The sequence below is a fragment of the Pseudomonadota bacterium genome (genome assembly GCA_026388255.1).
Classification (GTDB): domain Bacteria; phylum Desulfobacterota; class Syntrophorhabdia; order Syntrophorhabdales; family Syntrophorhabdaceae; genus JAPLKB01.
Genome location: JAPLKC010000083.1, coordinates 1 through 57,671, shown reverse-complemented (window position 1 = coordinate 57,671; position 57,671 = coordinate 1). Strand labels below are relative to the sequence as shown.

Annotated in this window: 56 protein-coding genes and 1 pseudogene (1 of these 57 running past the window's edge); 26 read left to right on the top strand and 31 right to left on the bottom strand. The window is 41.4% G+C overall.

Annotated elements, in window-relative coordinates; genetic code table 11:
* The 3 genes in view from NT178_10370 to NT178_10360 are tightly spaced (at most 9 nt apart) and all read right to left on the bottom strand, a layout consistent with a single transcriptional unit that may run on beyond the window.
* Window positions 1-798, bottom strand: partial view of an iron ABC transporter permease gene (locus NT178_10370; GenBank protein ID MCX5812932.1) — the 5' portion only. Its footprint begins 234 nt before the window's first position; the window shows 798 of its 1,032 coding nt (coding positions 1-798); the start codon lies at window positions 796-798; its stop codon lies beyond the left edge, outside the window.
* A gap of 9 nt (window positions 799-807) precedes the next feature.
* The gene (locus tag NT178_10365; protein MCX5812931.1) at window positions 808-1,902 is read right to left on the bottom strand and encodes an ABC transporter substrate-binding protein; all 1,095 of its coding nucleotides are present in this window, start codon (window positions 1,900-1,902) and stop codon (window positions 808-810) included.
* Window positions 1,899-2,765, bottom strand: a complete 867-nt coding sequence (locus NT178_10360; GenBank protein MCX5812930.1) for a DUF364 domain-containing protein — start codon at window positions 2,763-2,765, stop codon at window positions 1,899-1,901. The genes NT178_10365 and NT178_10360 overlap by 4 nt, the downstream gene beginning before the upstream one ends.
* 269 nt (window positions 2,766-3,034) lie before the next feature.
* Between NT178_10360 and NT178_10355 the strand changes: the two genes are divergently transcribed.
* From NT178_10355 to NT178_10335, 5 genes are read left to right on the top strand one after another with little or no spacing between them, the layout of a single operon-like run.
* Entirely contained in the window at window positions 3,035-3,847 is an 813-nt protein-coding gene (locus NT178_10355) for an ABC transporter ATP-binding protein (GenBank protein MCX5812929.1), read from the top strand.
* An 8-nt stretch (window positions 3,848-3,855) separates the two neighbouring features.
* Entirely contained in the window at window positions 3,856-4,875 is a 1,020-nt protein-coding gene (locus NT178_10350) for an iron ABC transporter permease (protein ID MCX5812928.1), read from the top strand.
* Window positions 4,876-4,916: 41 nt separating this feature from the next.
* Window positions 4,917-5,579 carry a class I SAM-dependent methyltransferase gene (locus tag NT178_10345; GenBank protein ID MCX5812927.1) on the top strand — a complete coding sequence of 221 codons (663 nt, stop codon included), beginning with the start codon at window positions 4,917-4,919 and terminating at the stop codon, window positions 5,577-5,579.
* A complete protein-coding gene (locus tag NT178_10340) occupies window positions 5,576-6,682 on the top strand; it encodes an ABC transporter substrate-binding protein (GenBank protein ID MCX5812926.1) in 1,107 nt (368 codons plus the stop codon). The genes NT178_10345 and NT178_10340 overlap by 4 nt, the downstream gene beginning before the upstream one ends.
* 56 nt (window positions 6,683-6,738) lie before the next feature.
* Window positions 6,739-7,905, top strand: a complete 1,167-nt coding sequence (locus NT178_10335; protein ID MCX5812925.1) for an MFS transporter — start codon at window positions 6,739-6,741, stop codon at window positions 7,903-7,905.
* Between the two features lie 62 nt (window positions 7,906-7,967).
* On the opposite strand, the gene NT178_10330 is transcribed toward NT178_10335, so the two are convergent.
* Complete coding sequence (locus tag NT178_10330) at window positions 7,968-9,554, bottom strand: dehydrogenase (GenBank protein MCX5812924.1); 1,587 nt, start codon at window positions 9,552-9,554, stop codon at window positions 7,968-7,970.
* 117 nt (window positions 9,555-9,671) lie between these two features.
* Complete coding sequence (locus NT178_10325; protein MCX5812923.1) at window positions 9,672-9,971, bottom strand: LETM1 domain-containing protein; 300 nt, start codon at window positions 9,969-9,971, stop codon at window positions 9,672-9,674.
* A gap of 367 nt (window positions 9,972-10,338) precedes the next feature.
* Here NT178_10325 and NT178_10320 point away from each other — a divergent pair, with 367 nt between their 5' ends.
* A complete protein-coding gene (locus NT178_10320; GenBank protein ID MCX5812922.1) occupies window positions 10,339-11,985 on the top strand; it encodes a methyl-accepting chemotaxis protein in 1,647 nt (548 codons plus the stop codon).
* A gap of 118 nt (window positions 11,986-12,103) precedes the next feature.
* On the opposite strand, the gene NT178_10315 is transcribed toward NT178_10320, so the two are convergent.
* Window positions 12,104-12,514: a pyridoxamine 5'-phosphate oxidase family protein gene (locus tag NT178_10315; GenBank protein ID MCX5812921.1), complete on the bottom strand. Its 411-nt coding sequence runs from the start codon at window positions 12,512-12,514 to the stop codon at window positions 12,104-12,106.
* Between the two features lie 349 nt (window positions 12,515-12,863).
* On the opposite strand from NT178_10315, the gene hcp reads away from it, so the two are divergent.
* Together hcp and NT178_10305 are read left to right on the top strand one after the other, a co-directional pair.
* Window positions 12,864-14,492 (top strand): hydroxylamine reductase, encoded by a 1,629-nt coding sequence (hcp, locus tag NT178_10310; protein ID MCX5812920.1) that lies wholly within the window; start codon window positions 12,864-12,866, stop codon window positions 14,490-14,492.
* A 46-nt stretch (window positions 14,493-14,538) separates the two neighbouring features.
* Window positions 14,539-15,324, top strand: a complete 786-nt coding sequence (locus tag NT178_10305) for a 4Fe-4S binding protein (GenBank protein ID MCX5812919.1) — start codon at window positions 14,539-14,541, stop codon at window positions 15,322-15,324.
* A 65-nt stretch (window positions 15,325-15,389) separates the two neighbouring features.
* Here NT178_10305 and NT178_10300 read toward each other — a convergent pair whose 3' ends face one another.
* The 4 genes from NT178_10300 to NT178_10285 form a co-directional block, all read right to left on the bottom strand.
* The gene (locus tag NT178_10300; protein ID MCX5812918.1) at window positions 15,390-16,043 is read right to left on the bottom strand and encodes an EF-hand domain-containing protein; all 654 of its coding nucleotides are present in this window, start codon (window positions 16,041-16,043) and stop codon (window positions 15,390-15,392) included.
* Window positions 16,044-16,121: 78 nt separating this feature from the next.
* Window positions 16,122-17,036: a hypothetical protein gene (locus NT178_10295; GenBank protein MCX5812917.1), complete on the bottom strand. Its 915-nt coding sequence runs from the start codon at window positions 17,034-17,036 to the stop codon at window positions 16,122-16,124.
* 157 nt (window positions 17,037-17,193) lie between these two features.
* Window positions 17,194-17,541, bottom strand: coding sequence for a phage holin family protein (locus NT178_10290; protein ID MCX5812916.1), 348 nt, complete (start codon window positions 17,539-17,541; stop codon window positions 17,194-17,196).
* A 63-nt stretch (window positions 17,542-17,604) separates the two neighbouring features.
* Window positions 17,605-17,886, bottom strand: coding sequence for a hypothetical protein (locus tag NT178_10285; GenBank protein ID MCX5812915.1), 282 nt, complete (start codon window positions 17,884-17,886; stop codon window positions 17,605-17,607).
* Window positions 17,887-18,193: 307 nt separating this feature from the next.
* On the opposite strand from NT178_10285, the gene NT178_10280 reads away from it, so the two are divergent.
* Together NT178_10280 and NT178_10275 are read left to right on the top strand one after the other, a co-directional pair.
* Window positions 18,194-18,688, top strand: a complete 495-nt coding sequence (locus NT178_10280; GenBank protein ID MCX5812914.1) for a ferritin family protein — start codon at window positions 18,194-18,196, stop codon at window positions 18,686-18,688.
* Between the two features lie 197 nt (window positions 18,689-18,885).
* Window positions 18,886-20,439 (top strand): radical SAM protein, encoded by a 1,554-nt coding sequence (locus tag NT178_10275; GenBank protein ID MCX5812913.1) that lies wholly within the window; start codon window positions 18,886-18,888, stop codon window positions 20,437-20,439.
* A 25-nt stretch (window positions 20,440-20,464) separates the two neighbouring features.
* Here NT178_10275 and NT178_10270 read toward each other — a convergent pair whose 3' ends face one another.
* Window positions 20,465-21,511 (bottom strand): potassium channel protein, encoded by a 1,047-nt coding sequence (locus NT178_10270; GenBank protein ID MCX5812912.1) that lies wholly within the window; start codon window positions 21,509-21,511, stop codon window positions 20,465-20,467.
* A 419-nt stretch (window positions 21,512-21,930) separates the two neighbouring features.
* Between NT178_10270 and NT178_10265 the strand changes: the two genes are divergently transcribed.
* Entirely contained in the window at window positions 21,931-24,027 is a 2,097-nt protein-coding gene (locus NT178_10265; GenBank protein MCX5812911.1) for a PAS domain S-box protein, read from the top strand.
* A 135-nt stretch (window positions 24,028-24,162) separates the two neighbouring features.
* A complete protein-coding gene (htpG, locus tag NT178_10260) occupies window positions 24,163-26,076 on the top strand; it encodes a molecular chaperone HtpG (GenBank protein ID MCX5812910.1) in 1,914 nt (637 codons plus the stop codon).
* 123 nt (window positions 26,077-26,199) lie between these two features.
* Here the strand turns inward: htpG and NT178_10255 are convergent, their stop codons facing one another.
* A complete protein-coding gene (locus tag NT178_10255) occupies window positions 26,200-26,601 on the bottom strand; it encodes a hypothetical protein (protein ID MCX5812909.1) in 402 nt (133 codons plus the stop codon).
* Between the two features lie 230 nt (window positions 26,602-26,831).
* Between NT178_10255 and NT178_10250 the strand changes: the two genes are divergently transcribed.
* Both NT178_10250 and NT178_10245 read left to right on the top strand, forming a co-directional pair.
* Complete coding sequence (locus NT178_10250) at window positions 26,832-27,728, top strand: polysaccharide deacetylase family protein (protein MCX5812908.1); 897 nt, start codon at window positions 26,832-26,834, stop codon at window positions 27,726-27,728.
* Between the two features lie 107 nt (window positions 27,729-27,835).
* Window positions 27,836-28,051 carry a dodecin family protein gene (locus NT178_10245; protein ID MCX5812907.1) on the top strand — a complete coding sequence of 72 codons (216 nt, stop codon included), beginning with the start codon at window positions 27,836-27,838 and terminating at the stop codon, window positions 28,049-28,051.
* Window positions 28,052-28,108: 57 nt separating this feature from the next.
* Here the strand turns inward: NT178_10245 and groL are convergent, their stop codons facing one another.
* From groL to NT178_10200, 9 genes are all read right to left on the bottom strand, one after another.
* Window positions 28,109-29,758 (bottom strand): chaperonin GroEL, encoded by a 1,650-nt coding sequence (gene groL / locus NT178_10240; protein MCX5812906.1) that lies wholly within the window; start codon window positions 29,756-29,758, stop codon window positions 28,109-28,111.
* Between the two features lie 15 nt (window positions 29,759-29,773).
* Window positions 29,774-30,064, bottom strand: coding sequence for a co-chaperone GroES (groES, locus tag NT178_10235; GenBank protein ID MCX5812905.1), 291 nt, complete (start codon window positions 30,062-30,064; stop codon window positions 29,774-29,776).
* Window positions 30,065-30,165: 101 nt separating this feature from the next.
* Entirely contained in the window at window positions 30,166-30,945 is a 780-nt protein-coding gene (locus tag NT178_10230) for a hypothetical protein (protein ID MCX5812904.1), read from the bottom strand.
* Window positions 30,945-31,874 (bottom strand): DnaJ domain-containing protein, encoded by a 930-nt coding sequence (locus tag NT178_10225; protein ID MCX5812903.1) that lies wholly within the window; start codon window positions 31,872-31,874, stop codon window positions 30,945-30,947. Before NT178_10225 ends, NT178_10230 begins: the two co-directional genes overlap by 1 nt.
* A 104-nt stretch (window positions 31,875-31,978) precedes the next feature.
* Window positions 31,979-32,806, bottom strand: coding sequence for an ARMT1-like domain-containing protein (locus NT178_10220; GenBank protein ID MCX5812902.1), 828 nt, complete (start codon window positions 32,804-32,806; stop codon window positions 31,979-31,981).
* A gap of 123 nt (window positions 32,807-32,929) precedes the next feature.
* Window positions 32,930-33,916, bottom strand: a complete 987-nt coding sequence (locus tag NT178_10215; protein ID MCX5812901.1) for an electron transfer flavoprotein subunit alpha/FixB family protein — start codon at window positions 33,914-33,916, stop codon at window positions 32,930-32,932.
* 18 nt (window positions 33,917-33,934) lie between these two features.
* Window positions 33,935-34,732 (bottom strand): electron transfer flavoprotein subunit beta/FixA family protein, encoded by a 798-nt coding sequence (locus NT178_10210; GenBank protein ID MCX5812900.1) that lies wholly within the window; start codon window positions 34,730-34,732, stop codon window positions 33,935-33,937.
* Between the two features lie 24 nt (window positions 34,733-34,756).
* Window positions 34,757-35,539, bottom strand: coding sequence for an enoyl-CoA hydratase-related protein (locus NT178_10205; GenBank protein ID MCX5812899.1), 783 nt, complete (start codon window positions 35,537-35,539; stop codon window positions 34,757-34,759).
* Window positions 35,540-35,544: 5 nt separating this feature from the next.
* A complete protein-coding gene (locus tag NT178_10200; GenBank protein MCX5812898.1) occupies window positions 35,545-36,828 on the bottom strand; it encodes an acetyl-CoA C-acetyltransferase in 1,284 nt (427 codons plus the stop codon).
* A 520-nt stretch (window positions 36,829-37,348) separates the two neighbouring features.
* Here NT178_10200 and NT178_10195 point away from each other — a divergent pair.
* Together NT178_10195 and NT178_10190 are read left to right on the top strand one after the other, a co-directional pair.
* Window positions 37,349-37,546 (top strand): type II toxin-antitoxin system HicB family antitoxin, encoded by a 198-nt coding sequence (locus NT178_10195; protein MCX5812897.1) that lies wholly within the window; start codon window positions 37,349-37,351, stop codon window positions 37,544-37,546.
* Between the two features lie 12 nt (window positions 37,547-37,558).
* Entirely contained in the window at window positions 37,559-37,717 is a 159-nt protein-coding gene (locus NT178_10190) for a type II toxin-antitoxin system HicA family toxin (protein ID MCX5812896.1), read from the top strand.
* A 144-nt stretch (window positions 37,718-37,861) separates the two neighbouring features.
* On the opposite strand, the gene NT178_10185 is transcribed toward NT178_10190, so the two are convergent.
* Window positions 37,862-38,947: an amidohydrolase family protein gene (locus tag NT178_10185; protein MCX5812895.1), complete on the bottom strand. Its 1,086-nt coding sequence runs from the start codon at window positions 38,945-38,947 to the stop codon at window positions 37,862-37,864.
* A gap of 933 nt (window positions 38,948-39,880) precedes the next feature.
* Here NT178_10185 and thrS point away from each other — a divergent pair.
* From thrS to NT178_10140, 9 genes and pseudogenes are all read left to right on the top strand, one after another.
* Window positions 39,881-41,623: pseudogene (gene thrS, locus NT178_10180) on the top strand (threonine--tRNA ligase).
* A gap of 33 nt (window positions 41,624-41,656) precedes the next feature.
* On the top strand, window positions 41,657-42,151 hold the full coding sequence (gene infC / locus NT178_10175; GenBank protein MCX5812894.1) for a translation initiation factor IF-3: 495 nt from the start codon (window positions 41,657-41,659) through the stop codon (window positions 42,149-42,151).
* An 11-nt stretch (window positions 42,152-42,162) separates the two neighbouring features.
* Window positions 42,163-42,360 (top strand): 50S ribosomal protein L35, encoded by a 198-nt coding sequence (gene rpmI / locus NT178_10170; protein ID MCX5812893.1) that lies wholly within the window; start codon window positions 42,163-42,165, stop codon window positions 42,358-42,360.
* A gap of 21 nt (window positions 42,361-42,381) precedes the next feature.
* Window positions 42,382-42,741, top strand: coding sequence for a 50S ribosomal protein L20 (rplT, locus tag NT178_10165; protein ID MCX5812892.1), 360 nt, complete (start codon window positions 42,382-42,384; stop codon window positions 42,739-42,741).
* A gap of 93 nt (window positions 42,742-42,834) precedes the next feature.
* Window positions 42,835-43,845 carry a phenylalanine--tRNA ligase subunit alpha gene (gene pheS, locus NT178_10160; protein MCX5812891.1) on the top strand — a complete coding sequence of 337 codons (1,011 nt, stop codon included), beginning with the start codon at window positions 42,835-42,837 and terminating at the stop codon, window positions 43,843-43,845.
* A 9-nt stretch (window positions 43,846-43,854) separates the two neighbouring features.
* The gene (pheT, locus tag NT178_10155; protein MCX5812890.1) at window positions 43,855-46,236 is read left to right on the top strand and encodes a phenylalanine--tRNA ligase subunit beta; all 2,382 of its coding nucleotides are present in this window, start codon (window positions 43,855-43,857) and stop codon (window positions 46,234-46,236) included.
* A gap of 9 nt (window positions 46,237-46,245) precedes the next feature.
* Window positions 46,246-46,524 carry an integration host factor subunit alpha gene (locus NT178_10150; GenBank protein ID MCX5812889.1) on the top strand — a complete coding sequence of 93 codons (279 nt, stop codon included), beginning with the start codon at window positions 46,246-46,248 and terminating at the stop codon, window positions 46,522-46,524.
* A 5-nt stretch (window positions 46,525-46,529) separates the two neighbouring features.
* On the top strand, window positions 46,530-46,841 hold the full coding sequence (locus tag NT178_10145; protein ID MCX5812888.1) for a MerR family transcriptional regulator: 312 nt from the start codon (window positions 46,530-46,532) through the stop codon (window positions 46,839-46,841).
* A gap of 1 nt (window position 46,842) precedes the next feature.
* Complete coding sequence (locus tag NT178_10140) at window positions 46,843-47,457, top strand: hypothetical protein (GenBank protein MCX5812887.1); 615 nt, start codon at window positions 46,843-46,845, stop codon at window positions 47,455-47,457.
* 102 nt (window positions 47,458-47,559) lie between these two features.
* On the opposite strand, the gene NT178_10135 is transcribed toward NT178_10140, so the two are convergent.
* Together NT178_10135 and NT178_10130 are read right to left on the bottom strand one after the other, a co-directional pair.
* Entirely contained in the window at window positions 47,560-48,360 is an 801-nt protein-coding gene (locus tag NT178_10135; protein ID MCX5812886.1) for a site-2 protease family protein, read from the bottom strand.
* Window positions 48,361-49,323 (bottom strand): hypothetical protein, encoded by a 963-nt coding sequence (locus tag NT178_10130; GenBank protein ID MCX5812885.1) that lies wholly within the window; start codon window positions 49,321-49,323, stop codon window positions 48,361-48,363.
* Between the two features lie 72 nt (window positions 49,324-49,395).
* Between NT178_10130 and NT178_10125 the strand changes: the two genes are divergently transcribed.
* Entirely contained in the window at window positions 49,396-50,073 is a 678-nt protein-coding gene (locus NT178_10125; protein MCX5812884.1) for a hypothetical protein, read from the top strand.
* A gap of 1 nt (window position 50,074) precedes the next feature.
* Here NT178_10125 and NT178_10120 read toward each other — a convergent pair whose 3' ends face one another.
* From NT178_10120 to NT178_10090, 7 genes are all read right to left on the bottom strand, one after another.
* The gene (locus tag NT178_10120; GenBank protein ID MCX5812883.1) at window positions 50,075-50,788 is read right to left on the bottom strand and encodes an alpha/beta fold hydrolase; all 714 of its coding nucleotides are present in this window, start codon (window positions 50,786-50,788) and stop codon (window positions 50,075-50,077) included.
* A complete protein-coding gene (locus NT178_10115) occupies window positions 50,788-51,264 on the bottom strand; it encodes a ribonuclease H-like domain-containing protein (protein MCX5812882.1) in 477 nt (158 codons plus the stop codon). The genes NT178_10120 and NT178_10115 overlap by 1 nt, the downstream gene beginning before the upstream one ends.
* Before the next feature lie 6 nt (window positions 51,265-51,270).
* Window positions 51,271-52,347: an LptF/LptG family permease gene (locus NT178_10110; protein ID MCX5812881.1), complete on the bottom strand. Its 1,077-nt coding sequence runs from the start codon at window positions 52,345-52,347 to the stop codon at window positions 51,271-51,273.
* Entirely contained in the window at window positions 52,331-53,524 is a 1,194-nt protein-coding gene (locus NT178_10105; GenBank protein MCX5812880.1) for an LptF/LptG family permease, read from the bottom strand. Before NT178_10105 ends, NT178_10110 begins: the two co-directional genes overlap by 17 nt.
* 19 nt (window positions 53,525-53,543) lie before the next feature.
* The gene (rnr, locus tag NT178_10100; protein ID MCX5812879.1) at window positions 53,544-55,673 is read right to left on the bottom strand and encodes a ribonuclease R; all 2,130 of its coding nucleotides are present in this window, start codon (window positions 55,671-55,673) and stop codon (window positions 53,544-53,546) included.
* 215 nt (window positions 55,674-55,888) lie between these two features.
* A complete protein-coding gene (locus NT178_10095; protein MCX5812878.1) occupies window positions 55,889-57,160 on the bottom strand; it encodes a site-specific integrase in 1,272 nt (423 codons plus the stop codon).
* Window positions 57,161-57,170: 10 nt separating this feature from the next.
* Window positions 57,171-57,671, bottom strand: a 501-nt coding sequence (locus NT178_10090; protein ID MCX5812877.1) for a hypothetical protein, incomplete at its 5' end; no start/stop codon positions are given.

Genomic DNA, 57,671 nt, shown 5'->3' with positions numbered 1-57,671 from the left:
GGAGATAGATACGGCAGAGGCTGAGATGACAGTGGCGCAGACGATAATAACAGCCCTTATGCGGCCTGTGTCTATACCAAGAGAGCGCGCTTCCTCCTCACCCATGGCAAGGAGGTTGATGCGCCAGCGGATAAGAAGAAGGACGATAATGCCTGCCAGCATAACGGGCCCTGCAATAATCATATCCTTGTTGGATGCGTTGTTCAACGAACCCAACATCCAGAAGACGATGGAAGGCATCTGATTCACCGGATCGGCGATATACTTGAGAAGCGAGGTGGCAGCCGAAAAGAGAGCCCCCACTATCATGCCCGAGAGAACGAGCATTAAAACGGGCGTTGTCCGATAAACCCTGCTTAGGCTATAAGTCATGAGCACAGCGAGAAGCCCGAAAAGAAAGGAAAGAAGTTGAACCATAAATATATTGCCGAAAAAGAGGATAGCCAGGGCTGCGCCAAGACCTGCTCCTGCTGAGACACCAAGGATATGAGGCGAAACAAGGGGATTGCGAAAGAGACCCTGAAATGCAGCACCGGAAATGGAAAGTCCCGCGCCGACAAGGAGACCGGCGAGAAGTCTGGGGAGACGGACATCGAAGAGTACTGATTCGAGGGTTGGACTCCAGGTTTTCTCGAGCGGGAAAACCCCTGACAGAAGGATACGGACAACTTCATAGGGATGAATCCTCAATTGACCTGACATGAGCGCTGTTATGGAAACACCCGCAAGCAGCACCACCAGGAAAATCTGAAGTTTCACCGGATCAAGATGAATGCCGGTTTTTTTATTGGATTCCACTTACAGTACCTATTTTCTCCCTGAGTTGCCTACAAACCTGATACCCAGCTTTCCAGCAAGGACTGCTCCAGCCATGTCGCGAGTCAGATTAAAGCCCATTATTTCCCTGTAGAACCGCTGCACCTCCTTTACGAGATTCACATCCTTAAAGTGTTCCGGGTATGCTGTTTTTGCAAGCCATAAAGGGTGCAGTACAGCCGCCTCAGCAGTAGGACGATCCCATATAAAGACGCCCACAGGCTGTTTGTAGACCTTTTTATTCTGCACAGCCTTGATACTTTTCCATTTGGGATTCTTGTATATATCAGCCGGGTCTCCTGAATCAATGACAAGAATATCGGGATTCCAGCCCAGTATTTTTTCCATGGACATCTCAGCGAGTCCTGAGTGGAGCCCTTCCTTGACTCCGGCAGAGCTGATGGATGCTGCGGCATCAATGCAGCCGGCTGTCTCAATACGCTCATGCATGAAGGTATCGCCGCCAAGGGTGACGAGATGGTTGGGGCCGTATCCGTTAAAGAGTGTCTTTCGTTCTGACTGGGGGATATCCTTAGTACGAGACCTGACAAAAGCTATCGTCTTCTCCAGGTAAACAATATATTTCTCTGCACGGTCCTGTTTTTGGAAAACATCGGCGTAGAAACGCATCTCTCTCTTTAAGAGATCGAGGCCATGGTTCATGTTGCTTTCAGTATATGCAACGGGTATACGGGTCTTTTTCTCCACAATAGTTCCGTCGAAAGTACCGGCAATAACAAGCTGCGCATCGGCTGCGAGCAGTTCCTCGATGTTTACGTGACCGCTTGTGCTTCGGGGGGCAGGCAGTTTTTGAATGGATGGGTCAAAGGCAAGAATCAGGTCCGATCCTCTGAGTGTACTTGTTACGGCACATAACTGGTTTCTGGCGCCCAGTATATAGGCGATCTGTCCCGTTGGTCCACCGAAGAGAGCTACTCTGGTGAGCGGATCAGGCACTTTGATCTGCCTGCCCGTCATATCGGTGATCGTACGGACAACCTGGGATTTTGCAGCGGCCTGCCCTGCGAGAATAGAGAATATAAAAACAACGGTTACAGTAAAGTATACGGTAATTCTTGAGTTCATTTAGGGTCTCCTTTTGCAGCGCTAATAACCTGATAGGGCTGATAATTCCTGATCGACTGTTCCATATTTGTATCACTGTCCATGGATTCAATAAATTTGTCGGGGTCTCTTACATGGTGCGACATAATGAAACTCACACCATGCTTGATCAGCACATCGGGAATAATGGATGCACTGGCTCCGTAGAGGCATTTGACCCTCGCCGTGGCTGCGTAACATATCAGATCATCAAATGTACCATTAACAAGGCTGGAGGCTGTCATAACAACGACATCAGACTTATTGAGCAGTGCTTCATCTTCATCTGGCCCATGAATAAAAACAGGCTCATGATTATCTTTAACATCTTCCCTCATTAACATGGCAGGGAGCGAGTGGACGGGTCTCATGTCCGCAATATGCAGTTCTTTGCATCTTCCCAGGATATTCTGAGTCATGCCTCCATACCCTATAAGCGTGACTACATCATCAGGCTTCAGGATGCCATACAAGTAATCCCGGTCATCTTCAACCTGGAATCTTCTTTCCGCCAGGGACTCAACGGTAAGAAAGGGCTGTGAAAGGGCGCTAATTGCTGCGACGGCAATGGACCTCATCTGCATGATATCAGAGTTTAAATACTTACCGGCAATATCCATAAGGTCCCTGCCTGCAAGCTTATCGATCACCTCAATGTCCGGCTCTGTTGTCTGGTATACGTTATGAGGGCCAGAAAACCTGAAGGCGGTTCCGCATAGTTTTCCTGTGCCTAAAATAGCTGTCCAGCCGGATCTGAGGCCGATCCGAAACAATTGAGCAGAATCAAGTCCATTCTTCTTATAGAACGTTTTGAGCAAATCGAGAGTTTCTTCCATTATCGTCATTTTTCACCCCAAAATATTTTATGTTATCGTTCTTTCCGGGCAATCCCGTTAAAGAAGCCTATTCTTTCCATGCGGCAACCCCTTTGTTTTTCCGTGAAACTTAATACAAACAGAGCAGGCCTGGCGATGATGCAGGTTTGGAAAATATACTTGACATAAGAAACGTGCCATGTCAAGTATATTGGTTTGAATATATTATTATTAGTTAAATATTGTACTATTATATAATGTTTGTTCCTTAGTGGTTTCAATAGGTGATATATTAAGTCATGAATACATATCCCATTGAAAAGGGAGACCGGATCGAACCGGTCCTGTCTGTCATTAAACTAAATTTCGGTTATGGGCAAAGACCTGTCCTGCAAGATATCACCTTTTCCGTTGAGAGAGATACAATTTGTGGGCTCCTTGGCCCTAATGCATCAGGAAAGACTACTCTTCTCAAGTGTATTGACGGGGTTCTTACTCCAAAAGACGGTTCTGTTCAAGTAGAAGGCAATAGTGTGAGGCGGCTGGGGAGGCGTGATGTTGCGAGACTGATGGCTGTTGTGCCCCAGCAAACTACGGTTGTTTTCTCTTTCACAGCCCTGCAGATGGTGGTCATGGGTAGAGCGGCAAGATTGACTCGATTCAGGCTTCCATCGGCACGGGACTATTCCGAAGCTGAAGCCGCAATGGACGGACTTGGTATTGCCGCCCTTGCGGAACGTTTTTTTAATGAATTGAGTGGAGGAGAGAAACAGCTTGTTCTTCTGGCGCGGGCACTCTTCCAGGATACCCAAATCCTCCTTCTCGATGAACCCACATCTCACCTTGATTTCAAAAATCAGTTCATGCTTATGGATGTTATACGGGATGTAACGAAGAAAAAGCACCTGACCACGCTGGTCAGTCTCCATGACCCTAACCTGGCAGCACGATACTGTGACCGTATGGTGATGCTTAAGGCTGGAAGGCTTTATAAGGAGGGATCGAAAGATGCTGTCTTCGAACAAGATACATTGGAACAGGTCTATGGAATGAAGGTTCGGGTAGAAAACACGTCGGAGGGGACATCGGTTGTGGTCCCGGTGCGAAGATGAGATAAGGTATGAGACATCATAAGATTCCCATGTTACTTGCAGTGTTGATCCTTTTGGGGGTTGCCATTACAGCTCTGACGCTGGGCCGTTACCGGATTGGCCTTGACACCCTCATTCAGGTTGTATTCTCTGCGCTGAAAGGAGGTGATGGGAAGGGAACCCTGTTGACTCCCTCCATGGTTCTTTTCTCAGTGCGTCTTCCACGGGTAATTGTTGCCGTATTGGTAGGGGCGGCGCTCTCGGTTTCCGGGGCAGTTTTCCAGGGCCTTTTCCGGAACCCTCTTGTTTCTCCGAGTATCCTCGGTGTGAGTTCAGGGGCGAGCTTTGGCGCTACGCTGGCTATCCTCTTTGCCGGCGGTTCAGCCTGGGCAGTGGGATCGTCGGCATTTCTCTGGGGGCTTATCGCCGTATTCCTTGCCTACCAGATCGGCCGTCGAGGCGGCAATTCCGTGACGAGTCTTGTCCTTGCGGGCGTCATCATTTCCGCCCTCTTCACGGCTGGCGTCTCCTTTCTCAAATACAGGGCAGACCCCTATCAACAATTGCCTGCAATCGTATTCTGGACAATGGGGAGTTTCAACAGCGTCGTTTGGGCAGATGCCATACGGGCTTCTTCCATTATCATCCTCGGATTGATTTTTATCTATGTGCTCCGCTGGTGGCTCAATCCAATGGCCATGGGCGATGAAGATGCCACAACCCTCGGTATTGACGTACCTCGCGCCAGGTTTATCTATATCCTCATAACCACGCTCATAGTTGCAGCATCGGTGTCGGTGTGCGGAAACATCGGCTGGGTTGGACTTGTGGTTCCCCATATGGCGAGGATCATCGTTGGTTCTGACCATGATGCACTCATCCCCTTTGCGGCGCTTTCGGGCGGCATATTTATGCTCGTTATGGACACGCTGGCCCGAGTATTGCCAGGCGGGGAAATACCGGTAGGCATTTTAACTTCTCTTATCGGCGCCCCTTTTTTTGCCTATTTGCTCATTACCAATGAACGTAAAGGGGAATGGCAGAACTGAGATACTGCACAAGTGTTTACAAAACGCAGAAAAGGAGAAATATGAGTAAAATAGCCTGGAATTCCAGGGGTTACAAAAAATTTGATGCTGAAAGGGCTCAGGAATACACCCGTATTGCCAACGAGGTCTTCGCCCCCATATACCCTGTCATAGCAGATCGGATTATAGAGCGCTGTGCCATTGAGGACGGTCTGTGCATAGATGTGGGCAGCGGTCCGGCAAATCTTGCTGTAGCCGTAACAAAAAGAACCAGGTTTGTTACATACGCCATGGATTTTTCTTCGCAGATTTCCCCCATGGCTAAAGAAAACATTATTGCAGCCGGGCTGACAGAGCGAATTACGCCTATCGTGGGTGATGTGCATCGTATGCCCTTTCAGGATGACGCTGCAACGCTCGTGGTGAGCAGAGGCTCCATGCGCTTCTGGAAAAACAAACCCACGGCTTTTCGTGAGATCAGAAGAGTTCTCAAACCGGGTGGCAAGGGCTATGTAGGAGGCGGCGCCGGTTCGACAGAACTGAGTGAAGAGATAGGAAGAAGGATGAGCGCCATCGATAAGGGATGGGATAAAAGACCGAAATTCAAGTACCGGAAAAATAATATTCCTTATTTTGAGGGGGTTATGGCGAAAGCCGGTTTTAACCGATATGAGATTATTAATGACGATTCGGGGTTCTGGATCTATGTGGAGAAAGAAAGGTGATAAGAGATAAATTTATGTGGAGAATCATTTCCAGTTGCCTTATCGGCATATTCTTTGTTTTGCTCGGTTTGTTTTCAAGCTCTGAAGGTGCTGCTGCTGAAAAGACAAAAACAGTTATTGACCGGATCGGGAGGACCGTCAAGATACCGGTAGACCCTCAACGGATTGCCTGCTTTTTCGGACCTTCTTATGAAAAGGTTTTTCTGCTGGGTTCAGCAGACAAGGTAGCCGTCATGTCCATCAAGCAACCGCCATGGTCACAAAAACTGAACCCTGCTCTGAAGACAATGCAAATCATGCCCTCCTACTCTGATCCTGATGTAGAAAAAATCCTTTCCATGGGGATCGATCTCGTTTTCTACTGGAACATGAGCCAACAGATAGAAAAAATGTCAGCCGCAGGCATCCCTGTGGTCTGCCCCACTTCAGGCAGACAGATGCCGAAGACTATGGCGCAGTTCATACAAGGCTACAAGGAGGATATCCGTTTTTACGGGGAGGTGCTCGGTGAAAAGGCCAAAAAGATTGCCGATGCTTATTGCGATTACTACGACAAGCGCGTAAAGAGATTACTGACTGTGACGTCCCGGATTCCTGAGAGCAAAAGACCGAAAGTCTATTATATTGCCGGCAGAAATATTTTCGGCACTCAGGGCCGCTATTCTCTGGGCCACTGGCTTGTGGAGATGGCAGGAGGCACCTTTGCGTCTAAGGATCTGGATACCTACTTTGCCGATGCTTCAATGGAGCAGATTATAGCGTGGAATCCTGATGTAATTGTCGTGGGTGGTCTTACCTCCGCAAACGCAATAGACGCTGATCCACGCTGGCAGGTAATTAAGGCGGTAAAAGAAGAAAAGGTATATACCTGTCCAGAAGGAGTCTTCCATTGGGGCCACGGAAGCAGCGAGGTTTTTCTTTTCGCCATGTGGCTTGCCAAAATCCTTCATCCTGATAAATTTCATAATCTTGACCTTGAAGGAGAACTTAAAAGTTACTATGCACGATTTTACCACCACGTGCTGAGCACCGATGACGTGAACAGCATTCTGAAACACACACCTCCGGCAGGTTTGGAAAAATTCAAACTCACCAGCCCTTAACTGGGGTTAAGTATTTAAATTTGTTCAGACATATGTTAAATTAACGCGGTGAATACATGAGCCCCTTTCTATTGCTTTGCATCGCCGGTTTTTGCGCAATATTCAGCTCTACAATTGCCAAAAGTCCTGTTCTTCCGCTTTTTGCATCATATCTCGGCGCAGAGCCTGCAGCCGTAGGCAGTATTGCCGCTGTCTCGGCCTTTACCGGTGTGCTGTTCAGCATACCTGTGGGCATGTTCTCCGACAGGCTGGGTAGAAGGAAGATACTTATATGCTCGGCGATTGTCTTTGCGACAGCGCCCTTCCTCTATTTTTTTGTTACAAAACTCTGGCAGCTTGCACTTATAAGGTTTTATCACGGGCTTGCAACCGCTGCCTTTGGACCTGTAGCGCTGGCCTATGTTGCCGACCTTTTTCATATCGAGCGTGGGGAGAAAATGGGTTGGTTCTCAACGGCGACCCTTCTTGGCCGGTTTATGGCTCCTCTTGCAGGCGGTGCGCTTATCGGGTTTCTGGTCTTTAACCCGTCATTGAGCTATGACGTTGTTTATATGGTGTGTAGTGCAGCAGGCATCCTTGCTCTCATCTTTATCCTAAAAACACCTGAGCCTGAAAAAAACATCCAGCATCTTAGGAACTGGACTGAAACTATTAAATCATTAACGGGCGTTATATCGAACCCCGTCATCCTTGTAACAAGCAGCGCTGAGGCGGCGGTGCTTTTTGCGTATGGCACTTTCGAAACCTTTCTCCCGCTTTATGCACTTAAAAGCGGCCTGAATGCCTACGAAACAGGCATATGCCTTTCTGCGCAGGTTATCAGCCTCGCCCTTACAAAACCGCTGATGGGCCGCATTTCCGACAGACATGGCAGGCCGCCCCAGATCATCATTGGAGCCCTTCTCGGTGCAATGTCCATAGGGGGATTTGCACTATTCGGTTCTTTTATACCTTTTGTTGTACTTAGTATTTTATTTGGAATCAGCATGTCGACGCTAACCTCGGCTACATCGGCATTTATAGCAGATTTAAGCCGGTCTGCACGGGGTTCTGCAATGGGAATACTCGGATCAATTATGGATATCGGCCATACTACGGGTCCTCTTGCCGCAGGTATTATCGCAGGCAGTTTTGGATACTATTTTTCTTTCATAACCGCTGCATCGGTACTCATAGGTGTAGCGCTGCTCTTCACAATGGTTGTTAATCAAAAGAAGATATAAATAAACTGTAAGAGGTAAATCTGCCGAAATTTGCACTGTAAAAAATATTTAGCAGTGATCCCTTATCTGGAACTGTCAATATTTGACAGACTGCTTTCCACTGCTTTTATGGCATCAGCGGCCGAACTTGTTATGCCACCTGCGTAACCGGAACCTTCTCCAATAGGATACAGGTTTTTTATATTTATTGATTCATATTCTTCGGTACGCTTAATCCTCACAGGGGAGGAAGTTCTTGTTTCTGCGCCTAACAAAATCGCATGGTCTGAAACAAATAACGGATAATCCTCTTTCCATTTATTAAATGCCATTAAAAGCGCTTCATCTACGAACTTCGGGAAGATATCCTTCATGTTAACAGCCACAACCCCCATCCTGTACGAATTCCTGTTCAAGCTGTCGGAGATCCTCCCGGATAAAAAATCCAACAGATTTTGTGCAGGGGCTTCCCATTTATCACCTCCGGCTTTAAAAGCCTTTCTCTCTATGTCTCTTTGAAACTCAATACCGGCCAACGGATGGGTTGACCCATAATCATCTGTGTGACAAGTTACAACAATCGCTGAATTTGAGTATAGCGATGATCTTGTCGAGTAGCTCATACCGTTTAGCACCAACATGCCGTTTTCAGATGAAGCATTTAATATTTCGCCTCCGGGGCACATGCAGAATGTATACACCCCCCTTCCTATTTTTCTATTGGTATAGGTAAAGGAATAATCAGCAGCCCCTATACCGGGAAAGTCCTTATATTTATTACCATATCTTATAAGATTAATAGTTTCGGCAGGATGTTCTATTCTCACACCGACTGAAATCGGCTTCTGCTCAATGGCAATACCTTTTTTATGAATCATCTCAAAAGTATCGCGCGCAGAATGTCCTAATGCAAGATAGATCATTGAAGAACGATGTTCTTTATCTCCATTTATCACTACGCCAAAGGCTTTGCCGTCTGATATCAGTATGTCCGTCATTTTTGAGGCATAAAATATTTCGCCGCCTCTTTCAAGGATATAGCTACGTATATTCTTGACTATCCGCCGCAACACGTCTGTTCCCAGATGGGGTTTGCTGATATACCCAATTTCTTCAGGGGCGCCGAACTTAATAAAGGTATCAAGAACCCTGCTTACATTTTCAGAATTTTTTATCCTGGAAAATAACTTTCCATCTGAATATGAACCGGCGCCGCCTTCACCAAACTGGATATTTGATTCAGGGTCCAGATCTCTTTCATTCAAAAATCTTTGAACATCAATGGAGCGCTCTTCTATCTTTTTGCCTCTTTCAAATATTAAGGGTTGAATTCCATAATCAATCAGCTCAAGGGCGGCGAACATACCGGCAGGACCAAAACCTACTATTACAGGTCTCTCCTTAATGTTTTTTGCTTTCCTTTCTGCCTTTATATTTCCAATGTAGACAGGGAAATTTTCTTTGTTGTCGAAACTATCAGAAATACTTACAACTATTGACATTTCGTAATAGAACTGTTTTTTGCTCCTTGCATCAAGCGATTTGCTGAGTATTTTAGAGAATTTTATATCTTCTTCGCTAATGTTCATTTTTTGAGAGGCAGCCTTTATATATTCATCCACCCTGTCTTTTTCAGCGAATATTCGCAAATTGCTTATTATTAAATCCAAAAAATGCCTCCATCATTATTGTCTGATGTCTTTGTTTCTCTGATTTCTCCGCAAGTTCATGCACCGAAGCTTGCTTCGAGATTGTTACCCCGCAATTTACCGCGGGGTGGTTCATTGTTACAGGCTGTGAGAATCCTGATTAATTGCCGCCCGTTTGGCTTTCCTTCTGTCAAGACTTTCTGCCAAAACTGGAAGAAGCAATGTGCCGAAGGGAAGAAGGAATACAAACAATATCGGTACATACATAGCAATTCGACGTAAAGAGTGCTTTAATTGGGATTTTTCTTCCTGCGTCCATTTTACCCCGGAGTTTCTATGTTTCATCAATAGTTTTGTAAAACCCTCAATTTCTCTTGTTTCGTTTGTAATTAAATCTATATTTTTTTTGATTTGTGATGTTATTAAATGCTTTATCATTACATTCCAAAAATATCTGAAAAGATTTTTGAATATTATACCTTTAAGCAGAATGGGTATCCGTCATTATAGCAGAAAAAGATCAAAGCCCAAAGAACATTTATGGATATACTCTTCAGGAAATTGGTAATCATCTCTCCACCTGCTATATTACGGTGAGCAGAAGGGCAAAAAGTTTAAAAACTGGAAAGTGTAGATGCTGGAAATGATGGAAAAAACAAGATTTATTTGGATTACCCCTGTTTTTCCTTAATAATAATTTTAATTTGCCGATAAGTGTTTCAAAAGTTTGATGAATTATATTTTACCTCCGGGTAAAGCAGACGAAATAAAATATATTTCATAAAATATACAGAGAGGTGAGCATATGGGTTTAAAAATATTCAGAATTATGCATTTAGGAAACCTTACGATAAAAGCGCGATTAGGAGTTGGGTTAGGGCTCATTATTGCTTTTATGGTCATACTTACCATAACCGGTATATGGAGTCTGTATGGCATTAACGGCAAGCTTGAGCGGATTATCAAGGTAGATAATGCGAAGATTGAACTTGCCTATGTAATACAGAACGCTGTCAGCACACTTGACAAGAGCATGCTCACCATTGTGTTGGCCAATGATGAGTCTGTGGCAAAGGCCGAGAAGAAGAAGATCGACGATGCCCGGGAGGTCTACAATACCTCGCTTAAGAAGCTTGAGACACTGGAAAACACAGCAAAAGGAAAGGAGCTTATCGAAGAGATCAAACAGAATATTACAATCGTCTATAACGCAAACGACAAGATAATCGAGCAAGCTGCGGCCGGCAATATCGGCCAGGCAAGTACTATGCTGTCCGGGTCTCTCCAGATATCCGCCATGCTCACCGAGGCGTGTAACGTGATGGTAAAGTATCAGCAGGAACGTATCGGCATCGGAGCAAAAGATGCATATACAACTTACACAAGGGCCCGCTATTTCCTCCTGATCATCGGGGCTGTAGTCTTTGTTTTTGCAATATTCCTTGCTTCCTTTCTTGCAAGGAGCATTACAAAACCGTTAAGAGAAGGGGTCCTGGTTGCACAAAGGATTGCCGAAGGTGATTTAACCGCCCTTATAGAGGTTACTGGAACAGATGAGACAAGTCAGCTTCTAGGAGCTATGAAAGATATGGTAATGAAGCTTCAGCGTATTATTAGCGGGGTTAAGACCGCTGCAGGGAATATTGCATCAGCAAGCCACCAGTTAAATTCAAGTTCTGAATTGATGTCCCAGGGAGCAGGGGAACAAGCCGGCAGGGCGACACAGGTTGCAACTGCTTCAGAGGAAATGTCACAAACAATACTCGACATTGCGAAAAATACATCCAGCATAGAAACTTCTGCAACAGAAACAGCTAATTTAGCAAAGAACGGGGAGGTAGTTGTAGACAGTTCGGTTGAAAAGATAAAATCCATAGCAAAAACAATCGATGAATCGGCACAGTTGATCAAATCACTGGGCGACCGCTCCAATCAGATAGGAGAAATCGTAACGGTAATTGACGATATAGCGGACCAAACGAATCTTTTGGCGCTCAATGCCGCCATTGAGGCTGCCCGGGCCGGAGATGTGGGGCGGGGCTTTGCAGTTGTTGCCGATGAAGTGAAAAAGCTTGCAGAAAGAGCCGGTAATGCTACCGCTAAGATAGGAGGGATGATTAAAGCCATTCAGAGCGAAGTCCATCAGATTGTTCTATCCATGGAGAACATAACAAAGGAAGTGAAATCAGGCGTTATTTTATCCACGCAGGCCGGAGATGTATTGCGCAACATAGTAGGAGGCGTAGAGCAACTTCACGTCATGGTACAGCAGATAGCATCGGCAACTGAAGAAATGGCGGCTACCTCGGAAGAGATCAACAAAGATATAGATTCTATCGCATCGGTTTCAAAAGATACATCAGGCAATTCCATACAGATAGCCAGGGCATCTCAAGAACTGGCCAATCTATCCGTCAACCTTGAGAGCGTTATAGGCGGGTTCAGGGTGTAAGACATGCCTGAAGTTTTATACAGAAACCACGTTTTTAAACGTGAGTGAATGCGGTTGTTCACAAAACGCGTGTATTTGTAATGCCACGGACTTACCCATGGGTATCTAACGATACTTGCTACAGCTTAATAAATTCCATGGGTTCGAGATTGGCAGCCATTGTCCAGACAGTAGCCACAGCATTAGTAACACGAAAAACTTTTATGACATCATAGCCCTGAGTATCCACTAATGGTTTCAGGAAAAGCCGTGCCTTTATAATTTCCTCTTTGAGATCCTGATCCTCTATAAACTCGGCAGTCCCGCTTACACGCACAACTTTCTCTCCTCCGTTAAAACACAGCTCAATTTTCGGATTTTGGGCAATCTCCCTGTACATACCCTTAATTGTGCCCGTTTGAAGAATGATTCCTCTTTCGTCAGCCTTATACATCCCCATGGCACGGACATGTGGTGAGTTGCCTTCAACCGTAGCAAGGTAGCAGACCGGGTTTGCGTTCACAAAGCTGATTATTTCTTCTTTAGTCATTTTTCCTCCTCTTATCATACCTTAAAGTTATGCCAATTTATTAAGCCGTCAATATCTGAAAATCTAATTATTAACGTATTAAGATTTCCCTATTTTCCTCCTGTTTAAAGATGATGTCAAGCAAATTTGCGGGTGTCAGATGATCCTTCGATCGACAGATCCCTCACAGCTCTGCTACAGTGAGTTTCAATCCTTAATTTGTCATATTTCCCTTATTTTTGATCTAAGTCAAGGATTGTCCCGCAAATCTGCAATATATTGTGTATAACAATAATATAAGTGATTGGTTTTGATTTTTACTTAAAACTAAAAACTCAGCACCTGTCGCTTAATCCAAAAGGAGGTTTATATGTTTTGTTATCAATGTGAACAAACGGCAAAAGGCGAGGGATGCACAAAGGCCGGTGTATGTGGTAAACAGCCCGATGTTGCAGCTCTTCAGGATCTTCTCGTTTATACGATTATAGAACTCTCGTACTATGCAATTGCCGCCAGAGGGGTGGGTATTATAGACCAGGAGACCGATATATTTACCCTCGAAGCCCTTTTTTCAACTTTGACTAATGTAGACTTTGATCCGGAACGTTTTATAGTGTTGATCAACCGTAGCGTTTCATTAAGGGATGCTTTAAAGGAAAAGGTTAAGGCAACAGGAGTGAATATTGACCCAATAGAAACAAAGACAAAATTTAAGCCCGAAACCACCCTTGAGGGCCTTATCAAACAGGGGGAACAGGTCGGGTTGGAGTCATATCCTGCCAATAGTGAGGATATTCGCTCGTTGAAACATATTCTTCTCTTCGGGCTCAAAGGTGTTGCTGCCTATGCTTACCATGCACAACTTCTCGGCAGGGAAGACGATGCCATCTACGTATTTACATATAATGCTCTTTCAGCGCTTACAGAAGAAAATCTCATGCTGAATGATCTTTTGCCCCTTGTGCTCAAATGCGGCGAGATTAATTTAAAAGCCATGGAAATACTCGATGCCGCAAATACAGGTGCATACGGGCATCCTGTTCCTGCAAAGGTGCCCCTTGGCGCAAAGAAAGGCAAGGCCATCCTCGTCTCCGGACATGACCTGAAAGACCTCGAAGATATTCTGAAGCAGACTGCTGATAAAGGCGTCTTTGTGTACACCCACGGCGAGATGCTCCCGGCGCACGGATATCCGGAACTGAAAAAATATCCTCATTTTTATGGACATTATGGAACTGCATGGCAGAACCAGCATAAAGATTTTGCCCAATTCCCCGGCGCAATCCTGATGACTACAAATTGTATTCAGAAACCGCTGGATACATATATGGACAGCATATTTACTGCTGGCACGGTGGGATGGCCGGGTGTTGCACACATCTCTGACCGTAATTTTGCTCCTGTTATCGAAAAAGCCCTGTCTATGCAAGGATTCGCCGAAGATACCAACGGTAAGTCCGTTATGGTGGGATTTGCCAGAAATACCGTTATGAGTGTAGCAGACAAGGTAATAGAAGCAGTCAAAAACAAAGACATACGTCATTTCTTCCTTGTTGCGGGTTGCGATGGGGCAAAACCCGGCAGGAACTATTATACAGAGTTTGTGGAAAAAATCCCGAAAGATTGTATAGTATTGACCCTTGCTTGCGGCAAGTTCCGTTTTTTCGACAAAGACCTGGGCGATATTGGCGGCATCCCGAGGCTTCTCGATATCGGGCAGTGTAACGATGCATACTCAGCGATACAGATTGCAGTTGCCCTTTCAAATGCCTTTAATGTCAGCGTAAACGACCTGCCTCTCTCGTTCATCCTTTCCTGGTATGAACAGAAGGCTGTAGCAATCCTGCTGACTTTATTCTATCTCGGCATCAGAAATATCCGTCTTGGCCCGACACTCCCTGCTTTTGTTACCCCGAATGTGCTGGATGTGTTGATAAGGACATTTGACATCAAACCGATTGCAACACCGGATGAAGATCTGAAGGCGATATTAGGATGAAGATGATAAAGGCAACTTGGTATCAAATGATATGGGAGGAATGTAGATGAAAATGAAAAGGAACATAATAGAGATAGATGAAGGGCTCTGCAATGGTTGTGGCCAGTGTGTTTCGGCCTGTGCAGAGGGGGCGATAGAACTTATCAACGGTAAAGCCACACTTGTATCTGAAAACTACTGTGATGGCCTTGCTGCTTGTATTGGAGAGTGTCCCGAAGGTGCTCTGAAGATAGTGGAACGGGAAGCAGAAGCCTTTGATACTGAAGCAGTTGAGCAGCATTTCAAAAACAAAGAATTTTTCCAGACCCCGATATCCGGTGCTGAGACACTCAACACTCAAAATTCAACACTCAACACCGAAGTTCTCCCCTGCGGCTGCCCATCCACCCACATGCAGATCTTTTCTTCCCCCTGTGAAGCTGCCAACCATCCATCGTCATTGACAGTTGCCGATTCCTCCCTCATGCACTGGCCGGTACAAATCAAGCTTATCCCTCCAACTGCCCCGTTTCTTAAGAATGCCGATATTCTTGTGGCCGCAGACTGTACGCCTGTTGCTTACCCTGCCTTTCACAAAGACTTCCTGAAAGGCAGGACAGTGCTTATTGGCTGTCCTAAATTCGATGATACCGAAGAATACATCAACAAATTTGCAGAAATATTTAAAAATGCAGGCATCAGGAGCGTTACTGTTCTCATAATGGAAGTTCCCTGCTGCTCAAAGCTGCCCGTAATTGTCCGTCAGGGAATGGAACTTTCAGGAGAAAAAATTCCAATGGAGATCGTTGTTATAAGCGCCAGTGGCAAAATCCTGAAAAAAGAAAAGATGTAATAAAAAAAAATAACCCACCACAGGGAATCTGCGGTGGGTTATTAGTGTGCCGTACTTTTAAGTGATTATTTCATTGCTTTTATAGCATCTTTATACTCATTTTCGTCCAGGGCGCCGTCGTTGTTTTTATCAAACTGTTTAAACTGTTCCGGTGTAATATTGACAAAAATGATAACCAACTCTTCAATCGTTATTTTACCGTCTTTATTTGCGTCTACATCCTTGAAGCCCTTTTTGGGTTTTGCTGCTTCTTTTTTTGCCTTTTCCGGTTTCTTACCGGCTATTTTCTTTACTTCAATACCGTCCTTAGTGTATTTGACGGCAGCTTTGTCGCCTACCTGGATATCTCCAGCAGACTTGTAGCCTTTAAATGAAGCGTTGTTGAGGGCAAAGGTCACTGAGCCCTGTTCACCCTTGGTGCCCCATTTACTTACCACTGTAACTGTCTTCATTGCAGCATCAACGGCGGAGACATTGCCGATAAAAACGCCTTTCGGTTTTGGTTTCGGTTTTGGTTTTTCCGGTTCTGCCGCTTTTTCCGGGGCTGCTTTCTCGGCGGCAGGTTTCTCAGCAACTGCTTTTTCAGGAGCAGGCGACGCTTTCTCAGCTTTTGCCGGAGCTTTTGCAGGCGCCGCTTCAGGCTTAGCCTGAGCAAAAACGGCTGAAACAAATGCAACACTGATCAATAATGTAAGCATTACAATAAAGATCTTCTTCATAATCATACCTCCTCTTATTATAATTTGTATTACGCCATAGGCCGTATATATATTGTTCCAACATATGGGATAGGCATGTCAAGTCCTTATTTGTATTTCCATATCCGGAGGATTTAACATAAGCAGATTTATCGATGAAAATTCAGGATGATTCTGCAATATATGCTTTTTTTCATCAAACCGTCTGATTAAATCGTAATCGCTTGTTAAAAAAAGGCTTACCCCGCTTCTTGTACAACAACATATATGCATGGTGTTTCTTTCTCCCTGACAATAGTTATATTTCTGCAAAACAGTTTTAATGATAAAATCGGCATGGTTTATATCTACCGGAAGCCTCCAGTAACTTTTTTTGCATAACCCTATAACCCTGTTCACCAGTCCAAAGAGGTTTCTATTCACTTCGCCCCTGTCTCCCTCAAATCCGGCATCTAAATTATGTCTTTTCAAAACGGAAGCAAGTATGTCCAGGTTGAGTTTATAATCAATATATTTCAAGTTCTTCCATCGGTCGTCTGAATACCATAGATGCAACTCGCTTGAACAATCCTGAAGAATATCATGAACGCTCTGTATTTCATCATCTGCAATTACCTTCTTATTCCCGTAGCAAAGCACATCATCCCTGAAAAAATCAAAAAGCGAATCCCTGTCAAAAACTTGCGGGAGAGCCTCTATCTGTTCATAAAACAGCAGAGTTCTCTTATACTGTTTTATACTGTTCTTATTTGCTATTCCCGATCTCTCAAACTCTTCTATCGCATCTTCTGCCCTTAATGTATCAGTTATGCAACAGCCATGCCTGTTTAGATAGAGGATTATGTCCATTTCCATGTCTTTTTTGCTTGTCACAAAGTTTATCTTGTCATCCCGGAACTCTTTCCACAAAGAACGCATAGCCTGCGAGTCTTGAAAACGTTTCCCGGCTTCTGAAGAAGGCATTAAGGAAAGGGCGGTGAGCGCATGGTAATCGATATAGGCAGTCTTAATCATTTCTTGATCGCCTGATTGACAGCAACCTTGATTGATTGCGCCGGATCACTGTATCCATCATTCGGTTTTTCAACAATGAAGCTAAGTAGCAGGTAAAAAACGAAAACGTAATGAAGTTCTTCATAGACCCACCTTAATCTTATTAAATCAGGATAAACTATTTTGTTTTTGTCCCCAACAAGTATCCTATCACATGATTTATAAGTGACAGCACAATACCGAACAAGACGGCGATCCAGAAGCCACTTACTTCAAACCCTTTTAAGACCGATGAGGCCAGTAAAATCAGCAGGGCATTTATGACGAATGTGAACAACCCCAAGGTTAAAATATTAATCGGCAGGGTAATTAATATCAGTATTGGTTTTATCAGGACATTGACAATCCCGAGGAAAAATGCAACCCATAAAGCGGTAAAAAAACCGTTTACTTTAACACCTGGAATAAGATAAGAGCTTACGATTATTGATACGGCCATTATAAGCCATTTAAGGAACAGCATCATATCCTAATTATACAACCTGTTTTCATAAAATTAATTTATTTATTGAAAATCTGAAAAATACTTTTATTCACGATAGAAATTTTCATCAGGCATAAGCTTAAGCCGGGCAGTATCCATTTCATTTAATAGTGATTGCAATACCTTCCCTAAAACAGATGTTTTTTCGCCAAGCATCCCGATGGAACACATAAGCTGATTTAGATTGGCTTTGGCAGTACTGATATTCTCCGCGATCCTTTTTTCACGGTCTTTAAATTCTTCAATCAAGTCTTTAAACTGTGTCATTTCATCAGGGGTTAAATTTTTAGCCCTGATCAGATCATCTATAGTTTTTATACCTTCCATAGCCCCCTTCTCCTTAAAACAGGATATGTTAAGCAGCCCTTTTAATTATCCTTTAATTTCTTAAACATTTCAAGAATTATTTAATTGGAGTTTTGCCTGAATTTTTAAGTCGTTGCGCATAAAACAGTTTGAGTTCTTGAGTTCATACTCTTACGTATTGTCAATAACAAAAATCAGGTAGCGTGAAAGAAATATCCCGACCTGATTCGGAAACCCCGTTTTTTTATTATTGAGTATGTATTGACAAGAAACAAACCTTTTTATAAACTCATCAAAGGCCGATTAATTTTAGTTAAGGAGAACAATAATGGAAATTTTTTTACAGGCAACCGATATCTTACAATTTGCAGTAAGGATAGAAGAAGATGGCGAAATATTTTATCGAAAAGCAGCCCTCAAGGCGGGCGACAAAGGTGTGCGTAAGTTTTTTAACGACCTTGCCGATGAAGAGACAGGGCATAAAAAGACATTCCAGAATATGCTTTCAAAAATAGGGGAACATAGGCCCCCTGAAAGCTTTCAAGGGGAATACATTGCAAATTTGCGGGACTACATAGACAACAAGGCTGTTTTCACAAAAGATGCAGCAAATCAGCAATTATCGGATACGGGCGATATATCGTCTGCTATCAGTTTTGCCATGCAGCGGGAATTGGATTCGATTTTGTATTATCAGGAGACAAGACAATTCCTGTCGGAGAGGCATCATGGTGCCATAGACAGCATTATTGAAGAGGAAAGGAAGCATTTTACAAATCTGGCAGAAATGTTAACAAAAATTAATGGTAACACGGTAAAATAATGTGTTGGCAGCGCTAATGGTTTATTTCAAAAGCAGCTATACCTCGGCTATTTGAGTGCCTCCCACAGGAGATCAAAAGACCATGAACTTTTTTGCTTTGGTTCTCCGGATGATTGATGAAAAGGCCATTGTTATGAACTATACAAATACAGAATATTTACCTGTCTCTGGAAAATATTCAGTGAAACATACAAAAAGTGATTCTGATAAATCCGCCTATCGTTAAGCCCAGTGAGCCCCCTGCAGGTATTGGGAAACTTTCAGGAGCGCTCCGTGCCGCCAATATCAGGCATCATATAATTGATGCAAATATAGAAGGCATATGCTATCTTTTAAATAATGCCCCGGAACCGGCTGATACATGGACCCGTCGTGCTTTCCGCCACCTCTCTCACAACCTCGATGCCCTTAAAGGCCGGGATATCTATAGGAATATTGACCGGTACAAGCGGGCCGCTATGGATGTAAACCGTATACTGGAATACGCCTCTGCCGGAAGCGGGACGCGGTTGAGTCTTGCCGATTATTATCATCCGAACCTATCCCCTCTAAAAAGCAGCAACCTGATGTATGCAGCGGAACACCCTGAAGAAAATCCCTTTTTTCCATATTTTTCAACGCGCTTGCCCGAGCTTGTTAAAAGCGAGCGCATAGGAACCGCAGGCTTTTCAATCAATTATCTCAGCCAGGCATTGACTGCTTTTGCTATGATCGGTTTTTTAAAACGCGAGTTTCCTCATGTAAAGTTGATTGGAGGCGGAGGTCTTATCACCTCCTGGATGAGAAATCCGGGGTGGAAGAATCCCTTCGGAGGTATTTTGGACCATTGTATTTCCGGGCCGGGGGAAATACCACTTCTTGAAATCTTCGGCAAGAAGGCATTGAAAAAAGGAGATTACAGGCCATCTTACGACTTGCTTCCTGTAAAAGACTATCTCTCCCCAGGGTTTATTTTACCATTCAGCACATCAACAGGATGCTACTGGAGTCAATGTTCCTTCTGCCCGGAAAAAGCGGAAGGAAACATATATGCACAAATCCGGCCTGATTCGGTGATCGATGACTTGTCTTATCTTGTCAGGCAATTTAGTCCGGTTTTGATTCACCTTACTGATAATGCAATTAGTCCGGTGATGATGAGAAAAATCGTTGAACGTCCTCCCGGGGCTCCATGGTATGGCTTCGCAAGGGTGGTTGACTGCTTTACAGATACTGATTTTTGCCGGGCGCTTAAAGATTCAGGTTGTGTAATGTTGAAGCTCGGCCTTGAATCAGGCGATCAACGCGTGCTTGACTACATGAATAAAGGCTGTGATGTAAAAACTGCTTCTAAAGCACTTAAAGCAATAAAGGAAGCAGGTATTTCCACATATATCTACCTCCTTTTTGGAACTCCGTCTGAAACGATAGAGGAGGCAAGAAATACCCTTTCTTTCGTTGCCGCCCATAGCGATTATATTGATTTCTTAAACCTTGCTGTATTCAATCTCCCGGTGAACAGTCCTGAGGTAAGAGAAGTTGATACTGTTGCCTTTTATGAAGGAGATCTGTCGCTCTATACTGATTTCAGACATCCTGAAGGATGGGGGAGGCGACAGGTACGGGAATTCCTTGATAGAGAGTTTAAAAGAGATCCTGCAGTTCAGTCAATTATGCGCAGACAACCGCAATTTTTCACTTCAAATCATGCGCCTTTTTTTATGATGGAACAGGGCAATCAATACACCGCCGGAAGCGTCTTGTCACAATAACCAACCGGCATTGCACTCCATTATGCTAAAGGTTAAGCGTTGATTGATTTGGTTCCTCGGATACGAGTGCCTGAAGAATCTCTCTCTCCTCGGCTGTAGCCAATATAATGAAGCTCATTTCCTTTTCAATGATACTTTTCGGATGTGGATTATAAATCCAATCGCCATCAACCTTTCTTACTGCAATGAGCAGTATATTCCCCATGCTTCTGAAGTCTATCTCTTCCAAAGGCATCCCTGCATAAGGCGAATGTTTCGGTATATGTACCTCTTCCACCCTTAGATGCGAGTCTTTGTCCCTTAACATCTTGTCGAGGAAAGATGTTACATGCGGCCTGATCATTTCAGAGGCCATTCTCAATCCGCCTATATAATTAAGGGCGACAACTGTATCTGCTCCGGCCCTTTTTAATTTGTCCACATTTTTCGTATCTGTACAGCGTGAGATAATTTTTAAATTCGGGTTCAGTTGTTTTGCTGTGAGGACAATGACGATATTATCATTATCTGAGGTTGCCGTGGCAAAAAGCCCCTTTGCTTTTTGGATCATTGCCCTTTCAAGCACATCATTTTCTGTTGCATCTCCTGTGATTACGTCAATATTCATATTGTGGCTTTTTAATTCATCCATCTTTGTCTCATCCATATCTATTGCAACCAGGTGTCTCCTTGTATGATAGAGTTCATGTACAATATAAAACCCTACTAAGCCGACGCCACACACTATATAGTGGTTTTTAAGCTTTGCTATCCTTTTATCCATGCTTCTCCTCCTGAAAACCCTTTTTAACTCGCCTTCTATGATGTAAGCAGCAAGTGCTGTAAGAAGATAGGCAACCGTACCGGCACCAAGGAATATGAATACAATCGCAAACAATTTGCCGAGCGGCTTATCGTCAAGTCCTATCACATCTCCGTATCCTACCGTAGAGATTGTGATCACAGTCATATATAGTGCATCAAGAAGAGTTGTTTTTTGACCGCCTATTATTTTAAAACCGACTGTTCCTATTACGATGACAAGCGATATCGCTATCAGAATATGTAAAAGTTTTTTAGGTATACGATCCATAACAGAGGTCTTTTATTATAACACTAACAGAGTTGATGATAAACGCATTTATTGATAAACCATATCAATAAATGTATTATAATGTCTAAACAAAACCGGTTTTTGGCAATTAAATATATCGAATGCTGCAAGTAATGCTGAAAGGCTTTTTTTCAGGAGCAAATATGTCAAAAGTAATTTTTATCAATAAATATAAGACAAAAACTGCAGTTATAAAGGCTGTTGCCGCTTGGAGAAAAAAATAGATGCATCTTTTCCGGAAGATATATTTTTATATTTTTGCCTCATACCTGGTGGTCAATGTTCTATTTTTTTATATTATCCCTGTTAATTACCTGAACTCCGGTCAATGGTCATTTTGGCCCGGTTATCCTGTGAGAGATTTTATTGAAAGAAAAAGTGAAAGTATTTTTTCATTCTTGCTATTATTGGCAGCATCTTTGGTAATCCTTGGCATAATCCTTTATATTTCAATTAAACATTTCGTCAGGCCAATTAAGGAGATTATTAACGGGACAGAAACAATAGGAAAGGGAGATCTGACATACAGGATACAGGCTCGACCGAAAGACGAACTGAGTCTGCTTGCCAATTCTTTCAACATGATGGCCGAAGAGCTTCAGAAAACTACCGTCTCTAAGGCATATGCTGATAATATCATGAGTACAATGATCGATGCCTTGATTGTAATTGATCCTGATATGAAAATAAAAACGGTAAATAAAGGAACAATCGATCTTTTGGGATATAGCGAAAACGAACTTATCGGTAGCAACATCGAGATGGTTTTTGGATTTGGATATATTGATTCTCTTGAAGGGGTAAGGATGATAAGGCTTATCGAAAAGGGTGAAGCGAGAAATTATGAAATTCTTCTCCAGACAAGGGATGGAAGGCATGTGCCTGTACTTATAAACAGTTCCTCAATGAAAGATAATGATGAAAATGTAGACTGTTTTGTATGCACAATAACGGATATTACAAACCAGAAACTTGCCGAAGATGCGCTCAGAAGAGCAGAGGAAAAATACAGAAAGATATTTGAAGGCGCCCTGGAGGGCATATTCCAGGCTAAGCTTGACGGACATCTGATAAGTGCAAATCCTGCATTTGCACGTGTACTTGGGTATGATTCTCAGGAAGAACTTGTAAGTAATGTGGCAGATGTCTGGGAACAGATACATCCGGACCCGGCAGACCGGCATATATTTTCCCGTAATATCTTCGAAAAAGGAGAGGTGAGAAATCAGGAAACTCAAATCCGCCGAAGAGACGGAAGCTTAATCTGGTTGTCTATAAATGCGCAGATAGTGCGGGATAATGGAGGCAAGCCATTATACTGCGAAGGGGTTCTGGAAGACATAAGCAACAGAAAAAAGCTTGAAGCCGAGCTGTGCCAGGCGCAAAAAATGGAGGCTATCGGTACCCTTGCAGGCGGCATAGCCCATGATTTCAACAACCTGCTGATGGGTATACAGGGGTGTGCATCTCTGATGCTCCTCAATAAAGATATTTCTCATCCGGAGTATGAAAAGTTGAGAAGTATTGAGCAACAGGTACAGAGCGGCGCAGCTCTTACAAAACAACTGCTTGGATTTGCCAGAAGCGGGAGATACGAGATTAAGCCTGTCGCAATAAACGAAATACTGGAAAGAACTTCCGCTATGTTCAATAGAACACGAAAAGAGATTATCATCGAGAAAAAATTTTGGAAAGACCTTTGGGTTGTTGAAGCTGATCAAGGACAAATTGAACAAATACTTATCAACCTCTATGTTAATGCATGGCAGGCAATGCCGGGAGGTGGTACAATCTATCTTGAAACAGAAAATATAGTTCTCGACGAACACTATGTAACATCTTTTTCTATAAAACCCGGAAATTATGTAAAAATAACCGTGACTGATACAGGCATTGGCATGGATGAAAATACCAGGCAACGTATTTTCGAGCCTTTTTTTACAACCAAAGAAATGGGCCGGGGAACAGGTCTGGGTCTTGCAACGGTTTACGGCATAGTCAAAGGTCACGGGGGCATTATCGATGTATACAGCGAAAAGGGTTATGGCACTACGTTTAACATTTATTTGCCTGCCACAATGAAAAATATTACAGAAGAAAAGGCTGTTGTGCAACAAATTTTAAATGGAAACGAAACTGTTCTACTTGTGGATGATGAAGATATAATAATTGATGTAAGCAAGCAGATACTTGAAACGCTGGGCTATAAGGTGCTTGTTGCAAGAAGCGGACAGGAGGCTATAGATATCTATGAAAAACAAGGCGCACACATTGATGTTGTAATTCTGGACATGATCATGCCTGAGATGAACGGTGGGGAGATATTCGATGTTCTGAGGGCAATGAATTCAGATACAAAGATTATATTATCAAGTGGTTATAGCATGAACGACTTGACGACAAAGATAATGGAATGCGGCTGTCATGCCTTCATTCAGAAACCCTTCGGTATTGATCAACTCTCACAAAAGCTCAGAGGGATTCTGGATGGTTGATTTATAGGGAAACATGTCTTACATTTTATATTAAAACAGTTTTAAAAATTCAAATACTTTTATCATAATGAAAGATAAAAAAGCCTGCGCTGTTTATGAGTAGTTAAATATATGTAAAAAATAGAGGTGAAAAATATGACTGTTGAAAAATTGGAGTTTAAAACAGAAGTAAAGCAATTACTCGACCTGATGATCCATTCTCTTTATTCACACAAGGAAGTCTTTTTACGTGAGCTTATTTCCAATGCATCGGATGCAATAGACCGAGCCCAGTACGAATCACTGACAAACGGTGATATCCTTGAAAGCGAAAGTAATTGGAAGATCAAAATTATCCCTGATAAAGAAACCCGGACATTAACAGTGAGTGATAATGGTATTGGAATGACAAAAGATGAAATAATCCTGGCCCTTGGAACAATAGCCCATTCAGGGACAAAAGAATTTCTCGAAGCCCTGCAAAGCAAAGAACTAAAGGACAATCCGGAACTCATAGGCCAGTTCGGCGTAGGCTTCTACTCATCTTTCATGGTTGCCGATAAGGTTAGTGTTATCTCAAGGAAGGCAGGGACAAAGGATAAAAAAGGCGTCAAATGGGAGTCAACGGGTGACGGCACGTTTACCATTGAAGAGATTGAAAAAGAACAGAAAGGCACAGAAGTGATTCTCCACCTGACGAAAGAAGAAGAAAAATATTTCCAGAGCTGGGAGATACGTGGTGTTGTTAAACGGTATTCTGATTTTATCGGCCACCCCATCGTTATGGATGTCGAGCATGAGAAGGAAAGTGAACTCAAGAAAGGGGAAAAGTATAAGGTCAAAGAGGAAGAGACTCTCAACTCGATGAAAGCCCTATGGCTTAAAGATAAATCGGCAGTTACCGAAGAAGAGTATGCTGAATTTTACAAGCACCTTTCTCATGATCCTTCAAAGCCGGCAAATGTGATCCATTACAGAGCCGAAGGTGTATCCGAGTTCAGTACACTACTTTTTATACCTGCGAAGTCACCCTTTAACATTCTCTATAAAGACTTTCAAATGGGCCCGATGCTGTATGTCAAAAGGGTGCAGATAATGGAGCATTGCGAAGAACTGATACCTCCTTACCTGAGGTTTGTGAAGGGCGTAGTAGATTCTTCCGATCTTCCATTGAATATTTCCAGGGAGATGCTCCAGAACAACAGGCAGATTGATATCATTAAGACAAATATTACAAAGAAGGTTCTTGATGTATTAAGCGATATGAAAAAGGATGAATACGATAATTACCTTGTGTTCTATAAGGAATTTGGCAGGGTTTTAAAGGAGGGCATCCATTATGATTTTGCAAAGAGAGAAGCCGTTGCCGATCTGCTCCTTTTTCCGTCAACAAGTGCGCCGGAAGGCAGATTGAGGTCTTTTCAGGATTATTTAAATGATCTGAAGGAAGGCCAGAATGAAATTTACTATATAACAGGGACGACGCCCGGCGAGGCGCTTAAATCACCATATCTTGAAGCCTTTAAAGAGAAGGAATATGAGGTGCTTGTATTTCTGGATGATATAGATGATTTCATCTTCAGCGTATTTGAATACAAAGGAAAGATGCTGAAGTCTGTTGTTAAAGGAGACATAGACCTCGACAAGACAAAGAAGAAGGAGAAAGAATTAACAAAAAAGAAATATGATAAGCTCATAGATTTTATTAAAGATGCCTTGAAGGACGATGTGAAAGATGTCAGGTTCTCCGGAAGGCTCACAGACTCTGCCTGTTGTCTGGTTGCAGATGAGGGCGATATAGACCCGCAGATGGAAAATATATTGAAATCAATGGGTCAGGATGTACCTGAAAGGAAACCGGTGCTTGAAATAAATCCGGAACATCATGTCCTGACGGCAATAAACGACCTCTTTGAAAAGGATAAAACAGATAATACCCTCCAGAAATACATAGGACTTCTCTATGATCAGGCGCTTATATTGGAAGGTTCAAGGCCCAAAGACCCGACTGCCTTTGCCCATGCTATTTCAAAACTGATGATTGAAAACGTAGAAAAAAAGGGTGGGTAGGTAGATAAGCAAACCATTCCTGTGCATATGCGCAGGAATGGTTTATAAAAAACTTTTGCACGAACAATACTCTCGGTTGTTTGTTTGTCGGAAAAGCAGACAAGCTGAAACAATCCCCATCTCTTATGGACAAATGTTTTCGAATAGCACTCCCATCCGTGATCCAAGTGTAAGACTGATTTTTGGTCGTTTTTCTTTATATTCCTGAGCATTCAGTGTTTTCTCGCCTGTGCCGTCATACTCAATATAGGATAATACCTCGTAGGTTTTTCCCCGGCAATTGAGCTGAAGTTGTATCTTGAAATTATCCTGTTCTTCTCCTGCCCTTATTGTTTCAGTAATCCTTTGCCATACCTTGAGAACGCCTTTCTGGGGCGACTCAATACTTCCTTTATCATAGTAATACCTGCCAGATTCATCGGCATAATACAACTGCCAGCCCCCTCCCTTTGTCTGGGCAAAAACACTCATATCAGACAGCAAGATAAACATTACAGTTATGATGCCAAAAACAAAATATTTCATAAAAGTCTCCTTAGTTTAATCGGCGCTTTATCCATATTTTTGAACTTGGTGCTCTTGAAACTTTTAAAACCCTTTATAGAGAAAGTATAGCATAATTAAATTTTTAGTTGTCTGACATTTTATAATATGAGAAGATTTATTGCTATAAAATACGACAAACTTGGAAGACTGTTACAAGGCCTGGCTTTGCACGGCTCAATTTTGCCGAATTTCTCAAGAGGAGATGAAGCTTGAATAAACTGATAGGGATAAAGGTTGATGTAGACACTTATGCTGGCATGAGAAAAGGTGTGCCGGCTTTACTGGCTATTTTTAAAAAATATAACATTCATGCAAGTTTTTTTGTCCCTATGGGTAAAGACCATACAGGCTGGACAATAAAGAGGGTGTTCACAAGAAAAGGGTTTCTGAAAAAGGCAGGTAGAGTAGGTGTTGTAAGCACTTACGGGATAAAGACACTTCTTTATGGCTTGTTGCTGCCCGGACCAGAGATAGCGAGAAAAAATATATATCTACTTCATAAAATCATGGATGAAGGCCATGAATTGGGTATTCATGGCCATGACCATGTTTACTGGCATGATCACATAAAGTATCTCAACAAAGAAAAAACTTGGGAAGAGTTACAAAAGGCTTCTACCACATATCAGGAGATAATAAATAGGGATCCGCAGTCTTTTGCAGCACCGGGATGGATGACAAACCCCCATGCATTGCGTTTTTTTGAAGAAAATAATTTTGTTTATACAAGTAATGTCCGGGGAACATCGCCATTTTTTCCGGAAATGGGCAGAAAATCTTTTGGGATTCTTGAAATTCCAACCACACTCCCGACCCTTGACGAGGTCGTAGGCATTGCAGGCACTGAAATCATATCTCTTGGTAAATTCTACTTGAATGCCCTGACAGAAGGTCTGAACATTCTTACCGTTCATACGGAACTGGAAGGAAAAAAGTGGTCGCGTCTCCTTGAAATGTTTATCGAAGAAACACTTGAACTTGGCTATACATATAAAAGGATCATAGATATTGCAGTTGAGTTGAAAAACAATAAAAACATCCCAGTATGTGAAGCTGTATACGGGCAAATAGAAGGCAGGGCAGGCGAAGTATGCCTGCAAGCTTAAGTTTTGGACATTTCCCGGAAACTCTCGGAGATTACTGCTTGACATATCACATAGCCATGCTATTATTAATTTTATAAATGCTGTTAAAATAAATCAAGGAGGGTGATATGGCTGGGAGCGTGTATAAAATCATTGAGATAGTAGGGGTAAGCCCAAAATCGTGGGAAGATGCTGCAAAGATCGCCGTTGAAACTACCGGGAAATCACTTGAAGATTTACGTATTGCAGAGGTAATCAAGCAGGATGTGACAGTAGAAAATGGTAAGGTAACAAATTACCGTATAAGACTCAGCATCTCATTCAAGTATCACGCGGAAAAATAAGCTTACTTAAAAAAATGCTAAAAAAAGAGGGGACTTGAAGAAGTCCCCTCACATTTTTTAATACATGTCGCCCATGCCGCCCATGCCGCCCATGCCGCCCGGAGGCATCATAGGCATCGAGCCTTTGTCTTTGGGTCTTTCGGCAATCATTGCATCGGTTGTGAGCATCAGAGATGCGACTGATGCAGCATTCTGCAGTGCTGATCTTGCCACTTTTGTCGGGTCGATAATACCGACTGCCATCATATCGTCAACAAAGATTTCCTTGGCTGCATCAAAGCCAAAGCTACCCTTACCATTTTTTACTTTCTCGATTATAATCGAGCCGTCATGACCTGCGTTGTTTGCAATCCATCTTAACGGTTCTTCAAGGGCCTTCTTTATGATTTTTACGCCAAGCTCCTGCGCCCCTTCTTCAACTTTAAGTTTGTCAAGTTTCGGGATGCATCTTAGGAATGCAACGCCACCGCCCGGTACAATACCTTCTTCTACTGCCGCTTTTGTTGCATGAAGGGCATCTTCTACGCGGGCTTTCTTTTCTTTCATCTCTGTTTCTGTTGCAGCTCCAACATTGATAATAGCCACTCCGCCGACAATCTTTGCCAGCCTTTCCTGGAGCTTTTCCCTGTCATAGTCGGAGGTTGTCTCTTCAATTTGAGCTCTTATCTGTTTTACCCTTCCCTCGATCTCTTTCCTGTCGCCTGCACCGTCCACTATTGTCGTGTTATCCTTATCGATAACTATCCGCTTTGCAGAACCGAGGTCTTTTAGAGAAATGGTTTCAAGCTTGATCCCGAGTTCTTCCGAAATCATTTGTCCACCGGTAAGAATTGCGATATCTTCAAGCATTGCCTTTCTCCTGTCGCCAAAACCAGGGGCTTTAACAGCAACAACTTTTAAAGTGCCTCTCAGTTTGTTCACAACCAGTGTTGCCAATGCTTCGCCCTCAATGTCTTCGGAGATAATCATAAGAGGTTTTCCCATCTTTGCAACCTGTTCAAGGATAGGAAGAAGATCCTTCATAGAGCTTATTTTCTTCTCGTTAATAAGGATCGCCGGATCATCCATAACAACTTCCATCTTTTCGGGGTTTGTTACAAAATACGGGGAGATATAGCCTTTATCAAACTGCATACCTTCAACGATTTCAAGGGTGGTCTCCATTCCCTTTGCTTCTTCTACTGTGATAACCCCTTCTTTTCCAACCTTTTCCATAGCCTCAGCTATGATCTTACCGATCTCCACATCGTTATTCGCCGATATTGTTCCTACCTGAGCAATCTCTTTCTGGTCCTGGGTAGGCTTGGAGATTTTTTTCAGTTCTTCAATGATTACTGCAACAGCCTTTTCAATGCCTCTTTTCAACTCCATCGGGTTATGGCCTGCAGCGACAAGTTTTGCTCCTTCCCGGTATATTGCCTGGGCAAGGACAGTTGCGGTAGTTGTACCGTCGCCTGCTACATCGCTTGTCTTGCTTGCAACTTCTTTTACCATCTGGGCGCCCATATTCTCAAATTTGTCTTCAAGCTCAATCTCTTTTGCAACGGTAACGCCATCTTTTGTAACTGTCGGGGACCCGAAAGACCTGTCCAGTATTACATTCCTGCCCTTAGGTCCAAGGGTCACCCTTACTGCATCTGCAAGGGTATTAACACCCTTTAAAAGCGACTCTCTTACAGCCTGATCGTATCTTATCTCTTTTGCCATCCTATTTCTCCTTTCTTAATCTTCTTCAATTGCGAGGATATCATCTTCTCTTAATATCAGATGTTCTTCGCCATCGACTTTAATTTCTGTGCCTGAGTATTTGCCGAAAAGTATCTTGTCGCCAACCTTTACTGTCAGAGGGGCCTTTGTGCCGTTCTCCAGTGTTTTGCCGTCGCCTACAGCTATAACCTTACCTTCCTGAGGCTTCTCTTTTGCTGCATCCGGGATTATAATACCCCCTTTTGTCTTTTCCTCTTCTTCGATCCTCTTTATAAGGACCCTGTCTTGCAATGGTCTAATCTTCATTGTATCACACTCCCTTCGTAAAATTTGATTTTTGGCAATTGCCACGAATGATTGCTAAACATAATATAAGGATATAAAGGCCTTTTTGTCAATACCGCTTGCTAAATTTTTAACAATAAATTTATACCTTTTTTGTATAGCGCTGAAAACCGCTCATTTTCTTTTCTATTTGCGTCCTTGTCAAGACTGATTGATGAGAAGATGCTTTCCTTATCGATAGTAACGCCATACTCTGTTTCTGCCTGTACGTAGAGTCTGTCTATCATTCCTGACAGCATAATATCCTTTCTTTCATCACAAAGCCACACAGACCACCATTTATCGTATGTACTCTTAATTGTTTTGGTACGTTTATCATAATATCTTGAGAGAGCCGGAAGCCATTCTGAAATATATTCCTTTGATTTATCAAAAATATCTTCTACAAAAGGATAGCGCTCAGCAATATCCATCTCGACCCTTATTTTTTTTACAAAACCATCTATTATGCTTATTGCCCCGTGTTTTTTTGAGTAAACATTGTCTTTCATGGCATCCCATACTTCTATAACAGGGTAAGCCTCCATATTTTTTTCAGAGTAGTTGATTGATTCCAGATTTTCAAGAGCCTGTTTACTTTTTTTCGGTACTCCGTACAGAAGTAAACCAAGTAAATCAGATACGACATGAAACAACAACGACCTGTTTTGCGGCCTCTTGAGAGGAAACATAAAACAGATAAATTCGTTTAACTCCAGTGCTTCAACAAGGTGGTCCCTCCTGGATTTCGGTTCCATGTACTTTACTGCATCTATAGCAAGGGTGATTGTCGACATGGCGAGAATATCATCTTCATCTTTTACAAACTCTATTACATCAAGGATATGCCTCCTCGGCAGCATTAAATTCCTTCCTTTTTCAGTTCTTCAAAAAGAGATTTCTGTTTGTCAGTCAGTTTTTTTGGTATATTGATGATTACTTCCACATACTGATCCCCTGCGCTGTCTTTTTTTAAATCCGGCACACCAAGACCTTTAAGCCGTACCTTTGAATGGCTTTGCACCCCCGGCGGGATTGTTACACGCTTGGGACCGTTAATTGAAGGAACCTCAATGCTGGTACCGAGTAATGCATCGGTAAGTTTTATTTCTTTTGTTACATAGAGATCTTCGCCGGATCTTTTGAACACAGGATGTTCCCCGACTTTTATTGTGACGTAAAGGTCCCCCTTTCTACCTGTATAGGGGTCTGTGCCACCCTTGCCTTGAAGTCTTAATTTCTTGCCCGTAGAGATGCCTTTCGGGACCTTTACGTTTACATCTTCTGAGCCGTGCTGGGTTGTGAAGGAAATCCTTTTTTCGCTTCCATGTATTGCATCCATAAAAGGGATTTCCAGTTCATAGTTGAGATCTAAATTTGTTGACGGCTCACGTTCTCTGGTGATGTAGTCGCCAAAGTCCCGCGTCTGTGACCTCTGTCTTCCACCCCTGCCTCCCTGCTTACCAAAGATGGTACTGAAGATATCTCCGCCCCCGAAACCCAAGTCCTTAAACAGATCCCCCATGTTAAATTCCCTGAAAATGTCCTCTTCTGAATGGCTTTGTTGAAAACCGCCCATACCAAGAGTATCGTACTGGTTCCTCTTCTTCGGATCACTTAATACTGCATAGGCCTCACTGATCTCCTTAAATTTTTCCTCAGCGGGTTTGTCCCCAGGATTTCTATCCGGATGGTATTTCAGGGCAAGTTTTCTGTATGCCTTCTTCATTTCCTCTTCCGATGCTGTTTTTGCAACTCCAAGGGTTTCATAATAATCTTTTTTTCTTGCCATACCTGTCACCACCTATTATGATTTGTTTTGCAAATCAATTTTAGATTGTTAATTGCTAATCGTAAACACATCTTTTTATCTTTTTTAAGAATATCAGTTTAAGATCAGCACAATTTTGCTACATATGTTCCTTTTTTATACCCCGCTGCCTTAGAAACGGCAGGACATTTTACTTTCATAATATGAATAACAGATCTTTCAGACTGATACTCCGAGATCGTTTCATAGTTACCCATGCCTTTGGCAATTACCACTGCGTCTGTCTCCCACAAATCTTTTAACTTTCCTTTCATCTCCTCGAGTCTAATACCTACTTCATCAGTGCAAGTAGATATAATATTATCGAACAATTTTACAAATTCAAACTTTAAGGCATCCGGCATTGACAGATCATTTTGCACAGGATGTTCTTTTACAGCGTAGTATACGTGTTTCCCCATGCTTTCAAGAAATTCTGCAAGGGGTATGTCAAAAACAAAATCACCAACATTGTCACCAAGTATCAAAACATCTTTTCCTTTAATATAAATCTCATTTTCAATTTTATCCATATCACCGGAAAAAATAAATCCCTTCATGTCAAAACCACATGCATCGTCTGTAAAAAAGTCCAGAGAATTTCCCAGGGCTGACAATTTAATTACACCTTCCAAAGAATCGGAAAACCTGTCTGCCAATTGTTCAAAAGCCTTCCTTGCTAACCTCAGCTCCTTCTCTTTTAAAAAAACATAGGGATCATAAACACCTGTTGCATTTTTAATGTATCTAAGTATTTCGTTCGCAATTCCGGGTGGAGATTTTCCCTCTTTAAACAGTTTTTCGATTATAGCGCAGCAATGTGAATAAGTGTTCCTATTATAACCATATGATAGTTGTAAGGTTTTTTCTGCAAGCCTACTGAGGCAGTCGATACAGTATTCAATCGCCTTCATAATATTTACGGTATAAGATACACTCAAACCTTAGGGAATGCAAATTGATCTGACAGGACGAATAAATAAGAAATAAAAAAGGGAGCTGGCATGCTCCCTTTTTTATTTCATTTAACAGTTTTATTACTTATTCAATTTAACTTTGAATTTTTCTATCAGCTTTGGTACAACCTGCTTATAGTCGCCTACAATTCCATATGTTGCATTTTTAAAAATAGGCGCTTCCGGATCTTTATTGATTGCCACTATACAGTCTGCTGTTCTCATGCCTGCAAGGTGCTGGATAGCACCTGAGATACCGCAGGCGATATATATTTTTGGTTTTACTGTCTTGCCTGTCTGTCCGACCTGCTGTTCCTGGGATATCCAGCCTGAGTCGACGGCTGCGCGGGATGCCCCTACCGCTCCGCCGATCATAGCTGCAAGTTCTTTAATAATTTTAAATCCATCTTCATTCCCGAGACCCCTGCCTCCGGATACGATAATATCTGCCTCAACAAGGTTTATCGCAACTTCGGACTTATTAAACTCAAGGATTTTGGTATTTAAATCACTTTCTTCAACAGAAAAGGCTTCTTTAACTACTTCACCGGACTTTGAATCATCTTTTTCCGGCATTGCAAATGCTTTTGGTCTTACTGTAACAATCTGCGGTTTTGCCTTTTCATTTACAACTGTAACTGAATAGTTACCGCCAAAGGCTGCTCTGGTCATTTTTACCTGACCGCCTTCTACCTTAAGATCAATACTATCTGTGCAAAGACCCATTCCAAGCTGTGCTGCACTTGCTGCTGCAACATCCGTACCCTGTGTTGTTGCCCTGAAGAGAGCAGCTTCCGGTTTATATTTATCAAGCAGAAAGGTTACCACCTTTGCATAAGCCTCTGACCTGAAACCTTTGAAAACCTCGCCTTCAACAGCGAACACCTTTGAGGCGCCATAAAAGAATGCTTCCTTGGCAATATTATCAACGTTTTCGCCAATTGCGAAGGCGCACACGTTTGAGCCCAGATCATTGGCCATTGCCTTTCCGATGCCCAGTAACTCAAATGACAACGGTGCTATGCCACCGTCTTTATGTTCTATGTATACCCATACATCGTTAGCCATTGTCTTTCCTCCTCCAGGTTATTTTATGACTTTCATGTCAATTAGTTTGTCGGTCACGATGTTAGCGACGTCTTCGATCTCACCCTTAAGGATTTCTCCTGCTCCCCTTGGAGGCGGTACGGTGATCTCCACAACCTTTGTAGAGGAACCTGCTGTTCCGACTTTGCCTTTATCAATACCTAAGTCATCTGCATTCCACTGAGGTATCTCAATCTTCGCAGCCTTTCTGATGCCCATAAGATTCGGGAGCCGAGGCTCGTTAATCCCTTTGATAACAGAGACAACGGCCGGCAATTTTGCCTCTACGACTTCAGTGCCGCCTTCAATTACCCTTTCAACGACTATTTTTTTATTTGCTGCATCAATCTGACGTATTTTAGAAACATATGTCAGAGGGCTATATCCGAGGATAGAAGCTATCTCTGCGCCTACAACACCGGTACTCCCGTCAGTGGACTGTTTTCCGCAGAAGATGAGATCCACGTCTCCAATCTTCTTGATTCCGGCAGCAAGCACCGAGGCAGTTCCGAACGTGTCGGAGCCTGCAAATGCGTCATCGGTAAGGCGATATACTTCGTTTGCAGTTAATGCAAGGGCATTCCTCAGTACATCATTTGCCTTTTCCGGACCCATGCTGATAGCCACGATGTCTCCATCATAGTTTTCCCTTGTGAGTAACGCTTCTTCAAAGGCAAATTCGTCAAAGGGGTTTGGTATTGTATCAATGCTGTCTCTCTTGAGTGTCCCCTTCGGTATATCCCACTTGATTTCAGCTTCTGTATCAGGAACCTGTTTTATACATACAACTATCTTCACAGTATCCTCCTTATTATTATTGTATTATTCACCTGTAAAGGTGGCTTTTCTCTTTTCAACGAATGCTGTCATGCCTTCTTTCTGGTCTTTTGTGCCGAAACACAGACCAAAATCCTTTGCCTCCAGCATTAATGCCGAATCCATATCGAGGAATAAACTCTTATTTATACATTCCTTTGCAAGACCGATAGAGATAGGCCCATTTGCTTTGATTTTTTCTGCAAGGGCCATTACCTCCTTCATCAATTCCTCATGGGGAACGACTTTATTAACAAGACCCAATTCATAGGCTTCCTGTGCCGAGATTGTTTTACCGGTAAATATCAATTCCTTTGTCTTTGCCAATCCGATAAGTTTTGCCGTTCTCTGTGTTCCTCCAAAACCGGGGAATATCCCCAGTGTTGTTTCAGGGAAACCGACTTTGGCTTTATCGGAAGCATAAATAAAATCACAGGCAAGCGCTACTTCAAATCCTCCGCCAAGGGCGTATCCGTTTACAGCGGCAATAACCGGTTTACTCATGTTTTCCAGCTTGGAAAAAGCTTCATGGCCATTATGGGAAAAGGCCATGCCTTCCAGGGCAGTCATAGGCTTCATCTCAAGGATGTCAGCGCCTGCAATAAACGCCTTATCTCCTTCGCCGGTAAGAATAACAACTCTTATATCTCTATTTTCATTTAATGATTCTGCCGCCAGTTTTATCTCATTCACTGTTTCAGAGTTCAGGGCATTCAAAGCCTTTGGCCTGTTTATCTTAACAATTGCAATGCCATCTTTTATATCAATTATTAAGTTTTTATATTCCATGGCCATTACCTCTCGCACTCGAAGATTGCAGCCAATCCCATGCCACCGCCGATACACATAGAAACAAGCCCATACCTTAACCCGAGCCTTCTCATCTGGTATAGTGCTGTTGTAACAAGTCTTGCGCCGGTGCATCCGATGGGATGGCCAAGGGAGATGCCTCCTCCGAACATGTTGCATTTATCAGGGTTAACTTTCAGTTCCCTCATGCAGGAGAGTGCCTGGACTGAAAAGGCTTCATTCAATTCGATAAGGTCAATCTGATCAAGCGTCAGGCCTGCTTTTTTTAAGGCTTTACGCACTGCGGGAACGGGTCCGAGCCCCATGTACTGAGGATCTACACCGCCGGTTGCCCATGATAGCATTTTAGCCATAGGTTTAATACCCAGTTCATTTGCCTTATCGCGGGACATGATTACTGCTGCCGAAGCTGCATCATTGAGGCCTGACGCGTTTCCTGCTGTAACTGTTCCGCCTTTTTTAAATGCCGTGGGAATCTTTGCCATTTTTTCCAGAGTTGTGTCCATAGGTCTTTCGTCCGTGCTGAAAATAATTGGGTCGCCTTTTTTCTGAGGAATCACAACCGGGACAATTTCATCTTTAAACAGACCTTCTTTAATGGCCTTCATTGCCCTCTGATGGCTTACAAGACTGAATGTATCCTGCTCTTCCCTTGTGATACCGAATTTTTCAGCGATATTTTCTGCTGTCATGCCCATGTGATATCCGTAGAAAATTTCCCAAACACCATCGAGAACCATGAGGTCGATTGCCTTTGTGTCAAACATCCTGGCGCCGGTACGCAAAGAAGGCATAGCGTATGGTGCAAGGCTCATGTTTTCCATTCCACCGGCCACCACAACTTCATTGTCGCCACATTCAATGGACCGTATACCATTAATAATTGTTCTTAACCCGGAGGAGCATACCTTGTTGAGCGTATATGCCGGTGTTTCTTTCGGCATTCCACCGCGTATGCTTGCCTGTCTTCCGGAATTCTGGCCTAATCCTCCCTGAAGAACATTGCCCATGATTACTTCATCAATCTCTACCTCTTTCAGGCTGCTGTCAAAATCGTAATATTTTGATTCCAGTTCTGTTTCTGTTTTGCCTTCGAAAATATCAGGCGCAAACTCCTTATCCTTGTTCCTTGACGGCCTGATTCCTGCCCTTTTTACAGCTTCTTTAATTGCAATACCGCCAAGTTCTACAACAGGCACATCTTTTAATGACTGACCGAATTGACCTATTGCAGTTCTCGCGCATGAAACTATTACCGCATCTTTCATAAATCACTCCTTTTTTAAATCATTTGATAATTATTTCACAAACATTTAATATGAAATGCATAAATTTGTCAATCATTTTTTAGACGATTTGTATCTGTAATAACATCATTTTTTAGATGATTAGATACTGTTGGCAGGATTTGCCGATAAGTCATACTATTTCAAAAATAGAACCTCATTGGTAAACCCCGATATGGTTAAGTTGCTCTTCCGTCATGTACCTTTGATTAAACCGGTATTCTCCGGCTTTGCCGTGGAGATAAGTGATTAATGTATTGTTATATATAGTTGCCGTTTTATAATGGCTTTTTTGGGCATAATATCAAAATAAAGACCTTAATGTTCTGCCGGATGTTATAAAAAGTAAATTAAGCTTTGGTATATTGATGACGGCCGAAAGAGGGAGATAAGACTCATTAAATTAGGAAGTGCTTTAAAAACTTTTGTCAGAAAATAAAAGACGGACATACTTCATATCTTTATGGTATTCTTATTAAAAGAGGCTGCAAGGAGGTGGGCGATGAAAACAAAGTTGAAAATGATTTATTGGAAAGGTGAAAAATTCTGGGTTGGCAAACTGCTTGAGCATCCAGAAATAATGACCCAGGGAGAAACCCTCGAAGAACTCGAAAAAAACATGAAAGATGCCTATATGCTTATGGCTATGGAAGATGTACCTGAAAATCACGAAGTCATAGAACTTGCCTTGAACGTATGAAGAGAAAGGAAACTGATAAAAAAAATCACTGCTGCCGGGTGTGTGCTCGTAAGGCACGGTGACCGGCATGATTTATATAGAAATCCTAAAACCGGCAAAAAACAGCCTGTCCCGAGGCATGTTGAAATAGATGAGAATCTGGCAAGGCATATAATAAAGGAATTGGCATAAACAAGCGGTGCAGCCAATCGCCCAAACCGTGGTCCCTGACTGATCCTTGTGTTATCATCTCTTTGACATGTTAACGATTTATCTTTAAGAACCTTCAAACATTATAGCTTGTAGATGCAAAAATAAGAGAAGCGCTTTCGGCGATTACTTTTTCAGCCTGAAAATACGGTTCGGATTCTCGAAGCCTATTTTGTAAGCCAGGTCATGGGGAAGAAGAGAAAGAAAATGGAAAGTAGCTTCGAGCCTTGAAGGTGATGAGTAACCGATTCCAGGCGCGGAGAAGAATTCATCGCTCCCGATAATAAAACGGTCAGGGAATTTCCTGATAAAGTCCAGCCATTCCGGTTTTAAACCATTTTCATCCATGGGCCTGTTTCCAGGTAGGCTGTCCCTGCCGATTTTTATGCTCATAAAAAGGTTTGGATGCTTTGTAAGGAGTTCCGACATTAACAACACAGTCCTGTCCCCTGTGTTGTCCCAGCCTGCGTGCGCCCAGATAATTTTTGTGCTGCGATTATGGGCAAGAAGTCTTTCAAAAGCCTCAATATTTGGTCGGAGCAGCTTTGGATTATTCGACGATTTTAATCTTGCGGGCACAGCCATCTCCCTGGAAACAGCCTCCATGTGAATATCTATCACCATCCCATGTTTTGCCGCAATATCTGAGAGAAAAAAGAAAAGAGGGTGATCCGGGGGCGTGCTCTGGTAAGGATGCCTGTCGCCGAGAGAAAGATGCTCTGCCGACATTTCTCCAAACCCCACAGCGCCCGAAGATATGATCTTTGTTGTTATTTCCTCGAATTCTTTCCGAATCTCCTCTGTTAACCTTCCCTCGTGAAAAGAGCGGTTAATGATAACATTCAGTGTTCCCCCGCCTCCCATGAATGCAAATCGATCAGGATATTTTTTCAATGTACTGATGAAATCGCCAATGTCATAGAAAAAGGGCTGGCCATAGGCAAAAGGGTGCGGCAGTATTACTGCCGTTTGAATACCAAAAGCGTCCATTCTCGAAAGGGCCGTTTTTGCAGCACCTTCATAATCGTGATTCATGCCCGATCGTGAGGGGGATTGTCCTAAAAGATGGTTATGTGCATCGATATACTGGAAAGAGAGGTTTTTGCTTTTTAAGTCTGCTGAGAGTGTTTCTGCATTGCAGGCAAAACCGTTTAAAAATAGTTGTATCAGAACGAAGAAGATTATTTGAAGGGAAGAAAGATAAAGTTTCATAACAAGTCTTTAATATTGTCCTTAATTGGACAATCATTTTCAAGTGAAATTTACAGATAAGGGACATGATGTGGACGAGGCAATGGGTGAGTTGACAAGCTATAACCGAAGACCCGAAAACCTATCAGACGTAATTACATTCACATTGAATGTAATTACTCAAATCTCCGCAAAGTCTTATCCTGCCTTGTTCCGCACTATTTCACTTTTAAAACTTTCTCCTGAGATTCAAGCCACAATCCGGGCAGGGGAAAGTGTTCCTTTCCCAGGGGTATCCCCTTGCTTCATACCAATTTGCCTTCAATCTGAACTTAAGTGCTTGCTGTCTGGTTGGTTGTTGTAGATCGTTTACCAATAAGCTTCCGCTATGTTATGAGATGAGATTAAAGTAGCAAGTAACATTATTGCATAGTGCTTGACAGTGCAAACCAATATCTTATACATATTAACAGGTTTAACAAAATGTTCCGTATTGGTGGGGCACCCAGCGAGTAAATTTCCGTATTCTATTGTTATTATATGATATTTTATTTGTGAGTACTTAAGTTCCGTTCAATAATATAACCTTGTTTGGTAGTAAGCCTGCGCCCGGGTACCCTCTGGGTGCTATCTATGAATTTGAATCGGTATCAAACATAGAACCCCATGTGTTTGTCTGTGTGAATCGAGATTTTTGCAAAAATACCGGATCACTCTTTTATGTCATGCTTGCGCGAGCAACATTCAGTAAATTTAATTACTTCTGGATACCGGTTTTCACCGGTATGACGGCATTTTTAGAGTTTTGCAAAGGTCTTAAAGCGCTATCCCCTTATCCTTTCAAGCGCCTAAAAAATTGTTGCTTCAGTTTAACTATAAGAATTGACAAGGAAAAGACAAAATGTTACAAATATCTCTCGATTTGATTAATGTTTTCATGGTGCTGATATGAAAGAAATTTTAACGGAAAAAGAACAGGAAAAAAAAGAAGCGCTTGAGATATTAAGACACAGCACTTCTCATCTGATGGCTCAGGCTGTGAGGCAGCTTTTTCCTGATGTGAAGGTTGCCATTGGCCCCTCGATAGACACGGGGTTTTATTACGATTTTGATTATGGGCCGGGTTTTATTGATGAAGATCTTATAAAGATCGAAGAACGTATGAAGGAAATTGCGAAAAAGGATGTTCCCATCGAGAGAAGGATGATAAAGAAGGAAGACGCCCTGGATATGTTCAGGAAACAGGGCGAAATATATAAAGTGGAGCTTATCGAAGGCATTGACGACGAAGAAATGAGCATATATACCCAGGATGATTTTATTGACCTGTGCAGGGGGCCTCATCTTCCGTCAACTGGGAAAATAAAGGCCTTTAAGCTTCTAAGCCTTGCCGGTGCATACTGGAGGGGCGACGAAAAGAACAAGATGCTTACAAGGATTTACGGGACAGCCTTCCAGGACGATAAGTCTTTGGCGGATTATCTTCAATTTCTTGAGGAGATAAAAAAGAGAGACCACAGGAGACTTGGGAAGGAGCTTGACCTTTACAGTATATCCGACGAGGTGGGCGCCGGTTTTGTTATATATCACCCCAATGGCGCATTGCTGCGGTACCTCCTTGAAGATTTTGAAAGAAAAGAACATTTGAAAAGAGGTTATCAATTTGTTTACGGGCCCCACATACTCAAGATGGATATGTGGAAGAAGTCGGGACATTATGAAAACTACAGAGAAAATATGTATTTTACCAAGATAGATGATGTTGATTACGGGATCAAGCCCATGAACTGCCTGGCACACATCATGGTATATAAATCTGACATACGGAGCTACAGGGATCTGCCGATCCGGTATTTTGAGCTTGGTACTGTATCGAGGCATGAGAAGTCAGGGGTATTGCATGGGTTGATGAGAGTAAGAGAATTTACGCAGGATGATGCGCATATATTCCTGCGGCAGGATCAGTTGCATAATGAAATACTCAATATTATAAACTTTATACGTGACACGATGAAAATCTTTAATTTTGAATATGAAATGGAGATAAGCACAAGACCTGACAAGTTCATTGGTGCCTTGGAAGACTGGAATAAGGCTGAAACGATATTAAAGGAGGTTCTGGAAGCACAGAATATCCCTTTTGATATAAATGAGGGCGACGGAGCTTTTTACGGGCCTAAAATTGATGTTAAACTTAAGGATGCTATCGGAAGAAAATGGCAGTGTGCTACGATTCAATGCGATTTTGCCTTGCCCGAGAGGTTTGACCTTCATTATGTCGATAGCGACGGCATGAGAAAAAGGCCTGTTATGCTGCACAGGGTTATTCTTGGAGCTATTGAAAGATTTATCGGTGTGCTTATCGAGCATTATGGCGGCAAGTTCCCTGTATGGCTTTCTCCGGTGCAGGTAATAATAATGAATATTACCGATGAACAGTCGGATTATGTTAAGATGATTTACGAAACATTGATTGATCAGGATATAAGGGCGGAACTTGATACGAGGAATGAGAAGCTCGGATTAAAGATACGGGAAGCTATAGTAAAGAAAGTTCCCTATATGGTAATATCAGGCAAGAAAGAGATGGAATCAAATACAATTACCGTAAGGGCAAGAGATGGCAGTGAGTTGAAAGATATAAAATTGGAAGATTTTGTAAAGAGAGTGAAAGAGGATAATATTTCCAGGAGGTGAGCTTTTATAGGAAAAGATAGTGGTGTAAAAGATATAAATATTAACGAGCGGATAAAAGCAAAAGAAGTAAGATTAATTGACGAAGCCGGGACGCAACTTGGTATTGTCCTTACGTCTGAAGCGCTCAGGATGGCAAAAGAACAAGGGTTTGACTTAGTAGAGGTTTCCCCGAAAACAATTCCTCCTGTTTGCAAGATTATGGATTATGGAAAATATAAATACCAGATTGCAAAAAAGTTGCAGGAAGCAAAGAAAAAACAGAGTGTTGTTCAGCTCAAAGAGATGAAATTGGGGCTGAAGATCGATGGACACGACCTTATGTTTAAGATTAAGCATATTAGAGATTTTCTGGGTGAAGAATGCAAAGTGAAGATTATAATCATGTTTAAAGGGAGAGAAGTCTTCCGTACAGACATGGGAGAAAAGCTTGCCCAGAAAATAATAGAAGAGATAAAGGATGTAGGCGAACTTGAACAAAAACCAAAATTTGATGGTAGGAATATCGTGATGGTATTTGCTCCACTATAAGGAGGCTGATTATGCCAAAGCTTAAGTCCCACAGGGGATTGGCAAAAAGGGTAAAGGTAACTGCAAAGGGGAAGATAAAAAGGGGCAAGGCATACCACAGCCATCTTCTTTCTTCTAAATCACCAAAGGAGAAAAGAAGACTTTCCCAGTCTGATACTGTTCATCCCGCAGATATAAAGAGAATAAAATCGTTAGTACCTTATTTATAATAATGAAAGAGGTGTAGAGAAATGCCCAGGGCAAAAAGAGGAGTAAAAGCAAGAAGAAGAAGAAAAAAGATTTTGAAGCTCGCGAGAGGCATGAATGCGAGCAGGCGGACAACATACAGCGTGGCAAAACGTGCAGTATTTAAAGCGTTGAGCTATGCATACCGGGACAGAAGGCAGAGAAAGAGAGATTTCAGGTCATTATGGATAACAAGGATAAATGCTGCATGCAGATCCTATGGCATACCTTATAGCAGGTTTATCAACGGGTTGAAGGCGGCCAATATTTTTTTAAACAGAAAGTCTCTTGCGGAGATGGCTGTTAATGATCCTACCGGGTTTGAGAATGTTGTGGCTAAAGTTAGACAAGTAATGGTTCAATAGACTGCCATTAATATAATAAACAAAATAATTTCGGGTTTCGAACTTCCGGTTATAATCCGTGGCTCATAAAACATAACCCGGATATGGTTTAATATGGACATACAGGAATCTAAAAATAAAATTGAGAGTGAAATCTCTTTCATAAAGACTGTTGATGATCTAAGTAATGCAAGGATCTCCCTTTTAGGCAGAAAGGGTCTTTTTATTGAATTAATAGATAAAATCAAGACACTTGATAAAGACGAGAGGAAGAACTTCGGCAGGGAGATAAACGATCTCAAGGGATGGACCGAAAACAGGTTAAAAGAGTTAAAAGAACATTTTGAAGCCGAAGAAAAACGAAAAAGAGACCTTGCATCCCGGATTGATTTTACGGTACCCGGCAAACGGCCTGTTATCGGTAAAAAACACCCTGTAATGGACACGCTTGATGAAATCATAAAAGTATTTTCATCACTCGGATTTTCTGTAGCCGAAGGCCCGGATATTGAGATCGACTATTATAATTTTGAAGCTCTAAACATCCCGAAAGACCATCCGGCCAGGGATATGCAGGACACTTTTTATATTAAACCCGGTATTGTGCTGAGAACACACACATCGCCTGTTCAGATCAGGACAATGGAATCTCAACTGCCCCCGGTCAAGATTATTGCACCCGGTGCTGTGTACAGGTGTGACAGTGATGTTTCACACACACCCATGTTCCACCAGGTTGAAGGGCTCATGGTAGACAAACACATCAGGTTTTCGGATTTAAAGGGCATATTGAGCATTTTTATTCAGGAGATGTTCGGCAGCAAAACGCTTTTAAGGTTCAGGCCGAGCTATTTTCCTTTTACTGAACCTTCTGCTGAAGTAGATATCGGGTGTGTGATATGCGGGGGTGTCGGCTGCAGGGTTTGTAAAGACACAGGTTGGCTTGAGATACTTGGTTCAGGTATGGTGCACCCGGAGGTATTCAGGATTGTCGGTTATGATCCTGAAGAGGTTACCGGATTTGCCTTTGGTATGGGCGTAGAAAGGATTGCAATGCTGAGGTTCGGCATAGACGATATAAGGCAATTTTATTATAATGATATACGATTTCTTTCACAATTCTGAGGTAACATCTTGAGAATTCCTTATGAATGGTTAAAAGAGTTTGTTGTTATGGATATGGACCCGCACGAGCTTGCCAAAAGGCTTACAATGCGCGGTCTTGAGGTCGAGTCGCTGGAGGAATATATCCCTTCCTTCGATGATGTAATAGTCGGTAAGGTTTTGGCTGTCGAAAAACATCCCCATGCTGACAATTTGTCCTTGTGTAAAGTTGACGTTGGTAAAGATATAGTGTCAATCGTATGTGGTGCAAAGAATGTTGACGCAGGTCAAAATGTACCCGTTGCAATGATTGGCTCACGTCTGGCCGACGGAACGGTTTTAGAGAAAAAAGAGATAAAAGGAATAACTTCTTTGGGTATGCTCTGCTCAGAAAAAGAGCTTGGCCTTACTGATGACCATAGCGGCATATTCATTTTACAGGATGATCTTATAGCAGGCAAGCAGCTTAAAGATATTGAAGATTTCAGAGATTTTATTCTTGATATAAATGTACCCCCAAACAGAGGAGACTGCTCATCCGTTTACGGGATAGCAAGGGAAGTCGGAAGTATCCTGAACCAGAAGGCAAGGATGCTGCCATTTGATTACATTACAGACGAAAAAGATGATATAAACGATCATATTTCACTTGAAGTTCTAAACCTTGACGGGTGCCCCAGGTACGTATTATTGATGTTAAAAGATATAACCATCAATAAGTCTCCTTTTTGGATGAGAAGCAGGATAATGAAATGTGGAATGAGACCGATAAACTCAATTGTCGATGTTACAAACTATGTGATGCTCGAACTCGGACAACCTCTTCATGCATTTGATTACCGGAAGCTGAGAGGCAATAGAATAAGGGTTAAACTTACCGATGCAGGAACCATCTTCCGGACACTTGACGGGGAAGACAGAAAACTTGAAACAGGTGATATACTCATATGCGATGGCGACGGACCTGTTGCAGTTGCAGGTATAATGGGCGGCGAGAATTCCGAGATTGCCCCTGACACAAAGGACGTTGCCCTTGAAAGTGCTTTTTTTAATCCGCTGTTTATAAGGAAAACAGCAAGAAGATTGGGTCTAAAATCAGAGGCTTCGTCGAGATTTGAAAAAGGTATTGATATTGATAATGTTGATTTTGCTGCAAAGAGGGCGGCTTTTTTAATGAACAAGCTCTCCGGTGGAACGATTTTAGGTGGAAGAACTGAAATATACGATAAAAAGGAAATAAAGCAGATTTTTGTAAGTTTAGGGAAAATAAATGATATCCTTGGGGTAACGATAGAACATAAAGATATTGTAAACGCCTTGAGGTCGATAGACTTATACATAACAAAAGAAGAGGAAAACGGTTTTTTGGTTTCAGTGCCCAATTTCAGACATGATATAAATGAATATGTGGATATAATCGAAGAAGTTGCTCGTATATATGGTTATGATTCCATACCGGCAACAACGCCTGTTACAGCTTTAAAGACTCTAAAAAGGGATACAAAAGACCGGCATTTTGCAGTTATGAAAGATTATTTAAGATCAGCCGGTTTTTATGAAGTAATAAATTTTGCATTTTTTTGCGTAAAAGATATAGAAAGTTTTTTAATCCCGCCTGATGACGAAAGGACTTCCTGCATAAAAATATTAAACCCGATATCAAAGGAATATGAGGTGATGAGAACTTTTATTGTTGCCGGATTATTAAAAAATATTGCCTATAATTTAAACAGAGGCTCGAAAAATTTAAAGTTTTATGAGATGGGAAAGGTATTTTTTGAGCATGAAGACGGACTCCCGCTTGAATATCCCGCTATCTGCTTTGCCTTAACAGGAAAGGAAAGGGAATACTTCTGGAGAGAAAAATATATCGATTATGATTTCTTTGACATAAAAGGTATTTTGGAAGGCTCGGCTGCTTTGTTCGGATTGGAATTTACATTTGAAAGAACCCTGGAGCCTTTTTTAAACGCTACTAATGCCGCTGATGTGTTGTTGGATGGTATAAAGATTGGCTGGATCGGGGAAATAAGAGAAGAAGTTTTAAAGTCATACGAAATTGAACAAAAAGTTTATGGAGCTGAATTAAGGTTTGACATAATTTTAAAAACTGGTAAAATTGAACCAAAGTACAAACCTATGCCAAGATACCCAAATGTAACAAGAGACTTTTCGTTTTACGTGGATGATGAAACACATGTATCCATGTTAATTGATAAGATTAAAAAGGTTTCACCCTTGATACAATCGGTCGGTGTTTTTGATATGTTCAAAAAAGAGATGAAAAGCATATCATTCCGCGTAGTATTCCAGTCTTATAAAGACACATTGAAGGACGAAGAGGTCAACGATTTACAGAGAGTTATTATACAAGAGCTTACGGCTATAGACGGTATTACATTGAGGACTTAAGGAGGGTATATGACAAAGTCGGAAATAGTTACAAACGTATATGAAAGGCTTGGCCTTTCGAAACGTGAATGCGCAGATCTGGTTGACTTGTTTTTTGAGATCATAAAGGAAACATTGGCAAAGGGAGAGAATGTCAAGGTTTCAGGATTTGGTAATTTTATCATAAAACAGAAGAGGTCACGAAGAGGGAGAAATCCTCAGACCGGGGATGAGATTGAAATAAGTAAAAGGAAGGTTTTAAATTACAGGCTTAGCCAGGTTTTAAAAGATGAGATAAACAGTAAATAAAGTAAATGACGTCGAATATCCCTGACAGGATGTTTTACAGGATAAAAGAGGTGTGTAACATTACAGGCCTCAAGCCACACGTGTTGAGATACTGGGAACAGGAATTCAAGGATATAAAACCTTCAAAAAGTGCTAACGGGCAAAGGTTGTATAAGAAAAAAGATCTTAATGCAATATTCACTATAAAGAAACTTTTATATGAAAGAAAGTTTACCATTGATGGAGCAAAAAAGTTCATGTCTACCAGAAAGAACATTTTGGATGAGATACGGGAAGAACTGACAGAAATAGCAGAAATATTAAAAGAAAGAGGCTGATATGAAGAAGGTAGTATTGGTTTGTCTATTGAGTTTTCTCTATTCCTGCGCTGCCGGTCCGATTTACATGGCCACAAACCAGGCAGAAAGCATGAAAACTTCGTATGATGATGCGAAGTTGAAGAAGCTTTATGCGGAGAACGAGAGTCTGCTGAAAGGGATTTACCTCAGGCTTAGTAGTTCCAATGTGAATATTTATAAAGAGGGTATAGGCCTGACAATACTTAATGATGATAAAAATGAAAAACTCCATTATATAATGATGAATATCAGACCTTCTGAAATTGTTTTTAATGAAAGTACAACAAAACCCGAGCAGAGATTTTCCAGTGTGATCGGGACTTACTTTCCTAAATATTTGAACTATATAAAAAAGGAAGACCTAAACAGGGATGACATAGAAGGATTGGCTCTCGGAATATACTGGCCGGTCAGGGATCTCTCACAATGTAATCAATACGGAGGATTTATTGAATATATCCACATATATTTTACCAGAGAAGATGTATTTGATCTTCTTGATAAAAGAAAGACTTTTGTGGAAGTGGTTAATGATTCTGAAGTTATCACAAGCCTTAATCTACAGCCTGCAAAAAGTGTAAGACCGTCATTTTAGTTTCTATCCTTGTCTGTGTTTAAAGCCTTCGCGGTTTACTGCGAAGGCTTTTTGTTTTTTGAATAAAGTATCTTTACCTGCAATATGGTGTTGAAGGAGATGCTATATGGGTATTCCATTGCCCTTGCCTATGTCTAACGATGGAAAGGGGGTAGGGGTAAATGAAAGCAGAAATATTATAAGTATAACGAAAGCTATAATTTTTCTTTTATCGTCAAGTTCGGTTTCAGCGTCAAAGGGTTGCGGGTGACGCATACCGAAAAAAAGAAGAATAATGACGAGTGTCAGCCATCCGGGGTTATAGAAAATTGAAAATACCCCGAGTACAACGATGGTTGTGCCAAAGACCCATTTGCTTTTTTCTCCGAACACTGCATAGACAATATGACCACCATCAAGTTGCCCAACAGGTAAAAGATTCAGTGCCGTCACAAACATGCCTACCCATCCTGCATAACCAAAAGGATGCAGGACAAGGTCAGAACCTTTCGGTATATCTCCTATCAACAACTGCTGAACAATCTTGAAGATTAAGGGGTCGCCGAGTTGAAGGTATGATGTATTGCCAGTCACGGATTGGATTGTGGATAACTTAATGCCTAAAATTATGAATGGCACAGACACGACGAAACCTGATAATGGCCCTGCTACCCCGATGTCAAATAAAACCTTTTTGTTGATAAAAACGCCTTTGATCCTTATTATTGCTCCAAATGTGCCAAAAGGGGAAAGGGGAAAAGGTAAAAAATAAGGTAGAGTTGCCGGTATGCCGTATTTCCTGCTCATAAAATAGTGACCCATTTCGTGTGCAAGCAGGATAGATATAATTGATAAGCTATATAGCGGTCCTCCAACAAGGTATGTAGATGCGATGGTGAGCAAAAAAAGTATTATTTGGATCACTTATGCCTCTAATAAACCATGTTCCAGACGTATGCGATCTTGTTTAGTGCCGCTTTTTATTTTGGTGTCAAAATGCATAAGCATATTGAAAAAGGATAGCAGGTCCTTTTTTTTAAACCGTTGACTTGTTTTTGATAGCTTATATGCATAAAAAGGCTTCTGATAAAGGAGGTACAGTTTTTTCTCAAGCGGTGTCATCTCAATGCTTTCTTTCCATTTATTGAATATTTTTGAGAAAGCAGGGTATTCGTGACTTACTTTTAGGATTTCCTCCATATCTTTTGCCTGAAGCATTAATCTCGCCTGTTTTACTAAAAAGCCTTGAATTGCGAGTATATTCATTCCGCTCGATAAAAGCGTTTCTAATGTGTTCAGCATCTCTTTTTTATCGGTCCGTGCTATGACATCAAAAAAATTCAGCAAGTTTTCTTCGTGTGTATCGGTTACGATAGATCTAACGTCGCCTGATTTTATCTCTTTTTTAACGCCAACGTAATTTATGAGCTTCATCAACTCTGATTCGAGCATTGATTCATCTGCAACCCTCTCTCTGAAAAGTTTGAACCCTTTGTCTGTCATTACTTTATTATATTTTTTAAGCAAAGCGAGCACTCTATCCTTAAACCGTTTTTCCTTATCTTTTTTAATAATAATTGTTGTACATTCAATCGGGCTTTGAGTATAGGATGGAGCAGCCGTCAAATATATGATGATGTGCATCTTTTCTTTCAGTAACAATAATTGTCCTTTTATCTCTTCCAGAAGTTCTGTTTCAGGGTCCAAAAGCACCAGTACTGTATTTTTCTCAAAAAAAAGCCCGGACGATTTTTCTATCACTTTATCTTTTATATCTTTCTTTGTAACAATAAGAATTTCAGGGTTATCTATAAGTTTTTCTGAAAAAACACGGATGTCTTCCGTTATATTTTCCTTTGTTCCTATAATTGTCGTGATGTTGCTCATACGGCTTAGGATACTATAATATGCGGTATTTTTCAATTGACATAAATAGTCACATCTAATAAGATGCTTTGTATGAAAGATTTTTTCAAAGATATGTTTTTAGATTTATATGAATATTTTACGGAAATCTTCCTTAACATACTCGTCATGGTTATTGTTATGATAGGGGGGTTTATCATAAGCTGGTTTATAAAAAAGCTTTTTGGCAAGCTCCTGATTTTATTTAGATTTGATAAATGGGCAAACGATGTCGGTATTGTTAATTTATTGGAAAAAGGCGGGGTTAAAACACTCCCTTCCGTAATACTAAGTAAGATTGTATATTGGATATTTATCATTGCTTTCTTCTCTTTCGGCTTGAATTTTATAGGCATATCACAATTTACCGAATATGCTACAAGAGTTTCGAGTGCCTTGCCCCATATAGTGGTATCTCTTTTTATTATTATAATGGGAATTATTTTCAGTAATTTTATCAGCAGGGTAATTCTTATGACATGCGAAAACTCAGACATAAAATATGGTGACCTGATAGCAAAAGTAACGAGGATATTTCTGATCATTATTACATTTGGCATTGTATTTGAGTATATAGGTGTAGGGAATACCATTATAACAATCAGCTTTCTGATAATATTCGGAGGAATTATTCTGGCGCTTTCTCTTGCGCTGGGCATAGGGTTAAGCAATGTTGTAGGGGATTTAATAAGGGAAAGAGTAAAATCGAAAAAAAAAAAAAAAAAGGAATAGTTTAACTGCCCAGGAAAAACCTTCTAAACCAGTTCAAGGACAGGTTGATCGCCTTTTCTCTGTGTGATAAATTTGAAAATATATGATCAGCACCCTTTATAATCTCAAGCTTTTTCGGCTTTTTCAGGCATTTGTATATTGATTTTCCCTCGGAACAGGGAACAGTTTCATCTATTTCTCCATGTACTACCAATACACAGGATACTTTCGCTGCCTCTGACAGCAGATTGTAGGTCAGAAAATCCGTATAAATAGATTCATTAAACTCAATGTCGGATATCCTGCCATCCTCTTTCTTTTCTAATCTGTACGGTGTCGCCCACAGTGTTATACATTTAATTCTCTTATCTCTTGCTGCTTTTATAATGCACGTAGATCCGCCAAAGCTGCTGCCCAGAATACCAATTTTATCCGCATCAACGAGGCTATGATTGACAACGTATTCCGTAATTGCATTAAGATTCCCGACCCTTGTAGTAAGCGTTGTTTCTTCTATATTCCCTCCGCTTTCTCCGCAACCATGGTAATCAAACCTGCAGGATGCTATTCCTGCGTTGTTCAGACTTTCTGACAGCGCAATATATTTCGAGCTTTCCTTTGAGCTGATAAGTCCGTGCGAAAGGATGACGCAAGGGTATTTTTTGTCGCCATCAGGGGCAGTCATAATACCGGAGATTTTGTTGTTCAAAACATCTATTTCAAAGCCTTCTGTCATTATTCCATTTCCTTGAAGTTAGCCAAGCAAGATTCAAGACTTATAAGGTTTACCACATCTTCCCCGTTGTATTCAAGGAGAAGATTAAGTGCCTCGCTGCTCCCATGTCTTGTGTAGTTTTCCCAAAGCTTGATAGCGTGATAACCGTTCATCCCCTCTGTTTTTCTTGCTATTCCAAACCTCTTCTCAAGCTCTTTTAACCCGCCCTTGATCCCCAATCTCCTTTTTTCCTTAAAAAGATCGAGCGATTTATGGGTTGTTTTTAAATCGAGATGTAATTTTTTCTTTATGAAAGGCAGGTCAAAGCTGTCGCCGTTGAATGTTACAATTGTCTTTGTTTCGCAAATTAGTATTTCGACATTTTCTGTGGTGATATTATCACCGTACAGTTGTAGAAGACCCTTTTGCTTGGTATATATGCCTATTACGGATATATTGCCCCATCTGTCTGTTTCTATATCAAGATAAGCTTTCAAGATATATTATGTCCTTAGTGTAACGATTCCTATTATACCGGCAGAAAAAAAGATAATATTTGAAAACCATGCAGCAAAAATAGGAGGAAATATTGAATGTCCGAATGATAACGAAATATAATGAAAGAGGAAGTATAGTACGCCAAGACATATACCCGTAAATATCCCCATAGATATATGTTTTGTCTTGGTATATCTTAAACCGACAGAGAATGCAGCAAATACCATTATCAGGTTAATGAAGGGAAATGCTATCTTGTCATATAGGTCAACAAGATATCTTCGAACATCATGCCCGTCCGCTCTAAGCCTTTTTATATAACTTGAAAGTTCTCGATAGCCCATTTCTTCAGGGCCTTTTTCCATCACTTTGAATACTGAAGGCGGTTCTCTTATAATACCTTTTAAATGTGTATATTTTTTTACTGATTTTATGCCCTTATCATCAAATGCCCTTTCGACTACATCAGTAAAGACCCATGAATCGTTTTTCCATATACCTTCCTTGGCATCTATCCTTTTTTTAATAGTGTATGCGTCGGATAGCTCAATTACAGTGAGCCCTTTTATTATATCCTTTTTAACATCAATAAAGTCTATGTTGTTTATAACATTATCCCTTTTAAACCATATCCTGCCATTTTTAAAGAATACATATGGTTCTTCTTTTTTTATCTTTATTCTATAAATGTATTCCGATTTATTTAAGGCCACAGGGATAATCCATTCTGACAGGATAAACGAAAACATTATAAGTACTATGGAAAGAGAAATAAGCGGCTTCATAATCATGATTGTACTTATGCCGGATGTCCTGACGATAACCATTTCATTGTTCCTGATCATTAATATGAGGAGAATTAATATTGAGATGAGGAATGTTAACGGCAATATAAGGTTGAAGCAATAGGGGATTTTGAGGCACAGGTAAAAAATGCTTAAAATGAAATTTTTAAAGGATGATGTAAAGATATCCATATGCTCAAAAAACTCAATCGTTATGAACAATACGAGTCCGGCAAACTCTGTGATCAATAATATTTTTAAAACATTTGAAACTAAGTATCTATTTAGCCTTTTCAAGATAATATCCCCATAGATATTTTAGTTTTTGTGAAATACCTGTGTATTCTTCAGAATTCAAATGTTTTAAAAGATTAAAGCCTATAGAAATTATTATTATATTTGGTATGCAGGATGTAAGTATTGCCGGCAGTTGCATTGCTTTTCCGACATTTTCAGTAAAAGCCATCAGGATATAATAAAAAATGAATAATAACAGACTGTATATAATGCCGGAAAACTTGCCTTCTATCCTCCGTCTCACACCCAGGGGTATTGTGAGAAATATAAAAGCTAATGATGAGAGAGGGATTGAGAATTTTTTGTAGATTTCAAGAAGCAGATCATATCTATCCGACGGGCTTGCGCTTGAAAGAGACTGTCTTAATTCTTTTATGTCCATCTCATATGGTCTTTTTCTTAAAGACACGTTGCCCGGCAACATATTAGTAAGATTTATGGAAAATGAATAATTTTTAAAAGAAAGATTTCTATAGACATCATTTATCTTTTCCCATCTGTGCAAACTCCCTTCTTCCAGCACAAAAAAAAGGTCAAGAGATGCGGGGTCGTAATTTATAAAACCTTTATCAGCCGATATCATCTGTTTGACGTCCTTGTCTCTGTCATCGGAAACAACAATTCCTGAAAGTGATTTATTCTTTGTATCAACTTTATCGATATAGATGACTACGCCGGATATTGTATCATTGAAAACCCCTTCCTTGTCGTCTACAGATATACCTTTTTTTACAACATTGAGCAACGCCGCCCTGAATAACTCGCCGCTTTTCGGCAGTAGTATATTTGTGTTTATCAGCCCTGCAATGGTAATTATCATACCAATGGCAACTATCGGATAAAAAAGGCATTTTAAATCTATGCCACTTGCTTTTAAAGCAAGTATCTCATTTTCTGTTGATAGTCTCCCAAGCACAACAATAGTTGATAACAGAAAAGCCATGGGTAGGGTAAAGGCGAGAAAAGGCGGAGAAGAATAGATAATTAAAAAGATAATATCCTTCAGGTCGACCCCTCTGTTTATGACAAGGTCCGCTATTCTCCCCATTTTACTCATTATGAGTATAAAGGTCAGTATGCCGAGAGCTAAGCAAAGTATGTATGCAAGCTCTTTAAACAGATACAGATAGAATTTGTTTTGCAGATTCCCGATGAATTTCATTTTATAAATTAACATCGGAAAGACCCTCTGTAGTCTATTCATAGCGGTTTTGCATGAGTTTAAAGTGTAATTGTTTCTTTTCCACATCGGCAAGCACTACTTTGACCCATACCTTGTCGCCTATACGGTAAATCTTTTTGGTCCGTCTGCCGATGAGCCGGAACTTTTCTTCTTGAAAAAGATAGTAGTCGTCGTAGAGATCGGTGAGAAGTACCAATCCTTCGACAAACAAATCAAAGAGTTCAACAAAGAAACCAAAGGAAGTAATATGAGAGATTATACCGTTATACACCTCGCCAATTTTATCCTTCATGAATAAAATCCTTATCCTGTCTTCACTTTCCCTCTCCGATTCCATCGCAAGCCTTTCTCTTTCCGACAGGTGTGTTGCCATACTGTCAAGCTCATGTTGGTTGTAAATGATAGGGCTGCCATTTATAGCATTTTTGAGAGATCTATGGCATATAAGATCGGGATACCTTCTAATCGGCGATGTAAAATGCAGGTAACAATCAGATGCAAGGCCAAAGTGCCCTTTATTGGAAGAAGCATATTTTGCCTGTTTCATAGATTTTAGGAGAACTCTATTTATGAGATATTCGTAATCTGAACCCTTGACCTGATTAAGTATGGATTGAAAGCCCAGGCTGCTTTTCTGTTTTATGCTATAATTTCCTGTTAGTGCATGCAAAAGCCTTTCGAATTCGTACAGCTTCTCGCGTTCAGGGGGTTCGTGTACCCTGTATATGGCGGGTATATTGCTTTGTGACAAAAATTGTGCTACAGCCTCGTTTGCTGCAATCATAAATTCTTCAATAATTCTTTGAGAAAACAGTCTTTCACTTCTCAATATGCTGGTGATTCCCCCTTCTATATCCAGAGTAACCTCCGGCTCAGGCAAATCAAAATCGAGATTGCCCCTTCTTTCTCTCTTTTCTGCCAATAATGTTGCAAGCTCTTTCATCCATTCAAGTTCGGACAGTACATCTTTTACCTCTTTCCTTGCCTTCAGGTCTTTATTTACTATAGCGGCTTCTACTTTATTGTACGTGAGCCTCATCATACTCTTAATGATTGATTGATGAAAAGAACTCTGAAGCAAATCTCCGTGGTTATTGTAGTTAAGCCTGACGGTAAGAGACAGCCTGTCCTCCTGAGGGTTTAAGCTGCATATAACATTGGACAATATTTTCGGAAGCATGGGAATAACGGTTTTGGGGAAGTATATGCTGGTTCCCCTTTCGAAGGCTTCATTGTCAAGGCTTGTACCAGGTAAAACATAATAAGAAACATCTGCTATTGAGACATATAAGGTATACCCTTTTTTTGATTTTTCCACGCAGACTGCGTCATCAAAGTCTTTTGCAAATTCTCCATCTATGGTGATATGTTTCAGGCTTCTGAGATCAACCCTTTTTTGGTTTTGATCGTATACTGCAAGTTGTTTTGCCTCTGCCTCTGTATTTTTTTTAAACTTTAAAGGAAGGCCGTGTTTATACCTGATAAACTGAGTTATCGTGCTTATGTCGTTAAGTCCTTTAAAAACCTTTATTATGCTGCATTCCGGGCTTCTACCCTCCTCGGGGAATCTTGTAATACGGGCTGCTGCGAGATCGTCATTGCTGATATGCGCTTTAAACGGTTTCTTAGAAATAATGAAATTGTGTCTTATCCTCTCATCATCAGGGATCATGCTTAGTTTATCTTTGTCTATTCTTATAAACCCCGTTATGTTCTTGATGCGCCTTTCCGTAATTTTAATGATTTTTCCTTCTTTTTTACCTTTTATCGTGTGTTCAATCCTTGCAATAACCTTATCTCCATGGAAGGCGTTTTCCATAAATCTTGCGGGTATGAATATGTCGTCCATGCCTTTTTCTTTTTTCTTATCGGGTATCAGGAATCCGTTTCCGCTTCTTGTGCAAAACAATGTTCCTGTCTGGAGGTTCATCTCATAGGGTATGCCGTATCTTTTGTTTTTAAGTTTGATTATTGAGCCCTCTTTGAGCATACTGTTCAAGGTGGCTTTTAATACTTTCCTGTCCTTCCTGTTGGAATGAAGATTTTTTTCGAGTTCGCTGAATCCCATAGGTTTTTTCCCCAGCTTAAAAACCTTCAGCAGAAAATCTTTTGTTATTGGAGTAATGGAGAGTTCTTTTTTCATATATTCCAAGGTAATACAAAATGATATTTGCAACAATTTTTGTGAATTAGCATACCCTTGCGGACTTTCTTGATGAAAACCATTCGCTGTTGGTCATCATAGCATTAAAATGGCGGAGAGGCAGGGATTTGAACCCTGTTTATGGCGGAGAGGCAGGGATTTGAACCCTGTTTCCGTCAAGCCAGTATTGGGTTAACGAGTAACTTACTGGCGTTTTACTGGTGGTCACTGGCACCCCTTGTCCTCGCTTGTTCTATCGATATCACATTATCCAATTTTCTAAACACGTCCACTACATTAAGCTTAGCATATTTTTCAGTCATTTTCTGTGAAGAATGTCCAAACCATTGTTGTAGCCACTGGATAGGCACTCCTTTATTTACCTGTTCAGTCCCAAAGCTATGTTTGGTGGCCTCGTACAATCCAATGTCAATATTTGTGTTGTTGGCCTCGTTAAAATCTTTTAAAGCCTGACGGTATATTTTGTTGAGAAAAGGCTTGCTATATGGTCTCTTAACCTTCACGCCATGTGTGAACACAAAAGAGAGAGGGTGAACCTGTGGGATTAATGCTCGAGGTTCAGGGTAAATGTAGTTGAATCTTACATTTTTGGTCTTTGTATGCTCCATTAGAATGTTATCGCTGAAGGTTCTCTTATACTTCACGGTGTCTTGTGGCTCCATTCCGTCAAGAATACAGTCGCCTTTGAGCGCCCGTACTTCTCCTGGTCTGCACCCTTGATAAAACAACCATGTAAAAATAGGTTTATGTTCATCAGGGATAAAAGCAAGTATCTTGATCTGCACATCTCGTGAAATGGTCTTCGGGTCATGCTCAGGCACTTCTATCGTGTCGGGAAACTCCGGTAACTCTAAGATATATTTTTTCTTTCTAAGCCAATTAAAAAAGCTTTGCAGGCATTCCATAACGTTCTTCTTGTACTTAAGGGAAATAGGGTCGCCATTGGCCTTACGATACGCCGAGAGATAGGTTGAGTGCTCATCAAGGTTGAGTATCTCCCTTACGTCGTGTCCCTCGTAGCAGGGCATAAAAAAACGGTTTATGTATGTGGGTAATTCAGACACATAAGTGGGCGATCGTCTCCCCTCTTTCAACAAGTCTTCTTTAGAGTCTTGCCATTTTGACAAGAGAACCTCGAAAAGATAGTTGATTTTAACCCTGCTTTTCCATCTCTTTGGATCGAACCGTTTGTTTCGTTTCTCTGTTTCTGCCTGATTCAGGAGTGCGTAAGCTTGGGCAAAGGTTGTTAACGTTTCCCCGTCAAGATTTGTTGCTCTGCGAATACGTTCTCCTTTGAAGTAGACAGTGACAAGAAATCTCTTGGCCTCTGTTTTGTGTTCCATGCATACGAAAGCCAGTTTCCGTGCATCAAAGCGGAAAGATTTCTTGCACATGGGACACTTGCCCTCTGGAGATATTCCCTTCATATCAAATCCAAGGGCATTATATATTGAAGGTTGAGACATAGTCAAGAGTTCAATCCGTGAAGCTTTTAGTCATTGAAAGGTTATTGTTCATATTTTGTACCCCTTTTGAAACAGTTATTTTTCTCAGGTTAAAAATCCTTTTGTTGTATTGGTTACGATATGCTTCTACCAGATCTAATATTTTGCTATCGCTTGTAGACAGTTTCTGACATTTTGATAGCCAGAACGCAACACCCCCTTGATGAAGGGAAAGTATCTCTTTGTCATCAGTTGTCCAGGCGGTTTTACCTGAATTCTTTGCAAGATTAAGCGCAACGCGACCATGGTGGAGGGAGAGTATCTCTTTGTCATCGGTTGTCCAGCCGTTTTTATCTGAATTCTTTGCAAGATCCAATGCAATAGTGTTGCTGTTACTGTATTTTTGTAGCATAAGTATCTCTTTGTCATCGGTGGTCCAACCAGTTTTAACCGAATTGCCTGCAAGTTCAAGCGCAACTTCCCCCTGGAAAAGTTTAAATATCTCTTTGTCATCAGTTGTCCAGCCGTTTTT

Excerpts from the sequence above, each read along its gene's own strand:
- NT178_10365 (MCX5812931.1), bottom strand. The coding sequence starts at position 1,902 with ATGAACTCAAGAATTACCGTATACTTTACTGTAACCGTTGTTTTTATA.
- NT178_10360 (MCX5812930.1), bottom strand. The coding sequence starts at position 2,765 with ATGACGATAATGGAAGAAACTCTCGATTTGCTCAAAACGTTCTATAAG.
- NT178_10355 (MCX5812929.1), top strand. The coding sequence starts at position 3,035 with ATGAATACATATCCCATTGAAAAGGGAGACCGGATCGAACCGGTCCTG.
- NT178_10350 (MCX5812928.1), top strand. The coding sequence starts at position 3,856 with ATGAGACATCATAAGATTCCCATGTTACTTGCAGTGTTGATCCTTTTG.
- NT178_10345 (MCX5812927.1), top strand. The coding sequence starts at position 4,917 with ATGAGTAAAATAGCCTGGAATTCCAGGGGTTACAAAAAATTTGATGCT.
- NT178_10335 (MCX5812925.1), top strand. The coding sequence starts at position 6,739 with ATGAGCCCCTTTCTATTGCTTTGCATCGCCGGTTTTTGCGCAATATTC.
- NT178_10325 (MCX5812923.1), bottom strand. The coding sequence starts at position 9,971 with ATGATAAAGCATTTAATAACATCACAAATCAAAAAAAATATAGATTTA.
- NT178_10320 (MCX5812922.1), top strand. The coding sequence starts at position 10,339 with ATGGGTTTAAAAATATTCAGAATTATGCATTTAGGAAACCTTACGATA.
- NT178_10315 (MCX5812921.1), bottom strand. The coding sequence starts at position 12,514 with ATGACTAAAGAAGAAATAATCAGCTTTGTGAACGCAAACCCGGTCTGC.
- hcp (MCX5812920.1), top strand. The coding sequence starts at position 12,864 with ATGTTTTGTTATCAATGTGAACAAACGGCAAAAGGCGAGGGATGCACA.
- NT178_10305 (MCX5812919.1), top strand. The coding sequence starts at position 14,539 with ATGAAAATGAAAAGGAACATAATAGAGATAGATGAAGGGCTCTGCAAT.
- NT178_10300 (MCX5812918.1), bottom strand. The coding sequence starts at position 16,043 with ATGAAGAAGATCTTTATTGTAATGCTTACATTATTGATCAGTGTTGCA.
- NT178_10295 (MCX5812917.1), bottom strand. The coding sequence starts at position 17,036 with ATGATTAAGACTGCCTATATCGATTACCATGCGCTCACCGCCCTTTCC.
- NT178_10290 (MCX5812916.1), bottom strand. The coding sequence starts at position 17,541 with ATGATGCTGTTCCTTAAATGGCTTATAATGGCCGTATCAATAATCGTA.
- NT178_10285 (MCX5812915.1), bottom strand. The coding sequence starts at position 17,886 with ATGGAAGGTATAAAAACTATAGATGATCTGATCAGGGCTAAAAATTTA.
- NT178_10280 (MCX5812914.1), top strand. The coding sequence starts at position 18,194 with ATGGAAATTTTTTTACAGGCAACCGATATCTTACAATTTGCAGTAAGG.
- NT178_10270 (MCX5812912.1), bottom strand. The coding sequence starts at position 21,511 with ATGGATCGTATACCTAAAAAACTTTTACATATTCTGATAGCGATATCG.
- htpG (MCX5812910.1), top strand. The coding sequence starts at position 24,163 with ATGACTGTTGAAAAATTGGAGTTTAAAACAGAAGTAAAGCAATTACTC.
- NT178_10255 (MCX5812909.1), bottom strand. The coding sequence starts at position 26,601 with ATGAAATATTTTGTTTTTGGCATCATAACTGTAATGTTTATCTTGCTG.
- NT178_10245 (MCX5812907.1), top strand. The coding sequence starts at position 27,836 with ATGGCTGGGAGCGTGTATAAAATCATTGAGATAGTAGGGGTAAGCCCA.
- groL (MCX5812906.1), bottom strand. The coding sequence starts at position 29,758 with ATGGCAAAAGAGATAAGATACGATCAGGCTGTAAGAGAGTCGCTTTTA.
- groES (MCX5812905.1), bottom strand. The coding sequence starts at position 30,064 with ATGAAGATTAGACCATTGCAAGACAGGGTCCTTATAAAGAGGATCGAA.
- NT178_10230 (MCX5812904.1), bottom strand. The coding sequence starts at position 30,945 with ATGCTGCCGAGGAGGCATATCCTTGATGTAATAGAGTTTGTAAAAGAT.
- NT178_10225 (MCX5812903.1), bottom strand. The coding sequence starts at position 31,874 with ATGGCAAGAAAAAAAGATTATTATGAAACCCTTGGAGTTGCAAAAACA.
- NT178_10220 (MCX5812902.1), bottom strand. The coding sequence starts at position 32,806 with ATGAAGGCGATTGAATACTGTATCGACTGCCTCAGTAGGCTTGCAGAA.
- NT178_10215 (MCX5812901.1), bottom strand. The coding sequence starts at position 33,916 with ATGGCTAACGATGTATGGGTATACATAGAACATAAAGACGGTGGCATA.
- NT178_10205 (MCX5812899.1), bottom strand. The coding sequence starts at position 35,539 with ATGGAATATAAAAACTTAATAATTGATATAAAAGATGGCATTGCAATT.
- NT178_10200 (MCX5812898.1), bottom strand. The coding sequence starts at position 36,828 with ATGAAAGATGCGGTAATAGTTTCATGCGCGAGAACTGCAATAGGTCAA.
- NT178_10195 (MCX5812897.1), top strand. The coding sequence starts at position 37,349 with ATGAAAACAAAGTTGAAAATGATTTATTGGAAAGGTGAAAAATTCTGG.
- NT178_10185 (MCX5812895.1), bottom strand. The coding sequence starts at position 38,947 with ATGAAACTTTATCTTTCTTCCCTTCAAATAATCTTCTTCGTTCTGATA.
- rpmI (MCX5812893.1), top strand. The coding sequence starts at position 42,163 with ATGCCAAAGCTTAAGTCCCACAGGGGATTGGCAAAAAGGGTAAAGGTA.
- rplT (MCX5812892.1), top strand. The coding sequence starts at position 42,382 with ATGCCCAGGGCAAAAAGAGGAGTAAAAGCAAGAAGAAGAAGAAAAAAG.
- pheS (MCX5812891.1), top strand. The coding sequence starts at position 42,835 with ATGGACATACAGGAATCTAAAAATAAAATTGAGAGTGAAATCTCTTTC.
- NT178_10150 (MCX5812889.1), top strand. The coding sequence starts at position 46,246 with ATGACAAAGTCGGAAATAGTTACAAACGTATATGAAAGGCTTGGCCTT.
- NT178_10145 (MCX5812888.1), top strand. The coding sequence starts at position 46,530 with ATGACGTCGAATATCCCTGACAGGATGTTTTACAGGATAAAAGAGGTG.
- NT178_10140 (MCX5812887.1), top strand. The coding sequence starts at position 46,843 with ATGAAGAAGGTAGTATTGGTTTGTCTATTGAGTTTTCTCTATTCCTGC.
- NT178_10130 (MCX5812885.1), bottom strand. The coding sequence starts at position 49,323 with ATGAGCAACATCACGACAATTATAGGAACAAAGGAAAATATAACGGAA.
- NT178_10125 (MCX5812884.1), top strand. The coding sequence starts at position 49,396 with ATGAAAGATTTTTTCAAAGATATGTTTTTAGATTTATATGAATATTTT.
- NT178_10120 (MCX5812883.1), bottom strand. The coding sequence starts at position 50,788 with ATGACAGAAGGCTTTGAAATAGATGTTTTGAACAACAAAATCTCCGGT.
- NT178_10105 (MCX5812880.1), bottom strand. The coding sequence starts at position 53,524 with ATGTTAATTTATAAAATGAAATTCATCGGGAATCTGCAAAACAAATTC.
- rnr (MCX5812879.1), bottom strand. The coding sequence starts at position 55,673 with ATGAAAAAAGAACTCTCCATTACTCCAATAACAAAAGATTTTCTGCTG.
- NT178_10095 (MCX5812878.1), bottom strand. The coding sequence starts at position 57,160 with ATGTCTCAACCTTCAATATATAATGCCCTTGGATTTGATATGAAGGGA.